At 61.6% G+C, this 56,852-nt stretch carries 54 protein-coding genes and 1 pseudogene (1 of these 55 running past the window's edge); 17 read left to right on the plus strand and 38 right to left on the minus strand.

Features of this window, described 5'->3' with window-relative positions; all coding sequences use genetic code 11:
- Positions 1-291: pseudogene (locus tag WKW80_RS26815) on the minus strand (CHAT domain-containing protein); the annotation flags it as partial.
- A gap of 295 nt (positions 292-586) precedes the next feature.
- Positions 587-2,773 carry a catalase gene (locus tag WKW80_RS26820; RefSeq protein WP_422822969.1) on the minus strand — a complete coding sequence of 729 codons (2,187 nt, stop codon included), beginning with the start codon at positions 2,771-2,773 and terminating at the stop codon, positions 587-589.
- A 315-nt stretch (positions 2,774-3,088) separates the two neighbouring features.
- Between WKW80_RS26820 and WKW80_RS26825 the strand changes: the two genes are divergently transcribed.
- Entirely contained in the window at positions 3,089-3,910 is an 822-nt protein-coding gene (locus WKW80_RS26825) for a transglutaminase-like domain-containing protein (RefSeq protein ID WP_340366630.1), read from the plus strand.
- A 307-nt stretch (positions 3,911-4,217) separates the two neighbouring features.
- Here the strand turns inward: WKW80_RS26825 and WKW80_RS26830 are convergent, their stop codons facing one another.
- Complete coding sequence (locus WKW80_RS26830; RefSeq protein WP_340366631.1) at positions 4,218-5,261, minus strand: M14 family metallopeptidase; 1,044 nt, start codon at positions 5,259-5,261, stop codon at positions 4,218-4,220.
- An 88-nt stretch (positions 5,262-5,349) separates the two neighbouring features.
- Between WKW80_RS26830 and WKW80_RS26835 the strand changes: the two genes are divergently transcribed.
- Positions 5,350-5,586, plus strand: a complete 237-nt coding sequence (locus WKW80_RS26835) for a hypothetical protein (protein ID WP_340366632.1) — start codon at positions 5,350-5,352, stop codon at positions 5,584-5,586.
- Between the two features lie 22 nt (positions 5,587-5,608).
- Here the strand turns inward: WKW80_RS26835 and rpe are convergent, their stop codons facing one another.
- A complete protein-coding gene (rpe, locus tag WKW80_RS26840; RefSeq protein WP_340366633.1) occupies positions 5,609-6,292 on the minus strand; it encodes a ribulose-phosphate 3-epimerase in 684 nt (227 codons plus the stop codon).
- Positions 6,293-6,345: 53 nt separating this feature from the next.
- On the opposite strand from rpe, the gene apaG reads away from it, so the two are divergent.
- The 8 genes from apaG (at position 6,346) to WKW80_RS26880 (ending at position 12,732) form a co-directional block, all read left to right on the plus strand.
- Positions 6,346-6,741, plus strand: a complete 396-nt coding sequence (apaG, locus tag WKW80_RS26845) for a Co2+/Mg2+ efflux protein ApaG (RefSeq protein ID WP_340366634.1) — start codon at positions 6,346-6,348, stop codon at positions 6,739-6,741.
- Between the two features lie 79 nt (positions 6,742-6,820).
- A complete protein-coding gene (locus WKW80_RS26850) occupies positions 6,821-8,086 on the plus strand; it encodes a cation:proton antiporter (RefSeq protein WP_422822970.1) in 1,266 nt (421 codons plus the stop codon).
- Between the two features lie 588 nt (positions 8,087-8,674).
- Positions 8,675-9,796, plus strand: a complete 1,122-nt coding sequence (locus tag WKW80_RS26855; protein WP_340366723.1) for a YbdK family carboxylate-amine ligase — start codon at positions 8,675-8,677, stop codon at positions 9,794-9,796.
- Between the two features lie 10 nt (positions 9,797-9,806).
- The gene (thiL, locus tag WKW80_RS26860) at positions 9,807-10,781 is read left to right on the plus strand and encodes a thiamine-phosphate kinase (protein ID WP_340366635.1); all 975 of its coding nucleotides are present in this window, start codon (positions 9,807-9,809) and stop codon (positions 10,779-10,781) included.
- A gap of 40 nt (positions 10,782-10,821) precedes the next feature.
- Positions 10,822-11,385 (plus strand): phosphatidylglycerophosphatase A family protein, encoded by a 564-nt coding sequence (locus WKW80_RS26865; protein ID WP_340366636.1) that lies wholly within the window; start codon positions 10,822-10,824, stop codon positions 11,383-11,385.
- Positions 11,379-11,873, plus strand: a complete 495-nt coding sequence (locus tag WKW80_RS26870; protein WP_340366637.1) for a CinA family protein — start codon at positions 11,379-11,381, stop codon at positions 11,871-11,873. Before WKW80_RS26865 ends, WKW80_RS26870 begins: the two co-directional genes overlap by 7 nt.
- A gap of 17 nt (positions 11,874-11,890) precedes the next feature.
- On the plus strand, positions 11,891-12,382 hold the full coding sequence (locus WKW80_RS26875; protein WP_422822971.1) for a nuclear transport factor 2 family protein: 492 nt from the start codon (positions 11,891-11,893) through the stop codon (positions 12,380-12,382).
- A 41-nt stretch (positions 12,383-12,423) separates the two neighbouring features.
- Entirely contained in the window at positions 12,424-12,732 is a 309-nt protein-coding gene (locus WKW80_RS26880; protein ID WP_340366638.1) for a GNAT family N-acetyltransferase, read from the plus strand.
- Between the two features lie 9 nt (positions 12,733-12,741).
- On the opposite strand, the gene WKW80_RS26885 is transcribed toward WKW80_RS26880, so the two are convergent.
- Both WKW80_RS26885 and WKW80_RS26890 read right to left on the minus strand, forming a co-directional pair.
- Positions 12,742-13,164, minus strand: coding sequence for a gamma-glutamylcyclotransferase family protein (locus WKW80_RS26885; protein ID WP_340366639.1), 423 nt, complete (start codon positions 13,162-13,164; stop codon positions 12,742-12,744).
- Between the two features lie 4 nt (positions 13,165-13,168).
- Positions 13,169-13,951: a UPF0149 family protein gene (locus tag WKW80_RS26890; protein ID WP_340366640.1), complete on the minus strand. Its 783-nt coding sequence runs from the start codon at positions 13,949-13,951 to the stop codon at positions 13,169-13,171.
- A 69-nt stretch (positions 13,952-14,020) separates the two neighbouring features.
- Here WKW80_RS26890 and WKW80_RS26895 point away from each other — a divergent pair, with 69 nt between their 5' ends.
- Together WKW80_RS26895 and WKW80_RS26900 are read left to right on the plus strand one after the other, a co-directional pair.
- On the plus strand, positions 14,021-15,697 hold the full coding sequence (locus WKW80_RS26895) for an FMN-binding glutamate synthase family protein (protein WP_340366641.1): 1,677 nt from the start codon (positions 14,021-14,023) through the stop codon (positions 15,695-15,697).
- 14 nt (positions 15,698-15,711) lie between these two features.
- Positions 15,712-16,647: a BUD32 family EKC/KEOPS complex subunit gene (locus WKW80_RS26900; protein ID WP_340366642.1), complete on the plus strand. Its 936-nt coding sequence runs from the start codon at positions 15,712-15,714 to the stop codon at positions 16,645-16,647.
- Positions 16,648-16,650: 3 nt separating this feature from the next.
- On the opposite strand, the gene WKW80_RS26905 is transcribed toward WKW80_RS26900, so the two are convergent.
- The 7 genes from WKW80_RS26905 to WKW80_RS26935 form a co-directional block, all read right to left on the minus strand.
- Positions 16,651-17,043, minus strand: a complete 393-nt coding sequence (locus WKW80_RS26905; protein ID WP_340366643.1) for a putative toxin-antitoxin system toxin component, PIN family — start codon at positions 17,041-17,043, stop codon at positions 16,651-16,653.
- 250 nt (positions 17,044-17,293) lie between these two features.
- The gene (locus WKW80_RS26910) at positions 17,294-18,001 is read right to left on the minus strand and encodes a hypothetical protein (RefSeq protein WP_340366644.1); all 708 of its coding nucleotides are present in this window, start codon (positions 17,999-18,001) and stop codon (positions 17,294-17,296) included.
- A 67-nt stretch (positions 18,002-18,068) separates the two neighbouring features.
- Positions 18,069-18,320, minus strand: a complete 252-nt coding sequence (locus WKW80_RS26915; protein WP_340366645.1) for a hypothetical protein — start codon at positions 18,318-18,320, stop codon at positions 18,069-18,071.
- A 154-nt stretch (positions 18,321-18,474) separates the two neighbouring features.
- On the minus strand, positions 18,475-18,723 hold the full coding sequence (locus WKW80_RS26920) for a hypothetical protein (protein ID WP_340366646.1): 249 nt from the start codon (positions 18,721-18,723) through the stop codon (positions 18,475-18,477).
- Positions 18,720-19,181 (minus strand): hypothetical protein, encoded by a 462-nt coding sequence (locus WKW80_RS26925; RefSeq protein ID WP_340366647.1) that lies wholly within the window; start codon positions 19,179-19,181, stop codon positions 18,720-18,722. Before WKW80_RS26925 ends, WKW80_RS26920 begins: the two co-directional genes overlap by 4 nt.
- Positions 19,178-21,028, minus strand: a complete 1,851-nt coding sequence (locus WKW80_RS26930) for a hypothetical protein (protein WP_340366648.1) — start codon at positions 21,026-21,028, stop codon at positions 19,178-19,180. The genes WKW80_RS26925 and WKW80_RS26930 overlap by 4 nt, the downstream gene beginning before the upstream one ends.
- Positions 21,028-22,419, minus strand: a complete 1,392-nt coding sequence (locus tag WKW80_RS26935) for a hypothetical protein (RefSeq protein WP_340366649.1) — start codon at positions 22,417-22,419, stop codon at positions 21,028-21,030. The genes WKW80_RS26930 and WKW80_RS26935 overlap by 1 nt, the downstream gene beginning before the upstream one ends.
- A gap of 852 nt (positions 22,420-23,271) precedes the next feature.
- Between WKW80_RS26935 and WKW80_RS26940 the strand changes: the two genes are divergently transcribed.
- The 4 genes from WKW80_RS26940 (at position 23,272) to WKW80_RS26955 (ending at position 25,379) form a co-directional block, all read left to right on the plus strand.
- Complete coding sequence (locus WKW80_RS26940) at positions 23,272-23,487, plus strand: hypothetical protein (protein ID WP_340366650.1); 216 nt, start codon at positions 23,272-23,274, stop codon at positions 23,485-23,487.
- A gap of 576 nt (positions 23,488-24,063) precedes the next feature.
- Positions 24,064-24,318, plus strand: a complete 255-nt coding sequence (locus WKW80_RS26945) for a hypothetical protein (RefSeq protein ID WP_340366651.1) — start codon at positions 24,064-24,066, stop codon at positions 24,316-24,318.
- Between the two features lie 149 nt (positions 24,319-24,467).
- Complete coding sequence (locus WKW80_RS26950) at positions 24,468-25,019, plus strand: hypothetical protein (RefSeq protein WP_340366652.1); 552 nt, start codon at positions 24,468-24,470, stop codon at positions 25,017-25,019.
- Positions 25,020-25,073: 54 nt separating this feature from the next.
- A complete protein-coding gene (locus WKW80_RS26955; protein WP_340366653.1) occupies positions 25,074-25,379 on the plus strand; it encodes a hypothetical protein in 306 nt (101 codons plus the stop codon).
- 285 nt (positions 25,380-25,664) lie between these two features.
- Here the strand turns inward: WKW80_RS26955 and WKW80_RS26960 are convergent, their stop codons facing one another.
- From WKW80_RS26960 to WKW80_RS27000, 9 genes are all read right to left on the minus strand, one after another.
- Positions 25,665-26,075: a hypothetical protein gene (locus tag WKW80_RS26960; RefSeq protein ID WP_340366654.1), complete on the minus strand. Its 411-nt coding sequence runs from the start codon at positions 26,073-26,075 to the stop codon at positions 25,665-25,667.
- A 222-nt stretch (positions 26,076-26,297) separates the two neighbouring features.
- Complete coding sequence (locus tag WKW80_RS26965) at positions 26,298-27,905, minus strand: DUF3987 domain-containing protein (protein ID WP_340366655.1); 1,608 nt, start codon at positions 27,903-27,905, stop codon at positions 26,298-26,300.
- Positions 27,902-28,780: a DNA-primase RepB domain-containing protein gene (locus WKW80_RS26970; protein WP_340366656.1), complete on the minus strand. Its 879-nt coding sequence runs from the start codon at positions 28,778-28,780 to the stop codon at positions 27,902-27,904. The genes WKW80_RS26965 and WKW80_RS26970 overlap by 4 nt, the downstream gene beginning before the upstream one ends.
- A 224-nt stretch (positions 28,781-29,004) precedes the next feature.
- Positions 29,005-29,253 carry a hypothetical protein gene (locus WKW80_RS26975; RefSeq protein WP_340366657.1) on the minus strand — a complete coding sequence of 83 codons (249 nt, stop codon included), beginning with the start codon at positions 29,251-29,253 and terminating at the stop codon, positions 29,005-29,007.
- 63 nt (positions 29,254-29,316) lie between these two features.
- Positions 29,317-29,715: a hypothetical protein gene (locus tag WKW80_RS26980; protein WP_340366658.1), complete on the minus strand. Its 399-nt coding sequence runs from the start codon at positions 29,713-29,715 to the stop codon at positions 29,317-29,319.
- Complete coding sequence (locus tag WKW80_RS26985) at positions 29,706-30,212, minus strand: hypothetical protein (RefSeq protein WP_340366659.1); 507 nt, start codon at positions 30,210-30,212, stop codon at positions 29,706-29,708. The genes WKW80_RS26980 and WKW80_RS26985 overlap by 10 nt, the downstream gene beginning before the upstream one ends.
- 4 nt (positions 30,213-30,216) lie before the next feature.
- Positions 30,217-30,609 (minus strand): hypothetical protein, encoded by a 393-nt coding sequence (locus WKW80_RS26990; protein WP_340366660.1) that lies wholly within the window; start codon positions 30,607-30,609, stop codon positions 30,217-30,219.
- 426 nt (positions 30,610-31,035) lie between these two features.
- The gene (locus WKW80_RS26995; protein ID WP_340366661.1) at positions 31,036-32,166 is read right to left on the minus strand and encodes a tyrosine-type recombinase/integrase; all 1,131 of its coding nucleotides are present in this window, start codon (positions 32,164-32,166) and stop codon (positions 31,036-31,038) included.
- Positions 32,167-32,295: 129 nt separating this feature from the next.
- Entirely contained in the window at positions 32,296-33,507 is a 1,212-nt protein-coding gene (locus WKW80_RS27000) for a THUMP domain-containing class I SAM-dependent RNA methyltransferase (protein ID WP_340366725.1), read from the minus strand.
- Positions 33,508-33,556: 49 nt separating this feature from the next.
- Between WKW80_RS27000 and WKW80_RS27005 the strand changes: the two genes are divergently transcribed.
- Entirely contained in the window at positions 33,557-35,368 is a 1,812-nt protein-coding gene (locus WKW80_RS27005) for an ATP-binding response regulator (protein WP_340366662.1), read from the plus strand.
- A gap of 326 nt (positions 35,369-35,694) precedes the next feature.
- On the opposite strand, the gene WKW80_RS27015 is transcribed toward WKW80_RS27005, so the two are convergent.
- From WKW80_RS27015 to WKW80_RS27090, 16 genes are all read right to left on the minus strand, one after another.
- Positions 35,695-37,986 (minus strand): VanZ family protein, encoded by a 2,292-nt coding sequence (locus WKW80_RS27015; RefSeq protein ID WP_340366663.1) that lies wholly within the window; start codon positions 37,984-37,986, stop codon positions 35,695-35,697.
- Between the two features lie 239 nt (positions 37,987-38,225).
- Complete coding sequence (locus WKW80_RS27020; RefSeq protein WP_340366664.1) at positions 38,226-38,786, minus strand: sugar transferase; 561 nt, start codon at positions 38,784-38,786, stop codon at positions 38,226-38,228.
- A complete protein-coding gene (locus tag WKW80_RS27025) occupies positions 38,770-39,720 on the minus strand; it encodes a UDP-glucose 4-epimerase family protein (RefSeq protein ID WP_340366665.1) in 951 nt (316 codons plus the stop codon). Before WKW80_RS27025 ends, WKW80_RS27020 begins: the two co-directional genes overlap by 17 nt.
- A gap of 51 nt (positions 39,721-39,771) precedes the next feature.
- Positions 39,772-40,890 carry a glycosyltransferase family 4 protein gene (locus tag WKW80_RS27030; protein ID WP_340366666.1) on the minus strand — a complete coding sequence of 373 codons (1,119 nt, stop codon included), beginning with the start codon at positions 40,888-40,890 and terminating at the stop codon, positions 39,772-39,774.
- Entirely contained in the window at positions 40,887-42,872 is a 1,986-nt protein-coding gene (gene asnB / locus WKW80_RS27035) for an asparagine synthase (glutamine-hydrolyzing) (protein ID WP_340366667.1), read from the minus strand. The genes WKW80_RS27030 and asnB overlap by 4 nt, the downstream gene beginning before the upstream one ends.
- A complete protein-coding gene (locus WKW80_RS27040; protein WP_340366668.1) occupies positions 42,860-43,936 on the minus strand; it encodes a glycosyltransferase family 4 protein in 1,077 nt (358 codons plus the stop codon). Before WKW80_RS27040 ends, asnB begins: the two co-directional genes overlap by 13 nt.
- Positions 43,933-44,868: a glycosyltransferase family 2 protein gene (locus WKW80_RS27045; RefSeq protein WP_340366669.1), complete on the minus strand. Its 936-nt coding sequence runs from the start codon at positions 44,866-44,868 to the stop codon at positions 43,933-43,935. Before WKW80_RS27045 ends, WKW80_RS27040 begins: the two co-directional genes overlap by 4 nt.
- Positions 44,861-46,027, minus strand: coding sequence for an O-antigen polymerase (locus WKW80_RS27050; protein ID WP_340366726.1), 1,167 nt, complete (start codon positions 46,025-46,027; stop codon positions 44,861-44,863). The genes WKW80_RS27045 and WKW80_RS27050 overlap by 8 nt, the downstream gene beginning before the upstream one ends.
- Before the next feature lie 52 nt (positions 46,028-46,079).
- Entirely contained in the window at positions 46,080-47,351 is a 1,272-nt protein-coding gene (locus WKW80_RS27055; protein WP_340366670.1) for a flippase, read from the minus strand.
- A gap of 9 nt (positions 47,352-47,360) precedes the next feature.
- Entirely contained in the window at positions 47,361-48,407 is a 1,047-nt protein-coding gene (locus WKW80_RS27060; RefSeq protein WP_340366671.1) for an NAD-dependent epimerase/dehydratase family protein, read from the minus strand.
- Entirely contained in the window at positions 48,404-49,678 is a 1,275-nt protein-coding gene (locus WKW80_RS27065; protein ID WP_340366672.1) for a nucleotide sugar dehydrogenase, read from the minus strand. The genes WKW80_RS27060 and WKW80_RS27065 overlap by 4 nt, the downstream gene beginning before the upstream one ends.
- A gap of 90 nt (positions 49,679-49,768) precedes the next feature.
- Positions 49,769-51,994, minus strand: coding sequence for a polysaccharide biosynthesis tyrosine autokinase (locus WKW80_RS27070; protein ID WP_340366673.1), 2,226 nt, complete (start codon positions 51,992-51,994; stop codon positions 49,769-49,771).
- 43 nt (positions 51,995-52,037) lie between these two features.
- Complete coding sequence (locus WKW80_RS27075) at positions 52,038-52,475, minus strand: low molecular weight protein-tyrosine-phosphatase (RefSeq protein ID WP_340366727.1); 438 nt, start codon at positions 52,473-52,475, stop codon at positions 52,038-52,040.
- Positions 52,472-53,641 carry a polysaccharide biosynthesis/export family protein gene (locus WKW80_RS27080; RefSeq protein ID WP_340366674.1) on the minus strand — a complete coding sequence of 390 codons (1,170 nt, stop codon included), beginning with the start codon at positions 53,639-53,641 and terminating at the stop codon, positions 52,472-52,474. The genes WKW80_RS27075 and WKW80_RS27080 overlap by 4 nt, the downstream gene beginning before the upstream one ends.
- Before the next feature lie 118 nt (positions 53,642-53,759).
- Positions 53,760-56,006 carry a YjbH domain-containing protein gene (locus WKW80_RS27085; RefSeq protein ID WP_340366675.1) on the minus strand — a complete coding sequence of 749 codons (2,247 nt, stop codon included), beginning with the start codon at positions 56,004-56,006 and terminating at the stop codon, positions 53,760-53,762.
- A gap of 100 nt (positions 56,007-56,106) precedes the next feature.
- A protein-coding gene (locus WKW80_RS27090; RefSeq protein WP_340366676.1) for a hypothetical protein crosses the window boundary here: on the minus strand, positions 56,107-56,852 show its 3' portion. Its footprint extends 79 nt past the window's final position; only the last 746 of its 825 coding nucleotides appear in the window; its start codon lies beyond the right edge, outside the window — the gene reads right to left on this strand; its stop codon occupies positions 56,107-56,109.

The following is a 56,852-nucleotide window of genomic DNA, read 5'->3' on the forward strand; positions in this document are numbered from 1 at the left end:
GGCCAGGTCGCGGTTGGCCATGGCCTGGAGGTCGGGGTTGTTGGTGGCCTGCGCCACGTGCAGCGCCTTGCTGGCCGCGCGCACGCTCTGGCGGAACTCGCCCTTGTCGGCGAGTGCCACCGCCTGGCTGCAGTATTGGTAGCCCGACAGCTTGACGTTGTCGTTGGCGTACAGCACGGCGCCGTCGTTGCTGAGCGCGAGGATGGTGTCGGTATCGGCAAGCCGCGCTTTTTCCTGCTTGGCCGCGATGGCTTCGGCATCGCGCGTTGTGGCGCGCGTTGTTTGTGCCATAGCCCACGGCGCATTGAGCAACGCGGTCGCCAGCATCGGTACGGCCCACCACGCACGCCTTTGTCCACGCGGCGCGCGACGCCGCAAAAGTCTCGAGAACCACGTCATTGGACCCCCAGGCGCGATCTGCAACCGCGCGCTTTGCACGCGCTTCCGACGCCGCAGAAGTGCGCGCCTCTCAGACCTCGTCCGGAAAGTCTAGGAGGGGGTCGATGCGCCAGCCATTCACAAGAAGCTATACCGCAAATGGTCTACTGATAAGTGAGTAGTTCACGAATAGCGGCGCTGGCAAGGCCTACGCCGGCACGGCATCGATGTTGGCGCGGTCCCAATGACGGTGCTTGCCCATGGCGGCGATGAAGGCCTGCGCAACTTCCTGCGCAGCCGAGTTGTTGCCGAGGTCGTTGACCGGTGTCGCGGCCACCACCACGCCCGCGGGCGCCGCCGCCGCATCGGCGCCGATGCCCAACGTGGAGAGCAACGCGACGCCTTCGCCCACCGTGCAGATTGCTTTGCAATGCTTGTAGGCCTCCAGCACGAAGTGCACCGCATCGCCATTGCGCGCCAGTGCTTCGGCCGCCTCCTTGCCCGCGGGCACGAGCACCGCATCGAACATCACCGACGGCGAGTTGACGAAGGTCGCGTCGATGTCGATCTGCCGCTTCGACGCACTCAGCACACTGCCCAGGCGCGGCCCCACCACCTTGCATTGCGCGCCGGCATGCTCGATGGCTTCGCGGATCGGCTTCAACGAAGCCGAGTCCATGCCATCGGCCACCAGGATCGCCACCTTGCGCGTGCGCACCGAGCCGTCGCCGGCGACGGCCATGCTGAGTGCGGGCGACTCCTCGACGGACATGCTGATCCTGAAGTCCCGATAGCCGGCACGGCCCGCGGCAGCCTTCGCATCGGGCGCACCGGTGCCCAGCGGTTCGGCCACGCGGCGCGCGAGTTTCTCGTCGACGTGCGCCAGGTTGTCGACCATGCGTTGCCGGATCGCCGGCACTTCGAGCTTCGACAACTCGAAGCGGAAGGCCGCGATGATGTGCTCCTTCTCGGCCGCGCTCTGGCTGTTGAAGAACAACCGCGCCTGCGTGAAGTGGTCGTCGAACGACGGACTGCGGCGTCGCACCTTCGGCGATTCGATTTCATCCGGGAAGGACTGGAAGCCCTTGCTGCCGCCATCGACGCGGAACTCCTGCCCGTTGCCCAGCGAGTTGGGCTCATAGGCCACCTGCCCGCGCGCAATGGACTGGCGATGCATGCCGTCGCGCTGGAAGTTGTGGAACGGACATACGCCCTTGTTGATGGGCAACTCGTGGAAGTTCGCGCCGCCCAGCCGCGATATCTGCGTGTCCGTGTACGAGAACAGGCGGCCCTGGAGCAGCGGGTCGTTGGTGAAGTCGATGCCCGGCACCACATGGCCCGGATGAAAGGCGACCTGCTCGGTCTCGGCGAAGAAGTTGTCGGGGTTGCGGTTCAGCACCAGCTTGCCGATCTTCTGGACCGGCACCATCTCCTCGGGGATGAGCTTGGTCGGGTCGAGCAGGTCGAAGCCGAGCGAATGCTCCTTGTCCTGCGGAATCATCTGCACGCCGAGTTCCCATTCGGGGAAGTCGCCGTTCTCGATCGCTTCCCACAAGTCGCGGCGATGAAAGTCCGCATCCTTGCCGGCGATCTTCTGCGCCTCGTCCCACGCCAGGCCGTGGATCCCCAGCTTCGGCTTCCAGTGGAACTTCACGAAGTGCGATTCGCCATTCGAATTGACGAAGCGGAAGGTGTGCACGCCAAAGCCTTCCATCATGCGCAGGCTGCGCGGAATGGCGCGGTCGCTCATGGCCCACATCAGCATGTGCGTGGTCTCCGGCATCAGCGAGGCAAAGTCCCAGAAGGTGTCGTGCGCGCTCGCGGCCTGCGGCATCGCATGGTGCGGCTCGGGCTTCACCGAGTGGATCAGGTCGGGGAACTTCATCGCGTCCTGGATGAAAAACACCGGGATGTTGTTGCCCACCAGGTCATACGTGCCTTCGCGCGTGTAGAACTTGACGGCAAAGCCGCGCACGTCGCGCACGGTGTCGGCCGACCCAGCCCCGCCGGCCACGGTCGAGAAGCGCACGAATACGGGCGTCTTTTGCTGAGGGTCCTGCAGGAAGTCGGCGCAGGTGAACTGCGACATCGACCTGTAGACCTGGAAGAAGCCATGCGCCCCCGAGCCGCGCGCATGCACCACGCGCTCGGGAATGCGCTCATGGTCGAAGTGCGTGATCTTCTCGCGCAGGATGAAGTCTTCCAGCAGGGTCGGACCACGGACGCCCGCTTTCAGCGAGTTGTGGTTGTCGGGTATCTGCAGGCCCTGGTTGGTGGTGAGTTGCGGGGTTGGCTCGGCGGTGTAGCCCGCCAGCTGCTCCTGCTTGGCGCTACCTGCATCTGTGGAGGAGGCTTTGGGGCGGCGACCGGCCGCTGCCTTGCTTTGTGGCGTCATGAAAGCCCTTTGGTTGAAAACAGACGTGGCCTTTGCGCTGGACTGTGCCCTGGCCTGTGCCTTGGAAAGGCGAGCATCGATCTTCACCGCCTCCCGGCCCGCGACCCGTAATGCACTGGCGCCGCCAGCCGTCAGCACCCCGAGGCGATGCGGGTAGGAGTCGGCCGACGCGCAGGCGCCGTCGCCTACGCAAGTTCGGGCAGACCTGCCCCGTTGCCAGGTCCCCTCTCGGGACTACGATGGCTCGAACCCCCAGGGCGGGCATCAAACGTGCATGCGCCCTCCACACACTTCATCAGGACAGGGAAGCGCGTCATGCACATCCAGATCGGCTACGACATCGAGATCGGCGTGAGTGCGCCCACTGCATTGATATACATGCTGCAGGTCCATCCTTCGCGCGAGAGCGACATCGTCGGCGCGGAGAACATCACCATCAGCCCACCGCTGCGCACCGACTACTACCTCGACAGTTTCGACAACCACTGCGCGCGGGTGGCCGTACCGGCGGGCGTGAGCAGCGTGCGGCTGCGCAACCAGGCCGTGGTCTACGACACCGGCTGGGCCGACCCGGTCGACTTTGGTGCGCAGCAATGCGCCGAAGCCGACCTTCCGGTGCCAACGCTCCTGTACGTGCTGCCGAGCCGCTATTGCGAGGTCGACAGCGAGTTGCTGCCCTTCGCCTGGAGCCAGTTCGGCAACACCACGCCCGGCTGGCACCGCGTGCAGGCCATCTGCGACTGGGTGCACAACCACCTGCGCTTCGACTACCAGACTGCACGCGCCACCCGTACCGCGCTGGACGGCTACCGCGAGGGCTGCGGCGTGTGCCGCGACTTCACGCACCTGGCGATCACCCTGTGCCGATGCATGAACATCCCGGCGCGCTACGTGACCGGCTACCTCGGTGACATCGGCATTCCGCCGGTGCCCTATCCGATGGATTTCAGCGCCTGGTTCGAGGTGTGGCTGGGCAACCGCTGGTATACCTTCGACGCCCGCCACAACACCCCGCGCATCGGCCGCGTCGTCATCGCGCGCGGACGCGACGCTGCCGACGTGCCGATCACGATGGTGTTCGGCGCGAACACGCTGCAGCGCTTCGAAGTGACGACCGAGGAGGTGTTCCTCGACTGACTGAACACCCCCGAAGCGCCTGCGGCGCCTCCCCCTCGAGGGGGCGCACCCAGCGGCCCGGCAAAGCCGGTTCCGCGGGTGCCCACGAACAGACCAGGATGACTCCCCCCGAAGCGCCTGCGGCGCCTCCCAGGGGGCGCACCCGGCGGCCCGGCAAAGCCGGTTCCGCGGGTGCCCACGAACAGACTTCGCAGGGCTCGTCCTGGTGGCGAAGCCGGCTCCGCGGTATCCCTGAGATTTGACGGTGCCGGTTTCGTGCGTTGCGGGTCACGCGATAGCGTGATGGATAGATGAGCGTATCCGGGATCTACAGCGCGCGGTCGCTCTTCACCGCGAAGTAGAACCATTCGGTGCCCGCCTGCGCCTCGGAGTTCGGAAACACGATGAACCCGTCGCGGTCCGACTTGAGCACGGTACCGTCGGCACGCATGCCGATGGTTTCACCCGCGGCCACCGGGTCGAAGGTGGCCCATTCGCGTGCGAACTGGTCTTCGTCGTCATCCCGGTCGGTGACGCTTACCAACCGCAGCAATTCGGGCGGCGCACGTTCCGGTGCCGGCTCCGACACCATGCCCAGCAGGCGCAGCGCCGCATGGATGGCCTGGTACGCCACCTCGGGCGCGGCCGGATCCTCGTGCTGGCCGCATTCGAGCGTCACGCCGTAGCCGCCACGGCTGCGCATGTACTCATTGGTGCCCCAGCCGAACGCCAGCGCCGCCTCGTCGATCGTCTCGCCGGGGTTGCGCTGCGCGAGCCCGGCCGCATAGATGTCGAGCCAGCCCTCCACCACGCGGCTGGTGCCGAGATGCAGCGCGAGTTGCCCCTCCTCTACCGCGCGCGAGAACGGTTCGAGCGTGCCGTCGTTATTGCGCGGGCCGATCATGGCGAAGGCGTCGCCGGCACTCTGGAACGAGTGCAGATCGAGCAGCACGTCATGCTGGTCGAGCAGCGGGCACAGCACGTCGGTCAGGCGTGCTTCGTAGTCGGCCGGTGTTTCGCCTTCGGGGGTTGGCTGGAACAGGCGGTTGAGATTGCGCTCACCCTCGCGCCGCAACAGACGCCGCGCCAGCGGATTCGCCACCGGCACCATGGTCAAAGTGCCGCACCTCAGTTGCACGCTGCCCTCGTCCAATTCGGCGCGCATGCGCTCGATGCCGACCGTGCCGCATGTCTCGTCGCCATGCACCCCGCCCATCACGATCAGCCTCGGCCCAGGCTCGACGGCGGCAAAACCGTGAATGCGCAAGGTGTCGGAGACGAGGGGGTCGGTGTCGGAGACGAGGGAGTCGGTGTCGGAGACGAGGGAGTCGGTGTCGGAGACGAGGGGGTCGGTGTCGGGGCTGGTGGGCATCGCGAAGCATCCTACAACCGCGTGCCCGCGGCTCCTACCCCGGGGTTTCGCGCGGCATGGCATAACGGCAACTTCGAAGGAGCAAGCCATGGCCACGACAAGGAAGACCCCACGCGAACGCGGCAACACGAAGATCGAGCAGGACGGCGAGCCCGCTCCCAAGCTGCCGCACGAGCACGACCAGTCATCGGACAGCCAGCAGAATCTCGACGGCACCGCGCCAGAGATCGGCCGCCAGGCGCTGGAAGACATCGAGCGCGGCGTGGTCGACACCGACCGCGGGCCGGTGGCCGATCGGGTCTACAACGAGAAGGTCAAGCGCTGAGGCCGGGGACGGTCAAGTTCCATTACAGGGCCAGCTGCGCGCGCATCGCTGAAATCACCCCCGCATAGTCCTTCGCCCCGAAAATCGCACTCCCCGCGACGAACGTATCCGCACCCGCACTGGCTGCGCGCGCGATGTTGTCGACCTTGATGCCGCCGTCCACTTCCAGCCGGATGTCGCGGCCGCTCTGCTCGATCAGCTTGCGGGCCTGTTCGATCTTGCGCAGCGCCGAGTCGATGAAGCTCTGGCCGCCGAAGCCGGGGTTCACGCTCATGATCAGGATCAGGTCGATGTCGTCGATGGCCCATTCGAGCGCTTCGAGGCCCAGGCCCGGGTTGAACACCAGCCCGGCTTTGCAGCCGGCCGCCTTGATGGCCTGGATGCTGCGGTGCATGTGCGGCGACGCATCCGGGTGAAAACTGATGAAGTCAGCGCCCGCTTGCGCGAAAGCGGCGGCCAGTGCGTCGACCGGTTGGATCATCAGGTGCACGTCGATGGGCACGGGCGTGCCGTTGGGCGTTTTCGCGTGGGGCTTCAGTGCCTGGCAGACCATCGGGCCGAAAGTCAGGTTCGGCACGTAATGGTTGTCCATCACGTCGAAGTGGATCCAGTCGGCGCCGGCGGCCACGACGTTGCGGACTTCCTCGCCGAGGCGCGCAAAATCGGCGGAGAGGATCGAGGGCGCGATGCGGAAGGTTTGGCTCATGCCCACGATTGTCGCAAAGCCTTTCACGCGTGTCCGTCCGGGTACCATGCGGCATGCCCAGCCACCCGATCATCGTCGAGATCGAACCCCGCTACCTTCCCGAGCAGTCTTCGCCCGAAGAAGACATCTACACGTTTTCCTATGCGGTGACCGTCACCAACAACAGCAAGATCGCTACGCAACTGATCGCGCGCCACTGGTACTTCAGCGATTCCTCCGGCAATGTGCAAGAGGTCAAGGGCCTCGGCGTGATCGGCCAGCAACCGTTGCTGGCGCCCGGCGCGTCATTCCAGTACTCCAGCGGTTGCCGCCTGAAGACGCCGAGTGGCAGCATGCATGGCAGTTTTTTCATGGTGACGGAACATGGCGACCGCTTCGATGCGCCGATCGCGATGGTCATGCTCGAAGCCGACCTCGGCGGGGCGCCCGCGCCCCGCGTGCTGCATTGACCGCATCGACTGAATTGCCGGCGGCACCTTCCGCATTCCCCTTTCGCACGACGTCCTGGTTCCTGTTGCTGATTCCTGCATGTCTTCCTTCATCAATGAATTGACGAGCTTCTGGGCCGACTGGGTTCGCCCTTCGGCCGGCTTGCCCACGGTGCTGTGGGCACTGCTGATCGCGGTGGCCGCGGCGGCCGGCCACCTGGTGCAGCGCTACATCGGCATGCCGAAGGTCGTGGGCTATTCGATCGTCGGCACGCTGGTCGGCCTGGCCGGATTCGAGGGCGCCGTGTGGCCGTTGCAGGGCGTGGGGCTCTTCATGGTCGAGCTGGGCGTGGCCATCGTGTTGTTCGAAGCCGGCGGCCGGCTGCCGTTGCGCTGGTTCCGCCACAACCCGATGGTGCTGGTGCAAAGCGTGGTCGAGTCCGCGCTGACCTACTTCGCCGTGTTCTGGGTGCTGAGCTGGCTCGACGTGCCGGGGCCGGTGGCGAATGCGCTGGCGCTGATGGCGATCGTGGCGTCGCCCGCCGTGCTTTCGCGCGTGGTGATGGACACGCAGGCGTCCGGCCCGGTGACCGACCGCGCGCTGACGCTGGCCACGCTCAACACCTTCTATGCCCTGACGCTCGGCTATGCGCAGGCGGGACTGATCGAGCGCGCACCGAGCGCCATCACCGAACGCGTCTACCCGGTGCTGGTGGTGCTGGGCCTGTCCTTCGTGGTCGGCGCGGCGCTGGCGCTGGCAATGCGGTCGGCCTTGCGCGTGATGAGCCCGACCAGCGAGAACACGTCGATCCTGCTGCTGGCGCTGATTGCGGCCGGCGCGGCGGTGTCTGCGCACATGGGCGGCTCGGCGCCGCTGGCCGCGCTCATCGGCGGCATCATGCTGAAGCAACTCAACCCGCGGCCGTGGTCGTGGCCGCGCCAACTGGGCACCGCCGCATCGCTGCTGACGATGCTGATGTTCGTGCTGGTCTCCATCGTGGCCGCGCAAGCCGACTGGAGCCTGCCGGTGGCCAGCCTGGTGCTGGCGCTGATCGCGGCAAGGGCCGTGGCCAAGGTGGTTGGCGTGTCGGTGGCCAATCCGGGCAGCGGCGCCAGCTGGAAGCAAGCGCTTTGGGTTGGCGGCGCGATGGCGCCGCTGTCATCCATTGCGCTGCTGATCGCGTCCAGCTTCGTCACCGCATCGCCGTTGCTCGGCGCGCTGATCACGCAGACCGCGCTGCCCGCCATCCTGCTGATGGAAGTTCTCGGCGCGGTGATCGCCACTGTCGCCATCCATCTGGCCGGCGAAAGCTCCGTGCCCTGGACACCCGAGGCGTTCAGCACGACCGAAGAGAGCCAGTCATGAGCAAGCAAGGGGCCAGGATGAATCCTTGCCGTTCGACTGGAGGCTGTCGGCGTCGAGGGCGCGACTCGGGGCGCGACTCGGGGCGCGGCTCGGGGCGCGGCTCGAAGAGCGGTTCGGGGAGCGGTTCGGGGAGCGATCACGCCGACGGCGTACTCTGCTGCGCGAATGTCCCCCGCCGCCAGCCTGCGGCTGCCGGCTCCTCCTTTATTTCGCTGCGCAGAGCACACCATCGACGTGATCCCGACGCGCAGTCGTTGATCGGCCGGCACAACCAACCGTTCCACGTGCCGAGGGTGCTGGGTGTCCCCCGCAGCGAAATAAAGGAGGAGGCCGCAGGCCGGGGGACATTCGCGGAGGGGGATACCCAGTGCCCTCGGCACGCACCCCGAAGCGCCTGCGGCGCCTCCCCCTCAAGCCCCTCGAGGGGGCGCACCCCGCGGCCCGGCAAAGCCGGTTCCGCGGGTGCCCACGAACAGGCTCCGCTTTGCTGGCCCCGATTTCATGCGTCGCGCAAGACGCTCTGCGTCATGGAGCACTGACATGAGCATCAAGCAGAACATGGCAACCGTGATGCCGATGTCCCGCGTCGTGCCGCTGGAGCGGTTCAACAAGTCGGAGGCGCTGTCGCTCGGCGTCGAGCTCGAGCTGCAACTGGTCAATACCCACGACTACGACCTCGCACCCTATGCCGAGGACATGCTGCGCCTGATGGCGCACACGCCGCTGCCAGGCAGCGTGGTGCCCGAGATGACCTCGAGCATGATCGAGATCTCCACCGGCATCTGCCACTCGGCCAAGGACGTGATCGCGCAGCTCACGCCGATCCGCGATGCGCTGGTGAAAAACGCCGACAAGCTCAACATCGCAGTCGTCGGCGGCGGCACGCATGCCTTCCAGCAATGGCACGAGCGCCGCATCTACGACAAGCCGCGCTTCCGCGAACTGTCGGAGCTGTACGGCTATCTGTCGAAGCAGTTCACCATCTTCGGCCAGCACGTGCACATCGGCTGTCCCGATGCCGATGCGGCGCTCCTGATGCTGCACCGCATGTCGCGCTACATCCCGCACTTCATCGCGCTGTCGGCCTCGTCGCCTTTCGTGCAGGGACAGGACACGCAGTTCGATTCGGCGCGGCTCAACTCGGTGTTCGCGTTTCCGCTCTCGGGCCGCGCGCCCTTCGCACTGACGTGGAAGGAATTCGAGGCCTACTTCGAGCGCATGACGCGGACCGGCGTGGTGCGCAGCATGAAGGACTTCTACTGGGACATCCGCCCCAAGCCCGAGTTCGGCACCATCGAGATCCGCGTGTTCGATACGCCGCTCACCGTCGAACGCGCCGCCGAACTGGCAGGCTACGTGCAATCGCTGGCCGCATGGTTCCTGCAGGAGCAGCCCTTCACGCCGAGCGAGGATGACTACCTCGTCTATAGCTACAACCGTTTCCAGGCCTGCCGCTTCGGGCTCGACGCGGTGTACGTGGACCCGGCCAGCGGCGAGCACATGCCGCTGCGCGAGCACATCCTCATGACGATGACGCAGCTCGAATGGCACAGCGAGGCCTTGAACGCGACCGAGGCGCTGGACCGCCTTCGCGCCGACGTCGATGCGAGCCAGAACGATGCACGCTGGCTGCGCGAGCGGCAGGGCAAGGAGCGGTTGCTGGCCGAGGTGGTGCGGCAGAGCGCGCGGCGTTTCCGCGGCGCGGTGTAGCAGGCGGCATATGGGCGAATTCGACCTCATCGCAAAGTACTTCACCCGGCCGGTGAAGCGCGCGGCGCTCGGCGTCGGCGACGACTGCGCGCTGCTGGCGCCGGCTCCCGGCATGCAGCTTGCCGTGTCGTCCGACATGCTGATCGAGGGCCGCCACTTCCTGTCGACCGTGGACCCGGCACGCCTCGGTCACAAGGCGCTCGCGGTGAACCTCAGCGATCTGGCCGCGTGCGGCGCGAAGCCGCTGGCCTTCACGCTCGCGCTGTCGATGCCATCGGTGGACGAAGCATGGCTGGCCGGCTTCTCGCGCGGTTTGCTTGGGCTGGCGGACGAACACGGATGCGAACTCGTCGGCGGCGACACCACGCGCGGGCCACTCAACATCTGCATCACCGTATTCGGCGAGGTGCCTGCCGGTGCGGCACTGCTGCGCTCGGGCGCCAGGACCGGCGACGACATCTGGGTCAGCGGCACGCTGGGCGATGCGCGGCTGGCGCTGGAGGCGTTTCGCGGCACGCTGTCGCTGCCTGCGACCATGTTCAAGTTTGCGCGGCTGCGCATGGAACAGCCGACGCCGCGCGTTGCGCTGGGCCTTGCGCTGCGCGGCATTGCCACGGCCGCGATCGATGTCAGCGACGGGCTGATCGGCGATCTCACGCACATCCTGCTGGCCAGCCGCGTCGGCGCACGCCTCGATGCCGACGCTGCCATGGATATGATCGCGGCGCGGCGCATGCCGGCGAACGCCGAATCCGGACTTGCGCTGGAAACGCTCCGCGCATGCGCGCTCGCGGGCGGCGACGACTACGAACTGGCGTTCACCGCTCGGGCAACTGCGCGCGATGCCGTCGAACAGGCGGCCCACGCGAGCCACACGGCCGTCACGCGCATCGGCACGATCGAGTCCGCGCTGGGCGTGCGTGTCGTGGACGCCCATGGCACGGTGCTGCCCCAGCGCTTCACCGGCTTCGATCACTTCGGCTGACCCATCAGGCAAACTGCGCGCCATTGCGCCCATTCACTCCATGATCGATCCAGCGGCTCCGATCGCTTCAAGCCCTTCCGTCAAACCCCCGCTGCGCCGCCCGACGTTGCGCTTCATGCTGTCGCATCCGGCTCACTGGATCGCCCTTGGCTTCGGCTCCGGCCTGCCGCGCATCGCGCCCGGCACCGTGGGCACCCTGTGGGCCTGGGCCGCGTACCTCTTGATGCAGCGCTGGCTGAATGGCGCCACGATCGGCTGGGTGATCCTGGCATCGTTGCCCATCGGCTGGTGGGCCTGCACCGTGACGGCGCGGCACATGAACATCGCCGACCCCGGCAGCATCGTGTGGGACGAGGTAGTCGCGTTCTGGATCGTGCTGTGGGTGGTGATGCCCACGGGCTTCATCTGGCAACTCGTCGCTTTCGCAATTTTCCGCGCTTTCGATGCGGCCAAGCCGGGCCCCGTGGCCTGGGCCGACGGGCTCTTCAAGCAACGCGGCGCGACCGAGCCCAACTGGTGGCGTGCCGGCTTCGGCATCATCCTGGACGATCTGGTGGCCGCCTTCTGCACCCTGCTGGTGATTGCGGCGGTGCGCGCATGGTGACCTACCGCACCGACGAATTGCTGCCGCGCCTCGCGGACCTGATGCTCTCCAGGCGCCTGATGCTGGCCACCGCGGAGAGCTGCACCGGCGGCCTGATCGCCGGCGCCTGCACCGACCTCTCGGGATCCAGCGCGTGGTTCGAACGCGGCTTCGTCACCTACTCGAACGACGCCAAGATCGAAATGCTTGGCGTCGATCCGGCGCTCATCGTCGCGCATGGCGCGGTCAGCGAGCCGGTGGCCCGCGCAATGGCCGCGGGCGCGGTCGCGCGCTCGCGTGCGCAGGTGTCGGTCGCGGTCACCGGCGTCGCGGGGCCGACCGGCGGCAGCCCCGACAAGCCGGTGGGTACCGTGTGGTTCGGCTGGTCGGTGGACGGTATCGTGCGCACCGAGCGACGCCTGTTCGGCGGCGACCGCGTCGCGATTCGCGCGGCCACGGTGCAACGCGCCATCGAGAATCTGATTACCCTGCTGCAACCCCAACGTTGACCCCTGGAGCAATGCCGATGACGACGCGCAACGAGGAAACCATCCGACGGTTCTACGACGCATTCGCCAAACTCGACGCCGACGCCATGGTCGCCTGCTACGCGCCAGACGCGGTGTTCAACGACGAGGTGTTCTCGCTGAACGGCGCGCGCGAGGTGGGCGGCATGTGGAAGATGCTGTGCACCGCCACCCGGGCCAAGGGCGCGCACGTGTGGCGCCTGACGTATCGCGACGTGGCCGTCGACGGCAACACCGGCCGCGCGCATTGGGACGCGCACTACCTGTTCAGCGCAACGGGCCGCACCGTGGACAACAGCATCGACGCCCGCATGACCTTCACGCCCGACGGCCTCATCGCCACGCACAACGACAGCTTTCCGTTCTGGACCTGGGCGCGCCAGGCGCTGGGCGCGCCCGGCCTGTTGATGGGCTGGTCGCCGATGCTGCGCAACAAGGTGCGCGCCACCGCCGCCGCGAATCTCGCGCTGTTCCTGGCGCGCGGCGGCTGAACCAACGATTCGAAACGAAGACAGGCAACAGACTGACCCACATGACCGACATCGCGATCTCGAACAACACCGCGCAACACCGCTATGAGGCCACGATCGGGGGCCAGCTGGCGGGCTACTCCGAATACAACCTCCTGCGCGAAGCCATCATGTTCACGCACACCGAGGTGCTGCAGGCTTTCGAGGGCAAGGGCGTCGGCTCGGCCATTGCACGTCACGTGCTCGATGACGCGCGCGCGCAAGGGCTGCACGTCATCCCGGTGTGCCAGTTCATTGCCGGCTACATCCGCAAGCACCCGGATTACGCGGACCTGGTGCGCGGCGACATGCGCCGCGCCTTCAAGATCTGACCCCAGCGGTCAAGCCGCGCGGCTCCGGTAGAGGCGCGCGTGCGCCGGCAGGTAGTCGTCCAGCGGGCCGAGACGGATGTCTTGCGGCCTTGGTGAAATCGGCTGAAGGTAGACGAACGCCTCGATGGCATTGCCATCGCCGTCGATGCGCTTCACGACCCGGATGCGCTGCCGCCGATAGCCATCCGGCTCGGTGATGCGCTCGAGCGCATCCATGCGCGCCAGCGCAGCCTCATCCACTTCGAACAGTTGCCCCGCCACCCGATGGCCCTGCCCCGGCAGGTCGATCAGCCACGGCGAATGCCGCTCGCCCACGAGGTACAGCGGATAGCGCTCCAGCGTGACAAACTCGCCGTCGATGCGCCGGCCGACGTTGGTCGCGAAATTCGGGAAGCCCTGCTTGAGGGTGCCGAAGACAAAGGCCGGAAGCATTCGCTCAGCCGGCCCCGTGGCACTTCTTGTACTTTTTCCCACTCCCACAAGGACACGGATCGTTGCGCCCCGGCGTCGCCTCCTTGCGAACGGTTTCCACGCGCGGGCCCATGCTCTTCCATAGCTGGCGCAGGTCGTACACCGCCCAGATCGCGGCGCCGAAATCGTCGAGGCGACCCTGGCTCAGGCTGGGCGGGGCGTCCTCGCTGAACATCGAAATCGTGGGCGTGCGCTTGTCGTCCTCGGTGAGCTCGACGATGGCATCGAGCGCGTCGTCGAGCATGCCGGCTGCTTCCTTGTCGCGGGGCGCGGCCCAGTCGTCGGGCCAGTTCTCCACCGCATACATGAAGCCGAGCGCCCACACCTGTCCGAAGGACGGTACCGCCTCGCCCGCAGATTCGGCACGGTCTTCCTCGGGCAGCGATGCAAGGGCGCCGCGCACGTCCAGCACTTCGGGCTGGTAGGTGCGCTCGTCGTCGAGCGATTCCACCGGCGCGTCGAGGCCTTGCTCGATTTCCTGCCAGCGGCGCTTCCAGTGCCAGACGAATTCCATGTACTTGGCGGGCTTGAATTCGTCGCCGAGCAGCACAGGCCAGTATTCCTCGGGCGGGATGGGCCGCCGCGAGCAGATCAGGGCGGCCATGAAACCCTCGCAGAACTCCCACTGCGGAATCTCGTCGTCGGCCTCGCGCATGAGGTCGAGTTCGCGGTCCAGCACGTCGAAATCTTCAGGGGTGAGCGGTGCGGCTATGGCGCCGGTGGAGGTTGTTTCAGGGCGTGAAGTCATGGTGGCGCAAAAGAGAGGCCTCTATGATGCAGCACGCATCGCGCGGCCGACACACTCAACGCAATTCCCATGACGTCTCCGTTACCGACCCGATACAGCGTGTTCGCGCTGTGCGTCGTTGGCCTGTTCGCCAGCCTGGCGACTGCGCTGGTCTGGCCCGGGCTGTGGCGGGGATGGATCGGGCTGGCCGGCTTCGCGGCGCTGGTCGCCACCGGCGTGCACGACATGCGGCAGAAGCGCCACGCGATCCTGCGCAACTACCCGCTCATGGGCCATTTCCGCTTCCTTTTCGAATACATCCGGCCTGAACTGCGGCAGTACTTTTTCGAGAGCGACGCCGAGGCCGCCCCGTTTTCCCGGGCACAGCGCTCGCTGGTGTACCAGCGCGCGAAGGGCGACCCGGACAACCGGCCCTTCGGCACGCAACTCAACGTGACCATCGCCGGCTACGAGTGGATGAACCATTCGATGCGACCGACCAAACTGGCGCACCACGACTTCCGCATCACCATCGGCCCCGACTGCGCGCAGCCCTACAGCGCGAGCGTGTTCAACATCTCGGCGATGAGTTTCGGCGCGCTGTCGGCGAACGCCATCATGGCGCTGAACCAGGGCGCGAAGATGGGCGGCTTTGCGCACGACACGGGCGAAGGTTCCATCTCACGGCATCACCGCGTGCATGGCGGCGACCTGATCTGGGAGATCGGCTCGGGCTACTTCGGCTGCCGCAACGAAGACGGCAGCTTCAGCGAGGAGCGTTTCGCCAAGGCCGCGAGCGACCCGCAGGTTCGCATGATCGAGATCAAGCTGAGCCAGGGCGCGAAGCCGGGTCACGGCGGCGTGCTGCCGGGCCCCAAGGTGACGGCCGAGATCGCGGCGGCGCGCGGCGTGCCGATCGGCGTCGACTGCATCTCGCCGTCCTCGCACAGCGCGTTTTCCACGCCCGTGGAAATGATGCGTTTCATTGCCCGCCTGCGCGAGATGTCGGGCGGCAAGCCGACCGGCTTCAAGTTCTGCCTGGGCCATCCCTGGGAATGGTTCGGCATCGCCAAGGCCATGCAGCAGACAGGCATCACGCCCGACTTCATCGTGGTCGACGGCGCCGAGGGCGGCACGGGCGCTGCACCGGTGGAGTTCACCGACCACGTCGGCGCGCCGCTGCAGGAGGGCCTGCTGCTGGTGCACAACACGCTGGTCGGCGTGAACCTGCGCCACCGCATCAAGCTCGGCTGCGCGGGCAAGGTGGTTTCGGCCTTCGACCTGGCCCGCATGATGGCGCTCGGGGCCGACTGGTGCAACGCGGCGCGCGGCTTCATGATGACGCTGGGCTGCATCCAGTCGCAGACCTGCCATACCGGCCACTGCCCGACGGGCGTGACCACGCAAGACCCGCAGCGCCAGAAAGCGCTCGTGGTGGACACCAAGGCCGAGCGCGTGCGCAACTTCCACCGCTCCACGCTGCATGCGCTGCAGGAACTGGTGCAGGCCGCGGGGCTCGAGCATCCGCAGCAGATCACCGCGCACCACATCGCGCGGCGCATCTCCGACACCGAGGTGCGGCTGCTGTCGAACCTGGTCATGCAGGTCCAGCCCGGCGCGCTGCTGGGGCCGCTGGACCATCAGCACAACGTATTTCGCATGTACTGGCCCATGTCCAGCGCCGACAGCTTCCAGCCGCTGGCGACCCCCGCGGACCTGCCGCTGGTCGACAGCGCCCGGAAGAAACAGCCAGCCCTGGCGGCCTGAGTTTTTCACCCACGATGAATCCTCTGCGAAGCCGCGCCACCCGACTCCAGACCCGCAAGGGAAACGCCTCCGCGCCAGCGCCGCTCGACGCGCTGAACCCTGCACCGCAACCCGGCGACTACGCCGCCTTCCTGCAGTCCACGCTGCCGCAACAAAGCACCGGCGTGGCGCGCCACCGCTTCGGCACGCAGCGCGTGTGGCTCAAGAAGGCCGGCCCGCGCCACGCCATGTGGCGGTATCACTTGCTGGCCGCGGTCGCGAAGGCGTTCCGGCTGGACGTGCTGACGCCGGTGCCCAATCCGGGCGGAGAAGCGGCCATCGAGATCGAGGCGCGCCGCCTGCGGGCGCTCGGCGAGCTGGGCTTGCGCGTTCCGACCGTGCTGGCGCAGCAAGCCGGCGGCATGCTGATTTCCGACCTCGGCGAGGGCAACCGGGCACCGATCGTGCTGAACGAGCGGCTCGACCAGGCCGCCGCCGTGGGTCCCGCCGCGCTCCTCGCGGTGTGGCGCGAAGGGCTCGACGCGATCGCGCTGGTGCATTCGCGGGGCAGCTACCTGAGCCAGGCCTTTGCGCGCAACCTGATGTACTGCCCCGACGGCACCATCGGCTACATCGACTTCGAAGACGACCCCGGCGAATCGCTGGCGCTGGCCGAATGCCAGGTGCGCGACTGGCTCAGCTACCTGCACTCCACCGCGGCGCTGGTGCATGCGGCCTCGCCGCGCAGCGCCGGCGGCCAGTGGCATGCCGTGCTGGCCGACGCCAGCGATGAAGTGCGCGAGCGGCTGGCCATCGCTGCGCGACGCGTGCGCTGGCTGCGGCACCTTCCGGCCAACCGGCGCTGGGGCCGCGACACGCAGCGCGTACGCGCCGTCGCGCGCTTGCTGACGCGGTGGTATTCGCCCACCTTCGACCCGACCACGCGGTCGGCGCCGCTCTCCAGGAAGTAGCGCCTACGACACCTCGACGCCCAGTGCCGCCAGACGCTTGCGCAGCGCGAGCACCAGGCGGTCCTTGCTGCGCAGCGGTGCGCGGTGCGCCACGGCCAGGTCGATGAAGATCTGGTCGTCCGGATCCTTGCAGACCACGCTGGCGCGCGGGGCGGGATCCACGCGCTGCGACAGGCGATCGAAGTCGGCCAGCACCGCGTCGGGCGTGCGCTGGTAGAAGGCCAGGCGCGGCACGATCTGGGGATACGCGAGCACGCGCGCCAGTTCGTCGCGCATCGCGGTGGTCGCCAGCCAGCGAAGCTCGCCGGCATCGAGCGCGGCTTGCAGCGGCGCACAGGCTGGGTCGTTGAACACCAGGAGGTCGAGTGCGATGTTGGTGTCGATCACGAGATTCATGTTCGCGGGCGGAGAAAGGCTTGCAAATCTTCCCACGGGGCGCGCTGTTCGAAGCCGTCGGCGGATCACGGCGCGGACTTTGCTCCCGCTTGGCCCGCTTGGCCAGCCTCCCCCGCCTTGCGCCGCGCCGAGCCCGCGATCATGTCGAACTTAAACGTTTGGTCGAGGTTTCTCCACTGGAGAGAGTGAGTAGGAATGGTCATCTGCGCTAGTGGATGGACTAGAGGAGACGGAGTGAAAGGGTGGCTACTCAACCGCCCGCCCGCACCCTCTCCCACTCTTGCTGACCCAACTGGAAGTCTGCCTTACGTTGCACGTTGTACTCACCCCAATTGATCTTGCCTGTGTAAAGCTCAAGAGAGTTCTTATCGTTGCGGGCAAGGGTTTGATCCATTAAAGCCGCGAACTGCGCACCTTTCGGGCCGCCGTACTGTCGATAGACTTGCTGAATCTTCGCCGTGCGCTCGCGATTCAGCTGCTTGTATTTTTCGAACGGCGCACGCTCCGTCGCATCCATCTTTGATGTCTCAGCGAGTTGCGCAAACGTCAGGTCCTTGGCATTGCACGCGGACTTGACTAGCAAGGGCTGAAATTCAGGAGACTTGCAGACGGCTTCGGCGTCGGCTGTGGCAGCCTTCTGCGCGTCAATGATTGGGTTTGACGCCGGTGTCGAACCGGGTTGACCACCGGAGTTCGCTTGCTGCGACCGCTGCAGGTAGAAGCCCTTGGCGTTCAAACACGAGGCATATAGACCGTCGTTCGTTTGCATGTTGCTAGACGAAGTACCACCAAACTGATTCACGGCAGCGCCAGAGACACGCTGCTGCGATTGCTGCAGGCAGTCATACCGCGCACGGCTGAACTCGTCTTGAGTGGAACCCGGCTTTTGCCACTGCATCGGTGCGCAACCGGCAAGCACTGCTACGAGTGCGAGAGAGGAAAATGTAAGGAGTCTCATTTGTCGAAATGGGTTCTATGAATAATCATATTGTCCAGTCGACAGCAAGAATCTCGATGTGCGCTAGTTAACGGATGTTGACAAAGTTCTCCCAAGTCGTCCATTGAGCAGGGGCTTCGTCGCCATCGAACCGCCCCAGAGAGGACGTGGCCCGTGCGTAGAACAGGTTCAGGTCGATCTCGTTTCGCAGGTACTTGATCTTGATCCGAAAGGCCACGTCCGGGTCGAGGCCGAGATAGCAACAATGGTGGATGAACGTGGGGGAGCAAACATAGTTGTAATCGTCGTCCGCGATGGCTCGGGCCACGATTGCAAGCATTAGCTCCTGTAGGTTTACCAGCGGGGTCGAGGGGAGGCCGGGGGCCATTGGCTGTACCTCTGGGCCTTGGCTGATAAGTTGATCGTCCATACGCGGTTCTGGGGAGTCCACGTGTATCTCCGTCCACGCCGGGTCGAGTTATCGCCCAGATCGTTTATGAATCCTCATCCTCGTAACCGGGATGCAAGTACTGTTTGCCTTTGTCGGCCTTGGCCATCCGGTCGATCAGCTTCGAAGCCATGAGCCGGGTCTGGGCGTTCTCCTGATCCTCTTTCGATGGCTCCACGACTTCAACGGCCTTTTCAGGGCGACGTTTCCCCAAACGGGCCGCTATCAGCCTCTCGGCCTCATCGACCATCCACTTATGAAGAAAATCGGAGCGTTCAAAATAACCTGTGGTCATGGCTGAACTCCAAACTTGTCGTTGAGTGCATCCACTTCCCCCTGCGTCAATGGACGGTTCAAGCCCGCAGGAACAGAGACAGTGTCGAATGGGCCATCCTGAGCGCGAAGGGTGCCGAGCACGTTCTCCCTCTCGCAGATCCATACAGAGGGGAAGCCAATGGGGTTTTCACTCGTCACCGATGAAGCCGCTGGCGTCCGGTTGGCAAGTGGATCGTTGTAGTCATAGGCATCGCTACCAGTTGGGGGAGCAGGACCACGGAGGCCGAGGCCATCCTTTGACCGAGCAACGCAGGCCGCGCTGTACGCCATCATCTCGTCATAGGCGCGTGCCTCGGCGTCGATGTCCGCTTGGCTGCGCGGGGGCTTCTGAGCACGCGACGCTTTGTAGGCAGGTAGGGAGCCAGGTGCAGGCGTCGGATCAGGCACGATGGTTTCACCCTCCCAATGTCCAGTCATGGATTTTCTCCTTGGGTAGCCAAAGCTCTTCCGACCTGAGCGGCGATCTTCTTCATACCGTCCGGGTGCTCAGCCATCATCCGAAGCACGAACTCCTGTTGACGCTGCGGTGTCTGGGCAAAGACCCACTTAGCCGTGGATGGGATGAGATTCATGGCTCCGAGCATCAGGCGGATACCGGGCTCAGAGTACAAAGCATGGGCTACGCCGGTCCCCCCGAGAACTACAGCGGCGTTGGCGGCAGCGATAGCTTCGGCAGGGATACCCAACTGGTGAGCACCGAACGACAGTCCACCCGCAACCCCCGGCACGCCAAGATTGCGAGACAAAGACGACGATAGACCAGTAGCAGGCCCGTTCAGCGTTTCCCTAGCTGCGTCATTCAGATTCAAACGCGGGTCATAGCTGGGCACCTTCGATTGAGTCGCAGCGGAGCGGAATTGGTTGGGGGTGAACCCTCCCTTCGTGGCTGTCGCTCTCTCAGTGGCAAGGTTGATGGGGAGCATCCGCTGATAGGCACCGTTGAGAACCTGAAGCTGTTGGAGCACGGCGGGGTCGTTGCTCTTGAGTGCGCTACGCAGCGAGGACTGGAGCGTGTAGAAGGCCTGTCCCAGTGGATGGTCAGCGGGGTTGGAGCTATTGGCGTGGCTACGGGCAAGGTTCCCCAGTTCCACGTTGATCTTTTGGGCTGTCTCTCCATCGATCGCAGTTCCCGCTCGCTGAGCTTTCTGTAGCTCCGGAACGATCTTCTGCTGGTAATAGCTCACGACGCTTCCCTGTTGGGCATCGGTCAGAAGTGGAATGTCCTTGATAGCCTGCGCCGCCCTTACCACGGCCTGATTAGCGTCCTGGGGCGCGAGGAACGTGTTTGCCTTCACGTCCTCATACCCAGCGTGGATCGTGTCATTGATCTGCTTAACGGCTTTGTAGCCTGAGCCCTCGTGAGGGATGCCGGTGTTCTTCAGGGCTTGGTCAATCTCAGCCTCGGAGTACTGACGGATGGCTCTACCCTTGGCCCGATCCACGGCAGCGCCAGCGAGGGGAAACTTTGACAGTGCCCGCTCAGCGGCGGCAACGATGCCATCGTTACCGAAGGCTTGCCCATAGGTAGGGGTGATACCCGCCTTCATGAGTTGAGCAGCGTCGGCGGTAATGCCACCGAGAGCACGCCCTGTAACGTTGCCTACAGCACGACCGGCGGCAGCGCCTCCAGCGCCCATGGCCGCGTCTTTCATGATGTCGGTAATGCCGTTGCCCTCGGCGGCTGATTTGGCGGCGCTGTAGCCTGCATTGGCGGTCACATCGGACACGAGGGGCGCAGCCCGCTTACCAATGAGCCGAGTGGAGAGGGGGAGCATGCTTTTGCCTGCACTCGCAATGGGACCACCGGTAAGAAGCAGTTCCGGACCCATTTCGCCAAGTGCCCCGGGCAAACCCAACGATGGACGCTGCTGACGGTAGGCATCGGCCTCACGCTTCACGCTTTCGGTGTTCTCAGCGACCATGGGCGAGTCCGTGGGGAGGACACGGTTCCCTATGTCGGTCAGCTTCTCACCCAACAGGTTTGCCCCGCCAGCGAAGCCTTGACCGATCCGACCCGCAGCGTCCACGAGGGTGTCCCTCAGGGACTTCTCGGAATGGGGGCCAAGGTTCTGAGCAGATACAGCGCCCACCGCGGAGTCAATGTCACCGCCAAAGCTTGGCTTGTCCTCGTCAGCGCTGGTACCACGGACCTCGATGCGGTACGGGTTGGCGTTGGTCGAGCCACCGCGCTCCTCAGCAAAGTCCTCCCACGGGGCCGCGTCAGAGGTCTTGAAATCCTCCCACGGGGCGGACTTGTCGGCCATTACTTGCTCCAGCTTGACGGAGAGGACGGATCGCCGCCGAGGTAGGTATGGCCCTTGTAGACCATGCCTTGCATTTGCTGCTCAATGAGAGGGCGGCGCTCAGGCGTTTCGGATTTCCACTGTTGGATCAGGGGCGTCCTATCCACGCTGCTCTCCGATGGAGGCTTGTAGTTGCCAGTCTCACGGGTAGCAGCCTCCACCCCCCGCGTGACGTTGGCGCGGACGGAGTTGTCTTCTGGGGCGCTGGGCGCCACACCACCCGCTGCCCTCGTGAAAATCTCTCGCAGCTTTGCCTCCGCAGCCCGGCGCGCTGTCAATGACATGGGCTGGTCAAAGCTACCCACCGACTCCTTGATGGCCTTCACGTCAGCATCGGTGAACTGAGGGCCGAACATCTTCCGATCCGCGAACTTGGCGAGGTTGGCGGCTTCGATCTTGAGTTGCTTCAACGCATCGGCATCGGGGGTCGTGTCGCCAGTGAAGAAGGACTTAAAAGCTTGGCCTCCAGCTTTTGCCCCGCTGGTCGTGGCCTTGTCGAACAGAGGGGCCATGCGATCCAGAGTTGCAAGACCCTCTTTGGCGTTGGAGACGGCGGTGGCAGCGTCGGCCTGAGTCTTACGCACGTCCGCGCCGGTAGTGCCAGTGACACCCTCCACCTTCTCAGCGGGCGCACCTGGCTTCTTGCCGACGCGGTACACCGTCCCAGTGCCGGGGTCCGTCACGATCTGGTAATCGCTGGCTTTATCTCCCCCTTGGGCTGAATGAACCAGTTGGGCGATAGTGGCCCGTAGGTCGTTTCCCTGTTGCGCGATCAGTTCACGCGATTTGCGATCACGCTCAGCTTGGTCCGCGCGGGATTGACGGGTTGCCTCGGCTTCGCTGGACCGCCATGCACGGTTCTCGGCACGCTCAGGAGCCTTCGTGAGTTGGTCTTGGACGTATGCCTCCATAGCCGGCTTGAGGCTCGGGATCGTGGCCCCCTGCTGCGCCCACTGGAGCTTCACTTGGTCGGGCGCGTTGTCGGGCGGCTTCCGCTGGAGATGGGCCTGCGCTGCGGCCGCATCGATACGGTTGAACCCAGACACATCTTCATCGAGCTTGCTCTGGGAGAAGGCGTCCAACGCACGGGCACCGAGGGGAGCCAAGATGCCAGAGACAGGGGTTTTGTTCACTGTTCCCGGCATACGCGTGCCAGTTACAGAGGAAGTCCACCCGCCCACTTCTCCCGGCTGGTCCGGCGGGGCATAGATACCTTGCTGGCGGGCAGCTTGGAGGGCATTGGCCTGTAGCTGGGATTTCTGTCGTGCGATGCGTTCAGCCTCGGCCAGTAGGGAAGGATTCAGATAGCCAGCGGTGTCGTTGTCGTTGGGGAGGTCATAGGCGGTAGGCATCAGCTTTCTCCTTCGCCGCGAATTGCGTATGCAGCTTCGAGGTGGTCCCTCAGCGTCGGCGGGTCCGGTGGCCGTTGGGCGTCCGTTCCCAGTCGTTGCTGTAGCCACTCAGTGGCCCCCTCTGTCTCGACGCGGTCCACGATCTGTTTCATGGCGTGGTGCATGGGGGAATTGGGGAGGCGGTCTGGACGGTGGGACTCAGAGGGGGTGAAGGGCGTTGGGAAGCCATGCTTGTTGGCTGTAGTGGCGAGCTCAGGCTTATCTGGGTGGTACAGATCTGGCCGGATGCGGTTGCCCTCTTCTGCCCGCTCGAATTGGACCAATTCCCGAAGCATGTCTTGCCCCGTCTCCTTGGAAATCAGCCCCAATCTCCCAGCTTGCCTTATGCGTTGAACCGCACCGGGGGAGGACAACAGTTCCAGAACAGCGGGGTCAGTGAAGGGGAAGTGTTGGCGTGGAGAAGTCATAGAGCCCTCACGGGGTCGTTCTCGTCGGCCTCAATTCGCTCAATGGTCTGACGAATAGAGGAGGCTGGCTTGTCGTCGTAACTCGGGCCATGTCGGAGATGTTTGGAGGACAGCGGGTCAGCCGGAAGCTCGGCGGGGGCGTCGGGAGCCGGGCCGGGAATTGAATTGAGGCCATTTAATTAACTCCTTGGGAATGGAATTGTAAATACGGCTCACGTCCTCGACTATACGCCTCCCCTCCTAATGTCGAAAGGGGCCAAGAAGAATTAAATTAACAGCAAATAAATTGACTGAGACCCTGTACGCGCGGGCGCGTAGGCGCGAGGGAATCCAGTCAGAAGCAGTAGCAATTACTCTGTTTTGAATTGGGCGCCAGAATATCTTGATGACAACCAAATCTAAACAGGTCAAATTGGGTCCTGCCCCGGGCAGCTTGAAATATGCGGAGGCTATGGGTCGCCAGCTACAAGAGATGCGCGAACTAATGGCGGACGAGGGCCAGGACGCGTTCGAAGGATGGGTCAAGGAGTACTGCCCGTTCCCGCTGGATACGGCGCTGAGATTCATCGCTCTTGTTGCGTCAGAGCAACATTACCGATAGTTACTCAAGTTACACCACACGGCGTAAATGGCCCTTTTCGGGCCGCTATCGAGGTGTTTAGGCGCATTTCGGCCTTGGTACCGAAACACTTTCGAGATGTGGCGTTTGAGATTCATGACAAACACTACATCTAGTGCCTCGCATGGCGTATGCACCCTAGATATAGTGCGCCTGCCGAGGCAAAAAAGAAGCCGGGTGTACTAGACCCGGCTTCTGCCCATCATTCGCTGTCAGGGGTTTCCTAACAAGAACGGTTTGAACTAAACGATCTTGCCATGGTTGCGCGTCGGTGGACAGCAAAACCGCTCATACCTAGGAGGTAATCATGAGCAAGCAAGCCAGAAGCGCCGTCACCGGCCAGTACGTCCCCCTCCGCGAAGCAGTCCGCCACCCGCGGACCACGGTGGTGGAGACACGTCCCACCCCCATGCCGGTGCGCAAGCCGTCGCCACCGCCGATCCGTCGCAAGTAAGGACGGGATGAAATGAAGGGCTGGTAGAGCAATCTGCCAGCCCTTTTCTTTGGTGGGCGCGATACTGGCCCCCTTCACTAGAACCGAGGGATTGGAGGCTGGGAATGGAAACTGTTAAGGCAGTTTTTGCCGGAGCCGCCTTTGTCGCTGGGCTGCTCATCCTTTTCTACACCCTTTTCTCCTATGAGGATGAAGAGAAGAAGGTCAAGAGTTGGTTCGACGCCGCCTGGATCGCATTGAAAGACAAGGATCAGGGGATAGCGACAAGGCTGGGGGAGTTTTTGCGAAAGCTACTCAATGGACTCAACCGCTATTTACAAGACTGTATGGCGCAAAGTTGGTGTCTCTCCGGTCTGTAGCTGCTGCAATTTGCCTTGTCTCCGGCATAGTTTGCTTTGTAGGCTCATTCTTTTTTCCAGAAAATGGCGTTTTACGTCCCCATATCTCCATCTACACCCTTCCGCTATTGACCGTTTTTTGTGTGTGCCTCGGCGCAACATTCTTTCAAGTGAGCTGGCCTTCTTACATTGCAAGCGGCCTCGTGTTGGCGTACATAATTTCTGAGACGGTTGTAGTCAACACCTTATTTGAAACGATAGTTATGGCCGGCTTAGCATCGGCGCTGTTCGTTGAAGCATTATTGATAGCCACGATAAGGAAACTGTTTTTGCTAGCGGCAGATTCCCCCACACTACTAGGCACGGGGGGATTTATCCTGGGGAGCACATTGATAATTCCAATGTATCTTCTGATCGCCGAGAAACTGTCCTCATTACCCGAGCAATATGGAATTTCGATTGGTCATGCCGGAGTAGGCTTCGCGCTTCTTAATCTTATACCCACACTAACTTCCCTATCTTTATTTGTCGTTTTGCTTGTTGCCGTCGTGTTACGTATTGTCTATGCACTACTTCCCCGGTTCATCTACGTCCCCATCAAGCTCAAGCTACTAGACAACCGCAAGGCAGCTACGGCGCTGGGGATTGCTCTTATGAGCGTTTCGGGCTACGTGGGTGCAGACTTTATGAAAGAGAGCGCAAAGGCAATGGGATTGGGGTGAATGCCACTCAGAGGAGAATTTATGAAGTCAAGAATCATTACGATAGGAATAAGCATGGCTCTGCTTAACTTCCACGCAAGTGCGGAGGTCACTGTGATGGGGTTTAGTTCATGCGGCCAATGGGTTAAGCAGCGCGCTGTGGAACAAGGGACCAGAGAGCGATTCGTAACCTTGACCATGGAAATGTGGCTCATCGGTTACCTTTCGGGCCTAAGCGTGGGAACCGACATCGAAGTACTGCGGGGTCGAGAGTCTCAGTCGCTATTACTTTGGGTTGATAACTATTGCAAAGCCAACCCTCTTGACGATACATCAATCGCTGGGCACGCGTTATTCAATGCGCTCAAAAAATTAAAGTGACATCAATTTCTGTGCCATATTTACACGGGGGTCCACACGCATTCAGCATGCCCCCCATCATCGCCTCGGCAGCACAACATGTAGCCATTCACCACATGGCAGCATGATTCACACATGGATTTGGTGTCGTGACGTTGTAGTCATGGTGCTTGATGCGTGATGACCAACCAACATCAGGACAACAGACAAGCCCCCGGCGCATAGCAGGCGACAAAGCCTCGGCGCATCCATCAGGACAGCAGGCTATTCGTGGTGTCTGGTGAACAAGGCGTTCCGGGAGAGAACTCACTCTTCCTTTGGTGGCAATGACTTAGCAGCGCCTGAGCTAGTGGATGAGTCGACATCACGTTTATCTTTGATGTCCTGAGCTATGGTGACTGTCTCTTTGTAGGCAAGGCGTCGGGCAGACACCCAATGCAATTCAGGGAATTCTTGGGCCAAAGATTGTCGTGTTGACAGTGGAGCAGCAGTAGCAGCTTTGGTCAGCAGCTTGTCCAGGAGCGGTTTGTTAGTCTTCAAGTACTCCTTGCCGCCAAGCTCTACGTACGCTGCGTGGGCATCCCTTTCCAGCCGTCCAGTCAACGGTTCTTTGGGGTCCAACACCTCAGGGAGTAGCCTGGTGTCTGGTGGTTTTGGTGCGCCTATATCGGACGCGGCACATCGCCCATTTAGGTAATCCTCATAATTCCACATCATCGAGTACTCCTTTGAAAGCGACGGGCAGGTGAATTAAGCATGGTCACGTCACCCCTCTCCTCCTTTGAATGTATTCGGCGAATTCCTCTTACGCGCGAGAAGTTTACTCTCATGCTCTTTAAAAAGAAAGAACGATCCCCCCTAAAACGGGAGGAATTCGCCGAGACTTTTCATTAACGCCAAGCACACACAACTTTTGTTGGAGGAATTCGCCGAATTCGATCAGAACTCTAGCGGCCTTGCGCTCGGCATACGCGCCAATAGCGCCTCATATTCCCCCTTTGCCTCCGGAATTGCATCTCTAAATTTCACGAGAAATCCTTTTGGAATATCAAAACGAGTGTACTCTGTTCGACTCGCTATTCCACTATTTCTCGCATTTGGCGACATCTTAATAAACCCCATATTAAACAAAAAATTGATGAAGCGGTTCCGCAACGCTTCTTTATCTTTGGTATGTCCGCGAAACATCCGGTGGCCGCTGGATCCCACTAGGTCGTCCCTTTTTACTTCTGTCAGGCCACGCGCCAGAATCTTCCAAAATAAATGCAACGTTGGTTCGTGGAAATCATTCTGGAGAATCGACACCTCATGGAAATATTCTTGTTGCTTCAGAAGCACTTGTTCGTGAAACGCCACGGCCTCTAGCATCGTTTCCAACCTTATCAAAACTCTACGCTTGCGTCGTCCGTCAACCTTGTCCACGATTTCCAGATCGCGGTGATCGAGTTTTCCGCCTTCGATGTACTTGTAAAGTTGAAACACTGCCGCGAGACGCATTAGCCTTTTCTCATACTTTGAGTTCCACGCAAGCAAACCGAATTTGCGATCACGCTCTAATTCAAGATTCTGTTCCAGTTTTTTATTCACGAACGCAATCCAGCGGGTGCGAACGCTGTCGTCTAGCACGAGCACGTAGTCGCGTAGGCCGAGCATTTCTTTGAGGACGGCATGAAACGCTGGCTCGGCTCCGGGCACGCTCATACGTGGGTTCGCGGGCCAGGTGTTCGCTCGGGTGCCTACGCTGATAGTCAGTCGGCCGAGGAAGCCATCCACGAGCGCCATTTCGAAGTGCTCCCAGAGTTTCAAGCGGTCGATAGTGGTCGCGCAGAGCATCGACGTATGGAGACTGGCGGCATAGACCTCTGGATTGCCTTTGTCTTTCAGTTTCTTCTTGTAGCTGCCACCGTCGAACAGCGTGTTCAGGAATTCGGATAAATCCGTGTAGCCGTTCTTCGCGTGGTGAGTAACTGCACCGTTCAGGAAGTTGTAGAACTCGTCGGTTGCCACGTTCAGAGGGAAGCCTCGATTTTCAGACTGTTGTTGCACGAGCATTTCGATGGATGCCGTGGATATCCAGTAGGTTTTCTTGTAGACGCGCTTTGTATCTTTTTGAAGCTCCAGTTCTTCGCTGATCTGCAGCACTTTGTCCTCGCCTTTTATAAATACCATGAGGTCTTTATGCGGGCCAGATTTGTTCACGCCAGTGCCGCCTACTAGTAGCGCGAAGTCCGCAATGTTCACATCCGAATTTGGCACGTGGGGGTTCGTCTGAACACGAACGCTCGAATGTAGACACCCGGCATGGACGGCAAGGAAAGGCGCGGTGTACAGCGCAGGATCGCAGCCCCAAAGGTGACACCGGTCGCGAATGAAATCCTCATAGACCTTCGGCATAAGACCGGGCAGCTGGTCTGGTCCGGTGCCATAGGAAGGCGCAAGCAAGTTGTCGTCACGTGGATCGACAATCGCATCCATTTCCTCGCGCTCAGCTTCATTCAGCGACTGCTCGATTTCTTGAGTCGAGACGAGAGTAATCTTGGAGGTCATGACACTCTCCGATCCTGCTCGCGCAGCCACGATTCGAAGATTTCAATGCCGCGCCCTACGCAATGGGCATGTAGACATTTGAAGCCGCCGCGCCCAGCGTTGTCGTCGGATGGGGCGTAATACACGGTGGACGATCCAGCGGTGTTTTCCGAATGCTCATCGGACCACGGACAGGGGACGTTCGCCTTGCCACTTTTCAACGGGCCCCAGTTCGCTTCGACCAAAGCCAGTGTGCTTCGGGCATCGCGAGTCAGAACCCCGTCCCACGGTGGAGCGTCGAACTTGCCCCTGAACTCGTGAACTGGCGGGAACGCGGCCACTAGCTCGGCGTAGCTGTATCGGCGACCGTTGGCATCGAGCAGACGTACCGGCTTGGGGTTTGCCGGGTCCTTCACGTGAGCGAAGCCGGGGACACGCAGGACGTGGTTCAGTCCACGTATCGACCGATCAGCGTTCGAGCCCAGCCGCTGCATGATCCCCCGTTGGAGAGGGTCGAATTGGTCCAGCGGGACGCCATCGGCCAGCCAGTACGCGTGGAACTTGCTCGGTGAAGACTCCACGAGGATCGAGGGAACCAAGGGAAATTCAGGGAGGGGCTCGGCCGGATCATCGAAGTCCGCGAATACCGCACGTACCCGCATCACGTTCGCTATCGGTCTGGAGTTGTCTAATACAGGGGTGATTGCATTAACGCAGACAAATACATTTCGCCCTAGCTTGTTCCATTCGGCTAAATTGTCGAATTGATCCCCAAGCGTGCCGTATATATGCTTGGCATATGGCAATAGCATGAAGCAGAATTCGTGATTAGCCCAATCGGGTTCAATCAACGATAAGAATTCGGCCGTCTGTTCAAAATCAATTAACGCTGACATTCTCGGCTTTCACTAAAGAAATTTAGGAAATGCCGCCCGAACCAGGCTATAATCGGGGCTCTACTGCTCCTCCGTTTTGCTCCTCATTCGGACGAACGCTTTGAAACCCGACAGTTGCTAGCTGATCGGGTTTCGTTTTGTCTTGAATGAGAATGCGAATGCGAATGTTAATTGGCCGAATTATGGGTCAGCTCAGCCCGTGTCTATTCTACGCCGCTCAGGCGTTATGCGGGGTCGGAATCGTTTCTGGTCCCCAGAGCTTTCTTCAAAAATTCAGTCACTTCCGCCATTTCTAATGCGCCGACAAATTTGATGAAGACGCTGCCATCGTCATTTGCTCCGACTTCGGCAGGCTGATCACAAGAGAATGTGAATTTGGTAAATTCGGAATTGCCACCACTATCGCCGCCACGCTCGACGGTTGCCCACCTCATGTAATCGCCGGTGGTACGGTTCAAAGTCTTTTCGCTCACATTCTGTCCTTGGTTAAATCGGGAACGTCCCGGCTCTATCTTAGCTCAAACTGGACATGCGCCTCATGGCAATTCCCTTTTCACCGTCAATTCTGGCTCCAATACCGGATACAACCACTCGCCTTTACTCATTACATCCACCAGCTTCCGGCCACCTTTGCCCTTCATTTTCATATAGGGCCGGTTATGTACTTGACTCCATTCCACCTTTTCCAGCTTCACCGCGGCAGCTATCTCAAATAACTCCATCTTGGGGTTCTCGAATTGTTGGCTGTAAAAGTTGGTCATAGCATCCGACCATTCCCCGAGGCTTACGGTGGGAGCGCCAGTTGTCTTCTTGGTGAGGTGGCGAATGAATGTGCGACACGCGTTCACGTGCGAGGGGTCAAGGTAATGCGTTGGATCAGCGGCCACCACCCGCGCCAATTCCTCCTCGGTAGAAATGATGGGTGTCATTTCCATGGCTGGGGATCACCTATTCCTGGGGTTCGCTTTCCGGTTCCGCTGGCAAGGCCGGACAGGCCGCGTCTAGGCTCGGCGTAATCGCGTAGGAACGTCGAACGGCCCTCCCCGCCACACGTGTAAGGGTCGGGTCCGGGAACGTCCCCTAGCTCTACGCGGGAGCCTGCACGGGTCATGGTCTCTCTATTCGCCCCCTCCCTTTCCGCCGCTCGCCGCGCTACGTCGCAGAAAGCCGCATAGTTCAGGTACACGGTCCCATCGAGCGACATGTGGCTCTTGTCGACGGTGTTCAGAACAGCGTAGGCGTGGCCTTCCTCGGGCTGCAGAATCCCCCGGATCGTAATGGGCACCACGGGGCCACCATCGAGTGACCAGCCAATGATGTCGAAGGAAACGGCGTTGACGTGTTGAGTCTTGCCTTCCCCCTTCAACTGGGCGTCTACCAGCTTGAGATGGGTGTAGAGATTGGCAAAGACAGACGGGTTCGTGTCCCACATCTCGTCACCCCTGCGATCTCAACCACTCTTGGCGGTCGGCTTGATACTTGGCTTGGGCGGCGTGGTCGGCATTCAGGACTTCTTGCTGGAGCGCGATCCTTGCCATGTCCGCGTCGGTGATCGCCTTCTGTCGCCGGGCCTCAGCTTCCTCCTTGGCCTTGCGTCGGATCGGCTCAGCGGCTTTCCACGCATCCACCGCCGTGAACCAAGCGAGGACGTCACCGGGGTCATACAGAAACGTGCCGTACAGCCTCATGACGGGCTCCAGCTGAGGGAAGCCATCCTTCCTGTAATTGATCATGGTTTGAAGGGAGCCACCTTCTTTGTACGGGCAAAGCTCATGGCTCTCGATATGCTTCCGGGTCCATTTGCCGTAGGGCATCGGGTCGTCAATCATGAATTGGCTCCACTAGGAAAAATGCCCCCAGATCGTTAAATCCGGGGGCAAAGGCATAAGCTAAATCAGTCAACCGGAGAAATGTTCCCGGTCCCTCGATTATAACTAAAATCTATCGATGAATTACGCTCCATATAGAAATTCTCTTTTCAGGATTCGACTGATTTCACGCAGGCCAATACTTCATCCAGTCTGAATCTATTCCAGCGTCCGAATTTGTAGCGTGGAGGCAAATAGGCTTTGCCGCGATGGAGGCCAATTCTCAGGGCATTAGGGGTAATGCCCAGAATTTGGGCTGTTTGTCGGGAACTGATGTATTTAGGCGGGGTCATGGGAACCACTATCCACCCTCGATCAATGCCTGTTCAATAGGCCAAGTTACAAGTGGCGACCCCACGGGTTACGTCTGTCGCCATTCATAACAAGTCACTTCCCGACGCTAGCCCATGCCTCCCGGACAGACTCCACGTTGACGTGGGCGTAGTGGCGGGCAGTCGTCGCCGGGTTCGAGTGGCCGAGTGCCTTGGCGATGATTGGCATGGAGACCTTGGCGTTCACGAGGATCGAGCCATAAGTACGCCGCAGGTCGTGGATCGTTATGTCGTCGGGCACGTCCGCGAGCTTGAGAACTTGCTTCCACGTCTCGTGCGGCTGCTCTAGGTGGCCACTGTCGCTGCGGGTCGAGGGGAACACCCATTCGCTCTCGTCCACCGACTCCTTCTGTTCTTGGAGAATCTCCACCGCCTCGGGAAGCAGGACCACCTCAAGCTCACGGCCATTCTTCGACTCACCGGCAGGGATGACCCAAATACCAGAAGACAAATCCATATCCGCCCACCGGGCCGCAGACAGATTCGAGCGACGCACGCCGGTGAGAAGTAGCAGGCGGAAGAACGGCTGGACCCAATCCATCCATTGGGGGGACTGTAGAGACCAGAGGATTTTGGAAGTTTCAGAGGGGGTCAGGACGCGGGTGCGGGGGCGGGAGTCCACTACGTCAATCGCCTTCGCAATGTTCGCCCCCATATAGAGGTCCATCTTGTTTGCGTAGGCAATGATGGCCCGGAGCACCTTCACCGCTCTCGCTGCCGCATGGGCTCCCCTGCTCTCGGTGATCTTGTCGTGGCGGATCGACAGCTTGGCCTTCGTTATGTCTTGGACGGGGTGCGGGAGCCAATCATGGAAAGACCGCTCAATGATCTTCTCGGGTTCGGCCCAGGTCTTCATCTTTTTAGCTTTGAGATGTTTGCCGTAGGCCTGAGCTAGCTCACCCAGAGTCATCGCTTTTGGCTTTGGGGCTAGCGTCCCTCCGTTGCCTATTTCAGATGAAAGCGCCTTGGCTTTCTTGCGGGCGGCATCGACGGTCACATCGGGCCATTTCCCCAGTGATTTCCGGACGGGGCGACCCGTGGCGGGGCACCATTTGTAGAGACCCCAGAGGACGTTTTGGGCGGTGATGTAGAGCCGCAGGGAGGGCTCTGTTTCGTCCTGTATTTCGCTAGTGACGCCTAGCTGTTTTTGAGTTTTGACGTAGGACTCAGTGATCCGGGCTTTCATTGGCTATGGTTCCAGCTAGTTCAGAATTGAAATTTCCGGCGTCGTCATGACGTTCCGGTTCAGACAATTCTGGGGCTGAATTACCAATGAAAGGGCATAACAGTAGTGGCTAGTCGTGAATGACGGAAATCAACGGAAACTTCCCGATTTCAAATCGAACTTGAACAGCCGGCACTCGATCGGACCGTTCCACATCGGCACGCGGCGCGACTCCTTCAGGCGCATGCGCTGCGGCAGTTTGAGGTCGGGCGTGAGAACCCAGGCGGTCCAGCCGGCGTAGTTTTTCTTCCAGTGGGTCGCGAGTTGCGAGAAAAACTCGCCGCCGTCTTCCGTCGCGGCTTGCTCGCGTGCGCCGATGCGCGCCACGCCGCCGACTTCGATGCGCTCGCCATACGGCGGGTTGAGCACGATCACGCCGCCATCGGCCGGCGGCATGCGCTGCAAGGCGTCGCCGCCGCGGAACTCGACGGCATCCGCGACGCCCGCGCGCTCAGCGTTGCGCTCTGCGAAGTCGACCATGCGGTGCGACACGTCGCTGCCGAACACGGCAACGGCATCAGACGCTACCGGCGCCTCCACCTCGTTCTTGACGGCATTCCACACATGCGCCTGGAACGGCAACAGTTTCTCGAAGCCGAATCGCCGCAACGACCCGGCCGGAATGCCGCGCGCGATCTGCGCAGCTTCGATGGCGATGGTGCCGCTGCCGCAGCACGGGTCGTACAGCGGCGCGCCAGACACGGTCCCCGTTTCCGGGTTCCACCAGCCGCTGGCGGCCAGCATCGCGGCGGCCAGCGTTTCCTTCAGCGGCGCGTCACCCTTGTCCTGGCGCCAGCCGCGCTTGAACAGCGGCTCCCCGCTGGTGTCGATGTAGAGCGTGCAGGTGTCGGTGGTGAGGTGGGCGAACACGCGCACGTCGGGCCATTGCGTCTCGATGCTCGGGCGCACGCCGTTCGCCTTGGCGCGGAAGCGGTCGGCAATCGCGTCCTTGATGCGCAACGTCGCGAAGTTCAGGCTCTGCAGCGGGCTGTGCTGGGCCGTGGTCTCGATCTTGAAGGTCTGCTTCGGAGTGAACCAGATTTCCCACGCCACGCCGCTCGCGATGCCATAGAGGTCGTTCTCGTTGCGATACGGCGCGTGGGCCAGCTCGACCAGCACGCGCTGCGCCAGGCGGCTATGCAGGTTGAGCAGCATCGCGTCGCGCCAGGCTGCACGCACGCGCACGCCGCCGCGCAGGGTGAGCAGATCCTGGCCGACGCGGCCGGTCAGCGCATGGACTTCCTGCGCCAGGAAGTCCTCCACGCCAGCGGCGCAGGGCAGAAAGAGGGAAAGGTCGTTCACCCGGCCATTGTCGCCGCCCGGCGCAAGCCAGACAGAAGGTATAGGGCGCATGGCGGTGCCGGCCACCTCGCATAGCTCCTCTATAGTGGTTCTTTGCATGAGTCCCACGTCCGCGCCCGACTACGCCGCGCCGCCCGCTTCACGCTTTGCCGTGCAGTGCGAGGTGTTGCGCTTGAGCGCTCAGCCCAGCGGTCCGGCGCTGATCGTGCAGTTCCTGCTGGACTGCGGCGTGGCCGCGCTGTTCGCCTGGCAATACGCGGTAGCCCCAGCGCTGATGTGGATTGCGCTGATCGCGTTCACGACGGCGGTGCGCGGCTTCTTCCCGCAGCACCCGCCCGATCCGCTGACGCCTGAGAACCTGCCGCGCGCTCTGCGGGTGCACACCTGGCGCATCACGATGCACGAGGCCGCGCACGGTGCCGCCGGCGTGCTGCTGTTCAACCCGGACGAGCCGGTGGTGCAACTGTTGCTTGCCACCGTCATCATGGCGATGACGCTGTCGTCGGCCTTCTCCGTGTCGTTCTACACGCCGGCGATGCGGCTGGCCATCACACTGCTGCTGGCGCCCATCATCGTGATGGGGCTGATCTTCGGCTCATCGGTGATGCGGACAACGGCGCTGCTCGGCGTTGGCCTGATGGTGATGGTGTGGAAGCTGGTGACCGAACGTTCGCGCCATCTCGAGGAAAACATCGGCCGGCGCCACGAAGAGAGGGTGCTGCGCGAGCAGGCCCAGACAGGTCTGCGCGAATCGGAGCATGCCCATGCCGAACGGCTGCGCTTCTTTTCAGCGGCCAACCACGACCTGCGCCAGCCGGTGATGGCAATCGGGCTGCAGGCCGAAGTACTGCGCCAGCAAATCGACGCCGATGCTCCCAAGCCGGTCGTGCAGCAGACCGTGGCTGCGCTCTCGCAGGCCCAGCAGGCGCTTGAAGCGTTGACCAACCAGCTTCTCGAAATCGGGCGCATCGAGGCCGCGGCCGACCCGCTGAGGCCCGGGCCGGTCGCCTTGGCACCGTTGCTGCGCGAACTGGCCCGCAACTCCGGCCGGGTTCGGGTGCGCTGCCCTGCCGACGCGCTGGCCTGGACCGATGCCGTGGCGCTGCGCCGCGTGCTCGGCAACCTGACTGACAACGCGCTCAAGTTCGCGCCGCAAGGCCGTGTGCTGCTGGCGGTGCGGCGCGGCCGCTCCTCCGCGGTGTGGCGCGTCGAGGTGCGCGACAACGGCATCGGCATTGCGCCCGACATGCAGCAGCGCGTGTTCGGCGACTTCGAGCAGATCGGCAACGTGGAGCGCAACCTGCAGCGCGGACATGGGTTGGGCTTGGCCATCGTGCGGCGGTTGGCAGATCGGCTGGGCTTCGTGGTCACGCTGCGCTCGGCGCCGGGGCGTGGATCGGTGTTCGGCTTCGAACTGGAGGCGGCGCCGGCCGACCTGGTGCTGCCCGAAAGCACCAGCGCTGCCGAAGCAAAGGCTGCCGCCCACATGCTGCCGCTGCGACCCGGCATGGCCGTGCTGGTGGTGGAAGACAATGCCGTGGTGGCCGACAGCATCGCCGCGCTGCTGCGCCACTGGCAGGCCGAGCCGCGCGTCTACGCCAATGCGGCCGAGGCGCTGGCGCTGGCCGATCTGCACGCGATCGATGTCGCGCTGTGCGACATCCGGTTGCCTGGTGGCCTGGACGGGGTGGCGCTGGCGGACCTGCTGCAGAACCAGCGGCCGGATCTGACGATTGCGCTGGTGTCGGCGGATATCGAGCCGGTAACGCAGCGGATGGCGCGGCAACGCGGGTGGCATGCCTTGCGCAAGCCAGTGCAGGCGGCGGATTTGCGGGCGGTGCTGGCGGCGGCGCAGGCGTGATGGGCGGCTTGGGCGATCGCCCAGGCCAACGTCGTCGCCTGGATCGACGCGCAACCCATTGAAGCGCTTTACCCGGCCGCGATCACTGTCGCCGAATTGTGATTCGGCGTGGCAACGATGCCTGCAGGAAAGCGGCAGGATGCCTTGCACGATCGCCTGGAAACGCGCGTCCTGCCCCTCTTCGCTGGCCGCGTGCTCCCGTTCGACCTGATCGCGTCGCAGGCCTGAGTCGGACTGATGGCACGGGCGCGTGTTACGGGCCTGTCAAGCGCGACACCAGCCGGTTCGAGGCGGCAGGATTGACGGTCAATCCCTGGAACGTGCAGTCAGGCCACCAAGGCAGCCGCCTTCTGCTCCATGTGCACCCAGTCGACCACCTCCCCATCCGGCCGGTAGCCGTTCACCATCTGCTTGAGCAATTGACGGATCATCGGCACGTCATTCACGTCAAGTGCGGCTGACAGCGCCTCCAACCGCTCGCCCAGAACGCCCCACTTCAGAAAGTCCTCGTGCGCTTTCATGATGCGCGGGTGATGCGTCGGCAAGGGGTTGTCGCCGATCAGCAGCTCTTCGTAGAGCTTCTCGCCGGGCCGCAGGCCGGTGATGCGGATGGCGATGTCACCTTCGGGATTGTTCGCGTCGTTCACTGTCAGGCCCGACAGCTCGATCATCCGGCGCGCCAGGTCGACGATCTTCACCGGCTCGCTCATGTCGAGCACGAACACATCGCCGCCCTGGGCCATCGCTGCGGCCTGGATCACCAATTGGGCCGCTTCGGGAATGGTCATGAAATAGCGCGTGATGCCGGGGTGGGTCAGCGTGATCGGCCCGCCCTCCTTGATCTGCTGGCGGAACAGCGGCACCACCGAGCCCGACGAGCCCAGCACATTGCCAAAGCGCACCATGCAGAAACGCGTGGCGCCCGGCCCGGGGGACGTGCGCTCCGCCAGCGCCTGCAAGACCATTTCGGCCACCCGCTTGCTGGTGCCCATGACATTGGTCGGCCGCACCGCCTTGTCGGTGCTCACCAGCACGAAATCGCTCACGCCGTATTCGACGGCCATGCGCGCGGTGACCAGCGTGCCGAACACGTTGTTCTTCACCCCATCGGCCGCGTTGTGCTCCACCAGCGGCACATGCTTGTAGGCAGCGGCGTGATACACGATGTGCGGGCGCCAGGTGCGCATGATCTCGCGCATGCGCATCTCTTCGCGCACCGATGCCAGCAGTGGCACCACGCGAATCGCCGGGCCTTCCTTGCCGGGCAGTAGCCGCTGCAGTTCGCCATGGATGGTGTATAGCGCAAACTCGCTGCGCTCCACCAGCAGCAGCACGTCAGGCGAAGCCTTGACGATCTGCCGGCACAACTCACTGCCGATCGAACCGCCTGCGCCCGTCACCAGCACGACCTTGCCGCGAATGTTCTTGACCAGCAGGAATTGGTTCGGCGGCACCGGGTCGCGCCCCAGCAAGTCGTCGATCTCCAGCTCGCGCAGGTCGCTCGTGTGCACGCGGCCTTGCGCCAAGTCCGTCAGACCCGGCAGCGTTCGCACAGCCACATGGGCATCGAGGATCGCGGCGAGGATCTCGTTGCGACGCTTGCGCGGCGCCGATGGAACGGCCAGCAAGACCGTCGTCACGTTCAGCGCGCGGACCCGCTCGCTCAACGAGCTGGGGTTGTAAACCGTCAAGCCACGAACCGTGCCGCCGTGCAGGCGGTGGTCGTCATCGAGGAAGCCGATGACGTGCATATCGGGACTCTGCGCCATTGCGCAAGCCAGTTGCTGGCCTGCGGATCCGGCGCCATAGATGAGCGCACCCGGAAGCGTGTTCCGCGCAATCCGGCTCTGATAAGAGTTGCCAAGCCAGTAGCGCGCCATGGTTCGCGATGCGCCGATAGCCACCAGCAGCAACGGCGGCTGGATCAGCCCGATGGTGCGCGGAATGCCCTCGACACCCATCACTGTGAATACCACGCCATAAAGCAAGCCGTAGATGAGCGAGGCGCGCCACATGGCCGCCATCGCCGCACTACCGCCGTAGCGGAAGATCGCCCGGTACAGCCCGAAGGTCACGAACAACGGCAAGGCCAGCACCAGCGAGCCTGCGACGGCCCACCAATGCGCGCCCGACAGCGTCACCCAGCTATCGAGCCGAAGCGACATCGCCATCCACACGGTGAGCACACACAGCGATGCGTCCGCAGCCAGTGCGACAAGACGCTTTGCAACTCGAGGCAACGCCAGCACATGCCGACTGGACCTGTGCAGCGGCCGCCAGTCCAGCACGGGCCCGGCGAGGCAGGCCGCGCCAATCCCAAGGCTGTCGGCGAACAGGTCGCCCCACTCGGCCATACGCGTCGGCGTGAAAGACTGCAGCACCTCGATCAGAGCGCCACAGAAGAACAGACCGATGGCAACAGCGCTCAGGCGATGGCCATACGCGCTACGGCCGAGCAGGCCCAGCACCGCGAAAGCGAGCATGTGATTGGACTTGTCCCACCCTGTCGTGGGAATCTCGCTCGGCACCGTCGGCATCAACGCCAGCGCCAGCACGGTCAGGCAGGCTACCCAGAACGCCCACCGCTTGAATTTTTCTCTAACGGCCCCTGCGGTCATCAAGGAGCTCCAAAATCAGCAGGGGAATGCAGTTCTTTATTTCCGGGTCGTGACCCGTGGGCACGGTCTCCAATTGGCTGGGCCTATGTTCATTGGTCAGTCGTTGACTACAGGCAAAACTTGAATCCACCCGAAGCGAGACATGAATTAGCTGTCGCATATGATTTGGTTTCTCCCCTGTTTTATTGAGATTTGTAAATAGCATGCAGCGCTTGTCCGCACGGCAAGAAATCACGACATCAGTGTGATACGCCATCGCGATTGATCACTTTGACGAACGTAAGCCAGAGAATTTGAAAATCGAACAACATCGACTTGCGACCGAGGTACTCCACGTCCAATTTCACTTTTTCACGAATTGAAAGTTCGTCACGACCATTTACCTGGGCCCATCCGGTGAGTCCGGGCACGAGCTTGTGCACCCTTCGCTGCGTCCGCAGTTCTATGAGATCGTTTTGATTGAACAATGCAGGCCGTGGGCCTACGAAACTCATTTCTCCGGTAAGGATGCACCAGAGTTGAGGCAGCTCATCCAAGCTGCTTTTACGTAAAAAGCTACCAATTGGCGTCAGATACGATTCCGCGTCGACCAACAGGTCCGTCGCTATTGCCGGAGTCTCAACGCGCATACTTCGGAACTTGGGCATCCTGAAGATCTTGTTCGCTCGTCCAACTCGGTCGGACCAATACAAAATTGCGCCACGCGAGGTCAAACGCACCGCAGCTGCTATCAGTGCCGCAGGAATCAACAAGATCAGCGCCGCAAGCAATGCGAGAGAACAATCAAACAGTCGCTTCACGCAAGTATCCTTTCGCCGCTCTTTTCAGACCTTCATCCACTGATATGGGTGGACTCCAGTTCAATAATTCGCGCGACTTCGATATGTCCACTTGCAAAGAACCGCAAAGCCGCTGCGCAATCTCGGGCCTGCCAACAAGCCTTGCACCCAAAGCCAGGAAAACCGGGGGGACGGGAATAAGGTGCGGAGATTTCCCCAGCGCCTTGGCCATCCTCCTGAGCAGGTCAGTGGTTGACAGGTCTTCCCCGTCGGAAACAAGAAACGTCTGGTTTGCCGCGGCCGGATGCTTCACACAGGTGATGAGGAAATCCGCCAGGTTGTCCAGCGCTACATAACTGCGTCGATTCCTCACTGCCCCCAAGGGCAATGGCACGCCGCGCAACAACAGGCGCACAAGCGATCTGAAGTTTCCCGGCGCACATGGGCCGTAGACCAGAGGCGGACGAACAATGACGACCTCGAGGTCCGTAGTTTTCGTGATCACTCCGAGTCCAAGTTCCGCGTCGAGCTTCGAGACTGCATAGGGCGAATGTGGTGCTGGTGCATCGGCCGCTGAATAGGGACCTTCGACGGTCTCTGCGCCGTTGACACCAATGGAACTGACATAGACAAGGCGTCTGACCCCCGCCGCAGCAGCTTGCCGCGCGAGGCTCAGTGTTCCGTAGCAGTTGACCGTTCGAAACTCTTCCAACGGGTCGGCCGCACCATCCTTCATGACGTGCACACGGGCAGCGCAATGCACCACGGCTGAAACCCCACGAAGCGCTTCGGACCAATCGGTCGCCGCGTCTTGCTCCCCCACGAAATGTTTCACCACCCCTGCCGGCAACCGCTCGCCATCGTTGCGGATGGCCACCGAAACGCGGTTGGTCTCGCTATCCGCCCGGAGTCGATTGACCACCGACGCGCCCACGAAGCCCGTGGCTCCCGTCACCAAGATCACTGTTAACCCCCTGCTTTTCTTGTTAGTCAGAAAAGGACCGCTTCATGCAATCCCCATCTCGCGCAGCATCACTGCATTGACCTTGTGCACGTCGTACTTCTCTTCTGCGATCTGGCGTGCTCGCCGGCCCATGCGCGCAAGCAGCGCCTGGTCCTTGATGAACCTGAGCATGGCCTGCTCCAAGGCATCCACGGATCTGACGGGAACCAGGAACCCGTTGTCGCCATCGACCACCGTTTCTCTACAGCCTGGGGCATCGGTCGTGATGACCGGACGGCCCATCGCCATGGCCTCCAACACGCTACGCGGGGTTCCCTCTCGGTACGAGGGCAATACATAGACGCTGCTCGCGGCGATGGCCGGACGCACGTCTGAAAGGCGTCCGAAATAGGTCATCGTTCCATCGGCAACCCAGGCGTCCAATTCACGCTTGGCGATGGCATCCGGATTGGAGTCGATCCACCCGACCAGGCCGCAGTGCACGTCTGGATGCGCGGCGCGAACACGGCGCGCAGCCTCCGCGTATTCACGCACCCCCTTGTCGCCCAAAAGGCGCGCAATCAGCAAGAAGCGCATCGGCCCCGTTGGCAAAGGAGCCACCGTGAAACTGGCGACATCCACTCCCGATCCGTTGACCACACATGAAGGGACGGTCGTCTTCAAAATGGCAAGCCGACGAAACATTGCCTCGTCATCAGGGTTCTGGAAGAAGACCCTGTGCACCCGACCAAGCGCCAAGGCATAGAGCCGGCGCACCAATTCCTGCAGCCACTTTCGTTTCCCGCCCCCCTGAAATGCGTAGCCGAGGCCGGAAATCAATGCAAACCGCCGGGGTACGCCTGCCATGAACGCCGCAAGCGATCCATAGATGACTGGTTTGACGGCGTAGCTCAATACGCAATGAGGCCGGACACGACGCATCAATCGGAGCAGAGCCAACAATCCACCGATGTCCAGAAGCGGATTGGTCCCGGTGCGGCGCAACGGAATGCTGTGAACCTTCAGTCCCAGCGCCTCCAACTCCAGGCGCACCGGGTCGCCAACAGGAAGAAGCGGCGCGGCCACATGCACCTTGAACCCTTTGATTTGCAGCGCGGCTATCAATGGCCCGCGAAAACCCAGGAGCGATTCGGCAAAGCCGGCGATGATCAAGAATCTCATCTGCGCTCTCCGGCTGAACTCGTCTGTTCTTCGAGCCACGCTTGAAACATGAGCACGCACCACAACGGGTGCTGCCAATTTCGTTTGCCGCTCAAATGCTCGGCCCACTTCTGCCGGATCGGTGCGGCATTGAACCAGCCCTCGCCTTGGAGTCGCGATTCGCGCAACAAGTCTTCCGCCCACGGGCGGAGGGGGCCACGCAACCAGTCGCCGAGAGGAATGCCGAAGCCCATCTTGGGCCGTTCGATCAACCCCCTCGGGACATGGCGATCAAGCACCTGGCGCAGCGCCCATTTGGTGGTGTAACCCTTGCCCTCGCGCCGCAGCTTGTACTGCAGCGGCAGTTGCCAGGCGAACTCCACGACGCGGTGGTCCAGAAGCGGCACCCGCGTTTCCAGACCCAAGGCCATTGCCGCCCGGTCCACCTTGACCAGAATGTCGTCGGGTAGATAGGTGAGCAGGTCGAGAGCCATCATGCGCTCCACATCGGACAAACCTTCCAATCGGGGCTGTCCGCCCAGGAGCGGCAGGGCCGACTCCGATGCTCCCAGTACCACTTGTGCAGGATCGGTCCACTGCGACACCATGCCCAAGTACAACTCGGCCACCGAACGCGCCGCCATGACTCCAGCGCCCTTGTGCAGTTTGTCGCCCACACTGGCCCAGCGCGCGGCACCGGGCACGCGCAATGCCAAGGCGTCGAGACTCTTGGTCGAGAAGCGGGTGACGCCCCAAGCCAAGGCCTGGCGCAACGGCGACGGCAATGCAGACAGCTTCTGCCATAGGGTTGCCGTCAACTGGTAGCGGTTGTAGCCCCCGAAGAGTTCGTCGCCGGCATCTCCGGAAAGCGACACCGTGACATGCTGGCGCGCAAGTTGACTGACCAGAAAGGTGGGAATCTGAGATGAATCGGCGAAGGGCTCGTCATAGAGTCTTGGGACGCTCTCGATGACGGCCATCGCCTCATGAGGCATGACGTACAGCTCAGTGTGTTCGGTGCCCAAGTGCCGGGCAACCGCCTTGGCATGCACGGCTTCGTTGTACGCGGCCTCATGAAAGCCAATGGAAAACGTCTTGACCGGTCTGGTGGATTGCGCCTGCATCAGCGACACCACTACAGAAGAATCCACGCCGCCAGACAAGAACGCCCCCAACGGGACATCGGCCATCATTTGCCGACCAACGGCATCCTTGAGCAGGCTCTCAAGCGCATCGACAGCTTCGACAGCGGATCCCGCGAACGGTTCCGCCTTCCCTCGTTCGGCCGCTTCCCCCGCTGACCAGTATGTGCATACCAGTGGCTCCGGCGTGTCTCGCGATACCGTGAGGAAAGATCCTGGCGGCAGCTTGTGAATACCTCGATAGATGGAATGGGCGCCACCCACGTTGCCGTGGCGCATGTAAAAGCACAGCGCGTCGCGATCGATCGGCGCGGCAAATGCAGGGTGCGCACGCAGGGCCTTCAGTTCGGAACCGAACAGGAAGACCGCCGATCGGCCACTGCCTTGCCAGCCGTAGTACAGCGGTTTCTCTCCAACCCGGTCGCGCGCCAGCGTGAGCGTCCGCGTCTCTCTATCCCATAGCGCAATGGCAAACATGCCGAGGGTGCGTTCCAGAGTGCCCTGCACACCCCACACCTCAAGACCGGCGCACAGCGTTTCAGTGTCGGAAGTACCGCGCCACGCAGGTGCTTGCCCCCTCTTTCGCAAGTCGGCGCGCAAATCGAGATGGTTGTAGATCTCGCCATTGAAAGCGATGACATAGCGTCCAGTCGCCGAACTCATGGGCTGATGGCCAGCTGGAGATAGATCAACGACCGCCAAGCGACGGTGGCCTAGCGCAAGCTGCGCGTCTGGATCTGTCCACACACCACCGTCGTCCGGACCTCGATGGCGAATCCGGCGGGCCATCAGATCCACGATGGTCGCTTGTGCAGATGCGTTCTGAGCGAGGCCGCCCAGGAAGCCGGTCAATCCGCACATACGGTTTCCCCTACTGCACTCAGGAGCATGCTTGCTAACCGAGGCCCGACCTGCTGGACAGAATATTCCGCCTCCACGCGATGGCGGCCGGCCTTGCCCATGGTTTTCCGCAAGACTGGGTTGCCCAGCAGTTGCTCCAGCCTGGCCACCCAAACGTCTGGCGCTTCCGCAAGAAACCCGTCAATGCCGTCACGAACAATCTGTTTGTTCACCCCTACAGGCGAAGCCACGACCGGCAAGCCGCACGCCATATATTGAATGAGCTTGTAGCCGCACTTGCCGCGCTCCCAAGGCGAGTCGGCAAGGGGCATGATGCCGACGTCGCACAGGGCAATTGCCTGAGCCTCGGTCTCCTCGGTCCATGGCACGCACTCCACGTCGACACCGGCCATATCAAGGGTTGCGCCTATCACGCGCAGCTTGAATTCGAAGCGGCCAGCCAGTACGGCCAACGGCATTTCCAGTGCGCCCAAATACTTGACCGTGGATGGCGACCCGATCCATACGAGGTGCGGCACGCCTGTTTGTTCGTGTTGGGCCTGGAACCCATAGCGATCGAGATCAACCACCGTGGGCACCACCTCGACCCGAGGCGCACCGGCATCTCGCGCGCGTTGAGCCAAGTAGTCATTACCTCCCACGACCAGGCGCGCACCCGCCATCAAGCGATCAATGCGTCGCCCCAGCGCCCGCCTCACCCATTTGGAAGCATGCAAGTCGTAGTTGTGAAAAATCGCGTCGTCGTAATCAAGCACGTACGGCACGCCCCTGAGCAAAACGCTTTCCAATGCCGCAGGCATCCAAGGCAACGCCTCCTTTTCAATCCAGACCAAATCGAATTGGCGTCGGGAAAGCATTTGCCATATGCGCGCCGCATACGCCTTCAACATCCTGCCCGAACGATAATTTCTGGATTCGTATTTTTCTCGCAGCATCTCATCGCCGATCAAAGGCTGCACCCTGATCGCCACCCCCATCGCCTCCAGCACGGATTCGAATTGCAGGGAGCGCAAGCGAGATGAAGCCCCCAAACGGCCGTAGCGGGTTAACGCAAGAATCCTCATTTGCGATCCTTCGCCAAGACAACTGGAAGCGCACGCCAAAGCATTACGTAGCCTCGCAGCGTGTTTCGCAAATCTTCCAAACCACCACGTGCCAAGGAAAATACGGCGCGAGATATGGATTCAATGAGCAGGGTCGCTCCCACGAGCGTCCAGTATGAAATAAACGAAAAATGCTTGGATGCGTATAACAAGCGACTGCGCAATGAATAAAAAAGCCGATGGGCTTTGACTTTTTCCGATGCGCCGCCGCCGGCATGAAACGCCTGCGCGTCGGCCAAGTAGACACTGCGCCACCCGGCTTGCCGAGCGCGGTAGGAGATATCCACTTCTTCGAAATAGACGAAAAATCGCTCGTCGAATCCCCCAAGCGACTGAAAGAGAGATCGTCTAATCAGAAAAAAAGCGCCGATCACTTGATCCACTTCGCGATCGTGGGCGTGATCCCATTCCCCCATGTGCTGGCTCCAAGCGCGCAGCCACGGCAACTTGTTCAAACCAAGGGCTTGCGCAAGCAGTAGGGGTGTCGAGGGGAAACGCGCACAAGAGCGTGACACCGCCCCGGTCGAATCAATCAACTGAATTCCGGCGATGCCAATGCCTGAATTCTCGTTTCTCTCCATGAATTCCAACGGAATCGACAATGAGCCAGGGAACAAGCGAGTGTCTGGATTCAGGAAAAGGATATATTCGCTTCGACCATCGGCAGCACCTTGGTTGCACGCCGCACCAAACCCTCTGTTGCATTCATTGAGAACAAGATCCAACGGAATTTCTTGATTTCCGAAATTTGCATCCTGCAAGGAATCGTCAGAGGATTTGTTATCCACAACAACGACGCTACCGACCAGCCCACCATGATTGGCGGCAATACTAGCCATCGCATCACGGAGTTGAGACCCGGAATTCCAATTCACCAAGACAATATCAATCATTCGTCGAATTTTTTTCGGGGTTGAATTTTGTGCTCAGAAACAACCAATACCAGAATCCGAGCTGAATCCACATGGAAAGCAAGGAAAAGTACTGATCCTGAAAGAATTGCATGACCAAGGGATATACGGAGGCCGAATAATAAAATATCCATCTGCCCCCGACACCCCTGGCCTTCCGGTATAGCCACCAGTGCCCAATCAAAAACATTGGCGGAATGAAAATTCCGAGAAATAGAAAATCTCGAAAATAAACCTCGTAAACGGTATAAACGTTCGTTGCATCCGGAACATAGGCATACTCCCGTATCAGCGCCTTGGGAGAGACATCTGCCACTCCCAACGCATTCAGCACAGAGAAAGCCAGTCGAAAAGAGTTGAGCCCTAATTCCGCTACCAGGGGATCGGTTACGAGTCGAGAAAGTGCGACAAAGGGAGCAACGGTGTACTGCCGGAGGTTTTCAAAAAGAGAATCTGCGTTGCCCGCAACGTCAGCCTCGATTGAAACCCCCTTGGCAGTCATCACTGCCACAAAAACAAATGCACACCCCATCAAAACGAGCGCCACCAAAAGGCCCTTTAGACGGACGATGCCCGTTAGCACCATGGGAAATATCAGCAGCAAGAAAAATATCAGAATGAACGTTCTTGCAGTTGAGACGTATGCGTAGAACAAACTGACAAGGATCGAGGTCGCCAAGCGATAAGCACCGGCGCGCCGTTCAAAATACGAGGCGATAGTTATGGAGGACGTAACCAGAGACAAGATGGAGAGATAAGAAAAGATCCCAAAACTCTCTCCATCATCTGTCATTGCAGATCTAAACCCTATATAGCCCGCGATGCTGAAAATATCGTCGCCCCCTGCCAGTGAGACAGCTCTCAGGTAGGCGAACGGGACTGCGGCAAAGACTACGATCTGCGCGATCAAAAGCAGGCGCTCCCTGATGGGAGGAAGTCGTTCAAAAGCCAGAGGCTCGGACACCGATGAAGTCATCGCACGCACCCCGATCAGAAGTACGAGCGCAACCGACTTCACTGTGAAAATCAAGAATAAAAACTCTGATGTCACTTCGACAAAACTATCGCGCTGCAGGTAAAAATTCAGAATCAACAAAGACCAGATCAAGAAATAGATCTGAAAAGGATTTGCGAACCCCATTCTTGGTCGTGACGCCAAGGCCAAGCCCGCAAGAACGAGGCACAAGAGACACTCAACCACGGGTTGCTTTCGAACACCAGGACAACACCAACGTGTCGAACACCATCCTGCCCACCCAGGCCCAGGCCGCACCTTCGATACCGTATTGAATTAGCAGGAAAAAAAGCGAGGCAAAATAGAGCGGGAGTTCGACGACGTGCAATTTCGCTGTTAGATCGGAGCGGCATCGCGCATGAAGCAATGCATAGAACATGGCTCCAATCGAATTCGCGAACACACCCAGGCAAAGAATCTGGCCCACCACGATCGACTTGGGCTGGAGATCGTCCCCAATCCAAAGCGGCAAGATTAAGGGAATGAGCAGTGCAAGCGCACCACACACCAGCAGCATCATTCCGCCTACGATGAAAAGCCAACGTCGAAAGTAGGCGTGCGATGCGTCAGACCCCTCGTGTACCATCTTGGTGAGAGATGGAAAAATTGCGGAAGAAATGGCGCCCACGAGAATGAGACTTTGAGCAACCAATTCATACGGCAAGACGTATGCGGCAACAGCGGCGACCGAAAGCGTGGCACTAATCAAGAACCTGTCTGCCTGCACCAACACAGGACTCACCACGCCACTGACCGCCACCCAGCCACCAAAAGAAAAAAGCGACTTTGCGACGGATGCCGAATAGGTGCCGGCGCTCTTTAACAGCGACCGGTTGCGGAGGCACGAATACGCCAGTTCGCGGAATACGAATAAAGCAAGCAGGCGGCTGGCCACCAAAGTTCCTACAAGCCAAGGCAATTCGCTCGTGTAATGGGTTACAAGGTATGGACCGGCAAAGTTGGCAATGCCAAGGGCTAACCGAACAAGACTGATCCCTTTGAAATTGAGGAAGGCCTCATTCAGACCTCGGTAGGTGGCGCTCATGGCTTGCGCGGGGAGCGCGATCGCCAGCAACAGCATGGCATTGCATATTTCAGTCGACGGGACAGTCGCGGCGTGGACCCACGCGGTCCCACCGCACAGGGCTGCGAGCGCGATCAAGACTCCGCCCGCAAAGCCGGCCGTCAATGTGATGCACCCCGCCGTTGCCAGGATCGTTGGTACCGAGGTCAAATCGCCGCTTCCCCGCAGGCGGGAGACCAATTGGGTAACTGCGCGACCGATTCCCAAGTCCAGTGCCCCGGCATATCCGATGAGCCCCCATGCAAGAGCAAGCAGGCCAAAGCGTTCCTGGCCAAGCTTGTTGATGAGCGGCGGCACGGTTGCCGCAGCCACCAGGAGTGGCAGAGACAAGCCGGCAAGATTCCAGCCAATATGAGACAAGCGCATTGGCGGTGATCAGGTTGTCATTTCGACATACCAGTCCAGCGCTTCCCTGACGCCCTGCACAACTCGATGCGTGGGCGCATATCCAAGCAGTCGCTGGGCCTTCTCGATATTGGCCTGACTGTGTTGAACGTCGCCTGATCGAAAACTGCGATACACAGGCTGAACTGCGGGCCCCACCCCATGGGCTGCCAAACCATCGCGAAGCAGGGCAAACAAAGTATTGAGCGTCGTCCGATCGCCGAGCGCGACGTTGTAGACCTCGTTCAAGGCCGCCGGATTGGCGGCGGTCGCGGCGAGCAGATTGGCTTGCACGGCATTGGCGACGTAGCAGAAATCCCGACTGGTTTCGCCATCGCCATTGACGTAGACGGTTTCGCCGCTCAAGAGCGAAGAAATCCATTTCGGGATCACGGCGGCATATGCACCGTTCGGGTTCTGGCGCTTTCCAAATACGTTGAAATAGCGCAGGCCGATGGTGTTGAAGCCAAAGCAGCGCGCGAACACGTCAGCGTACAGTTCGTTGACGTATTTGGTGACGGCGTACGGACTGAGCGGCTTGCCGATGGTGCCTTCCACCTTTGGCAGCGCACGATGGTCACCGTAGGTGCTGCTGCTGGCGGCGTAGGTGAAACTCGCAACCTGCGCGTCGCGCGCGGCGACCAGCATGTTCAAAAAGCCGCCGATGTTGACGCCGTTGGTGGTGATGGGGTCCGCGAAGCTCCGGGGAACGCTTCCCAGGGCCGCTTGGTGCAGGACGTATTCCACCCCCTGGCAAGCAGTCCGGCAGTCCGCAAGATTGCAGATATCCCCTTCGATGAAACGAAAGGTGGCCCACTGCCTCGGCGTGACAATGGCCTGGACTTCGTCCAGGTTGCACTGGCGCCCTGTAGCAAAGTTGTCCAACCCTACGACGCGCTGATCAAGCGCGAGCAACGTTTCCAGGAGATTGCTGCCGATGAAGCCCGCGACGCCGGTTACAAGCCAACTGTGGCTTTCGCTGCTCAAGCGCCGAAGGAGTTGCTCGTAGGCCGTCGGGCCAGGGTTGCACGCGCTCATAGCCGACTGTCCGCGACGCCCAGCGGCAGGCTGCTCTTCACATCGAACAGCACGGCGCCAACCTGCCCCAACGCCCTGATACCGGCTTCTCCCAGCGTTGCGAACTGGTGATGCCCCACTGCCAACACCACGGCGGCGTATTGCCCAGGCTTGGGCATTTCGCTCAGACACTGCAAGCCGTATTCGTGCTCCGCTTCGGCCACGTCGATCCACGGATCGAACACGTCTACCTGCACGTTGTAGCGCTGGAACGTACGCACCATATCCATGACCTTGGTGTTGCGCAGGTCGGGGCAGTTCTCCTTGAAGGTCAGGCCCAGCACAAGCACCTTGCTACCGAGAACAGGCAAGTTCTTTCGAAGCATGAGCTTGACGACCTCGTCGGCCACGTGACCCGCCATGCTGTCGTTGATGCGGCGCCCGGCCAGAATGACTTGAGGGTGATATCCCATCTGCTCGGCTTTGTGAGTCAAGTAATACGGGTCGACGCCGATACAGTGGCCACCGACCAGACCAGGACGAAATGGCAAGAAGTTCCATTTGGTACCAGCGGCCTGAAGCACTTCGAGCGTGTCGATATTCAACCTGTTGAAAATCAGGCTGAGTTCGTTCATCAAGGCAATGTTCAGGTCTCGCTGGGTGTTCTCGATGACCTTGGCGGCTTCGGCGACCTTGATGCTGCTGGCCTTATGAGTGCCGGCGGCAATGATCTCGCCATACAGGGTGTTCACGGCTTCGGCTGCCTCTGGCGTACTGCCGCTGGTCACCTTCTTGATGTTGGGCAACCGGTGCTCTTTGTCGCCTGGGTTGATGCGCTCGGGGCTGTAGCCGCAGAAGAAATCCACGTTGAATTTCTTGCCTGAAAACTTTTCCAGCACCGGCGCGCAAATTTCTTCCGTGGCGCCGGGATAGACAGTGGATTCGAAGATGACCATCGCACCCTGCGGCATCACGCGCCCGACCGTTTCGCTGGCCCTGACAAGCAACGTCAAATCGGGTCGGTTGGCCCCGTCGATGGGCGTTGGGACGGTCACGATGAAAACTCGACAACCTTCGAGATCTTTTGGATCGCTGCTGAATCGAAGGTCGGTAGCAGTCTTGAGTTCCTCCGCGCTGACTTCCAGAGTGCTGTCTCGACCGGATTGCAGATCGGCGATGCGCGCCGCATTGATGTCGAAGCCCAGCACGGCCCTGCGCTTGCCAAACTCGACGGCCAGTGGCAAGCCAACGTATCCGAGGCCGATGACTGCGATAATTCCGTTTAATTTCATTGTTCGTATTGATTTCAGAGTCGGCTTGGCGCGGTCGGCGTCAAAAGATGCCGCGGTGGCGAACTGGTGGACGGCGGCCCTGGAGCCAGTTCAGTATTTGTAATTGATATAGCGGTAACCGCCATACTTGAAGCCAATGCCGTAGCCGTAGCGGCGCTTGTTCATATTCAAGGCATTGAATACGACGCCATTGACCCTGGCTCCCGCTCCAAGAAGTCGTTTATTGGATTCCTGTAATTCCCCGATCGATGTGACCTCGGCTCGGGCGACGAGAAGCACGACCCCTGCGAGTGGGCCAAGGACCGCGGTGTCCGATGCAGCCAGCACAGGCGGGGTGTCAACAATGATCAGGTCGTAATTCTTTTCGGCGCGCTTCACTAGATCTACCGCGGCGGCAGACAAGAGAAGCTCCGCGGGATTCGGCGGCAGGATTCCGGTACTCAAGAAATCGACATTCGGCATCACACCACGATGAATTGCATCGTTGATCGCCACCGTGCCTGCGATGATTTCGCTGACCCCTATCTCCCGCTGCAATCCAAAGTACTGATTCAGGTGGCCCTTGCGTAGATCTGCGTCAATCAGCAATACTTTTTTCCCGGCGGCGCCCAGCACCGCTGCAAAATTCACGCTGACAAACGACTTGCCAATTCCGGGCGTCGGACCGGTTATCAGAATGACATTGTTGGTTGCCTCCAACATTTCGAACTGCATTGCGGTTCTCAGACTTCGCATGCTCTCCACCGCATGATCTTTCGGCGCCGTTACTGCCAATACGCGGGTTCCAGGAATTTTTTTCGACAAGTCATTCGCGTGCCGTACTTCCAGTTCCGAATGCGGAATGCTGGCGAACACGTGCAGCCCGGTGTGCTGCTCTATTTCTGCGGGGTCTTTCAGCCCGGGGCGCAGATTGTTTCTCAAGAATGAAATTGCGAGACCGATGACCAAGCCCAACACCGTCGCCAGCGCCACGATCAGCGGGCGCTGGGGTTTCACGGGTTTTTTCGTTACCGAGGCGGTGTCGACGATGCGTACATTGCCCACCTTGCCTTCTTTCAGCAGTCGCAATTGCTGCGAGCTGTTCAGCAAGTTCACATACAACTCGCTGTTCACCTTGACGTCGCGTGTCAGCCCGAGCAGTTCTTGCTGGACGTCAGGCAGCTTCTTCACGCGAGAGTTGAGGTTGCTCAGTTGGCCGTTGAGGGCGCCGATCTGCGCGTCGACGGCGCGAATGCTGAAGTGCTCCGGCGTGTAGAGGCTCCGGAGTTCCTTGCGCTTTTGTTGCAGCGTCAGCAGGTCGGTCTGCAGCTTGACGGATTGCTCGAGAACCGCCTTGCCTTCAGAGTCGAGATCAAAGGTGCTGTTGCGGTTTCGAAAGCGGTTGAACTTTGTCTCGGACTCTTCCAACTGGTGGCGCAACTGCGGCAAGAACGTGCCCAGAAACTCCAGTGACTTCTCTGCTTCAGCCGCCTTGCGTTGGATGTTCTGTCGCACATAGAGAGCGCCGATTTCGTTGAGCAGTCGCGCTACTGCGCGCGGGTCTTCGCCTTCGAGCGTCGCGCGCATCACTCCGGATTGCTTTCCCTCTTCCGTGATCTTGAGATCTTTTTGCAGATCTTCAGTCACCGACAGGCGAAAGAGTCGGGTCACGTAGAACTGTGCGCCCGTATTGCCGACTGCCTGGTTGACCAGCAATCGGCCTGATCCGCCATCCACCAAGAAAGCCAGTGGCTGACCGAATTCGCCATGGGCCAGCAGGCCACCGTCTGGCGAGATCAGTTCGTAGCCTTCCGGGGTCAGGCGCACGACAAAGCGCCTGCCTTCCATTGCGTCGGGCACGTCGAAAGAACTTACGCTCAACGCCTCATTGCCGCTCACAAACCCACCGAAACCAAGCAGGCCCGGCCTGGAAGGTGTGGTCGAACTTGCGGCGAGCCACCGGCCCACCAGTGGGATGTACCGGGGCGTGACTTCAATGTCGAGCCCCAGATTGGCCACGGCCTGATCGACCACAAGGCGCGAACGCAGAATCTGCATTTCCGCCGAGGCCGGGGAATGAATGTCGAACAACCCAGCTGCCTGGCCCAACATGCTGCTCACGGGGTCGCTCTTGCTGTCTTCCACCTGAATCACGGTGTTGGCCTGATAGACGGGAGGGCTCAACAATGCATATGCGGCGCCGGCCAGAAGTGCCAGCGCCGTCACCGTGGCAATGAGCCAACGGTTGTCGAGCAGCACATCGAGCAGTTCCAGCAGATTGATGCCGTCGCCGGTCGGTCGTGTCGCAACGGGCATGGTGGACTTGGGGGGATTCATTCGCGGCTAACTGGTTGAGGCTTGGATTGGCTTGCCCTACGGCTCAGCTCAATTGGCGAAGGCGCGGCGCCCAGGCAGCGACGCCGCCGGCGATGTCCGCGTAAGCTGCTTCGAAGGCAGCCTTGGGCTGGCGGTGCGGATCGGCGATGTCGAACTTGTCCAACTCACCGAGGCGAAAGACCTTGCCGCACACCGGCGGGTAGCGTTGCTCTATCTCGGCTTTATGGTCCTGTTCCATCACCAGGATGAGGTCGGCGGCCAGGCACATCCAGCTTGTGACCTGCTGGGCGCGATGTTTCGAAAGGTCGAGACCATGTGCTGCCGCGACTTCAACCGAGAACGGGTCGGCCGGGTCGCCTACGAGCGCCCCCAAGCCTGCGGACCAGACCTTCTTTTGAGGAAACTCACGGGCCAGCATGGCCTCGGCGATGGGACTTCGGCAGATGTTGCCGATGCACAGGACCAGGATGTTCCTCATCAGCGCACCATGGCGTTGCCGACGCCAACCACTTGCGCGCTCGGAAGGATCAAATTGATCACGCGGCTCCAACGCACGAGCGGCACCGGGTCCACGTAGACGACGTCGCGAGCCTTGAGTTCGAAGCCTTCGGCCAATGCGTACGACACAGGGGTGCTGGCGTCCAGGTGGTAAATCTCCGGTGAGCCTTCGGCCTTGGCGCGCACCACGTAGATTTGGCGCGGGTTGCCGCTGGCGGTGGCGACGCCCCCGGCTTCACCCAGAGCCTGGTTGAGCGACATGCGGCCGTTGCGCAATGGCTGCGCGATGGGGCGCGTCACCTCGCCCATCACGTACACCTTTGCATCGTCCTGGCTGAACACGCGCACGATGTCGCCGCTGCCCAGCATGATCTTGTTGGGATTGATGCCCAGCGTGATGAGCTGTTGCATGTTGACGAGGGTCGTCACCCCGGAGCGCGACACGGAGACCACCGAGCGGTCGGCATCCGGCGCAAAGCCGCCCGCGCGGTTGATGGCCTCGGGCAGCGTCATGGGGATGTCGTTGACGGCTTGCAGGCCAGGCGTGCGCACCGACCCATCGACGTATACGCGACCGCTTCTGAACGACTGAATACGAACTGTCACCTTGGGTTCGTTGAAGTACCTGGCCAAGCGCGTGGCCAGGCGATCTCGCACTTCGTATTCGGTCAGGCCACCCACGGTGAAGGTGCCCACATGGGGAAACTGGATCAGGCCGTCGAAGCTGACGTTGTAGCCATTGCTGACCGGCGATCCGCTGGTGGCGTCGGTGGTGATGGAACCGGCCGGCTGCAGCACGAGGTCCGGGTGGTCCCACACCACGATGTTCAGGATGTCTCCCGGACCGATACGGTATTGCGAAGGGGAGCCGAACAGCAGCTTGACATCCGTACCCACGTCGGTGGCTTGCGCCGCGCGCTGCTGGCGGACCAGGTCGGGCGTGATGCCGATCAAGGCGCCCGCGGGTGCCGCGTCTCCGGCCGCATCCATGGCATTGGCCGATGCACCCGCGTCATTGGCAGGCACCTCATCGAAAGCAACGCCCGGCGCCAGCGCGCAGCCGGCCAGCAATGAAAAGGCTGACGCCAATGCGGTCCACTTGGCGAAGGAGAACAGCGATGCGGCCCGCATCAAAGGAGAGTTCAACATGACGGTCGTGAGAAAGCGATGCGGTCCTGGCCGCGATATCGGTCGGCCGCGCCGCCTCTGGGGGCGGTTCGAGCAGTGGGTGGAATGTGTCGAGACGTTTCCATGATCTTTGGTGGTCCTATCGACCCGCCGCACTGCGCACGCGCGGCAGGTTCTCTTCGAGGTACGAGAGCCCTGCACGGTCGGAGTTGAAGGTGCGATCCAGCACGGCACCGCCGGGCACCACGCCCTGGCTGGTGTCGACACGGTTGGCGCTTTCGCGAATGACGGTCTCGACGCCATAGGACCAGCGCGGCGTGCCCGTGACCTGGATGTGATGGGTCGGGCTCATGTCCTTGCGCGGGGTGAGCGGAATCGAGATCTCGATGCCCGCATACGATCGCGCCCTTGGCTCCCACTCGAACTTGCTGCGGCGCACGTACAGGCTCACCGCAACGTCGTGGAACCACTGCTTGATGCCGAGCTTGATGCCGACGTCGCTGTACATGAACTGGCCCGCCGTGGCCTCGAAGTAGGTGCGCGTCGGCGTGTAGGCATAGCGGTAGCTGGCCAGCAGCGCGCGCGATTCGGCGGGCAGGTTGCGGTCGTAGGCCGTTGTGCGATCGAAGCGTCCGCCTTCGATACCGAAGCGGTTGCGGCCTTCACCCGGCTCCCAACGCAGTTCGCCGTAGACGCCGCGGTAGTTGCTGTCGAAGCGGCCGGCCGCAAGATGCGCGGTGAAGGCGTTGGCGCCCCAGCGCGTGGCGGCGCCCTGGTTGCGCTTGCCGAACAGCAGTTCGACCGGCACACGCGCGACTTGATGCACCAGTGCGCGATCGGTCGAGTCGACGAGGCGGCTGTTGCCGAACACGCCGCCGACGCGGAAGTCCTGGGATTCGCTGATTGGCGAAACATGGCTGACTTCCGCATACGCGCCTCTCCACAAGGGCTGCTGCAGCGTAGCGCGCAAGCCCGCGGAGTAGTCGAACACGCCGTACTCGGTGCCGAGCGTGCTGCGCAGCACGGGTTGGAGCACGAGACGCGTGGTCGCCCAGCTCGGCGCACCTCCCTGCACGACCCAGGCTGCACCGTCGAGCGATGCATCGACCGCCGCGGTGCCGGGCGCGGACAACCGCACGGCAGCACAGCCCGGCGTCTCGAGCTCGATCCATCGCGCAAGGCAATCGGTCTGGCCGCGCGCGCCGACGATGGCGACTTGCCGCTGCGTCAGCACCAGCCGATAAGGCGCGCGGGCGCCCGCGAGCTGCCGTGCGACCACGCCCAATGCGACGCCAAGGCCGTCGACGCTATTGACGTTGTAGGTGGCGTTGTTGACCCTGATGGCGACAGCGCCGTCAGGGAGGCGGCCGATCGCGATGTCCTCGAAGCCTTTGGCAGCGAGCGCCGCGGCGAGCTTTTTCATTTGGTCGTCGGTGATGCGGCCAGCCTCATCGGGATCGGCTGGCATGGCTTGCGCCAGCGACGGTGCGTAGACGCCGATAGGCGGCGACTCGGCCAATCCTGCCGCGGAGAACTCTTGCGCGGCGGAACGGGACGCAACCGGCGCTGCCAATGCGCCGGGCGCGATGGCCGGCCTTGGCGCTGGGCGCTCGTTCGAGACTTTGTAAAGCGGAACTGTCAGGCCGACGCTGATCCAGCTTCGCGCGGTGTGCGCGTTACCCGACATGCGCATGTTCACGCCCAGGTGGGCCGCCCATCCCGTCGGCAACCACTCGGCCGGCGCATGGATGCGCCCCCCCGCAAACGAGCTGCCGTCGACGTATTCCAGCTGGCCTTGCAGCCACGGTAGCGGCCGGTAGGCGGCGCTTGCAAATGGGCCATCGAGCGGCGTGGCTGCCCGGCTGGGCACGACCGCGCCGCTGCGGCGCGCATAGCCAACGCTCAAGTCGAGGTTCCGCGCGTCCGTGGCGGTGTATGTGAGCACACCGTAGTACGACCGAAAGAACGTCGCGGCGCCGCCCAGGTCCGTCGCACCGACGGCTGCATTCCAACGATGCGCTTTGTCGAGCGGCGTGCCGGCCTTGAAGTTGAACGAAAGGTCGCGAATGCCGCAGGGTTCGGCATAGCAGTTGGTGTTGAGCGTATTCGCGGCCATGCGGCCGGAGATCTCGAGGTTGGGCAGCACCCCGAAGCCAGCCACGAAGTTGTGGCCGCTCGTGCCGTAGCGACCTGCGGACGGCGCACCGGCGACCTGGCTCTCGTAGGCGAGACCCATCGTGCCGCGGCGCAGGAGTTGGGCCGTCGGCGTGACCGACAAGCCCGTGAAGCCTGCACCGCTCAGCGTCGTGTCATGTTGCGCGAGGGCCGACTGCGCGGCCAGGGCCAGCAGGGCCAGGCCCGCGCCCACTTGGTATTCCCGTCCCATTGATTTTCTTGAATCGGTAAGTCAAAACGCGCCCGCCAGACACGGCGGAGCAAAGGGCAGTCTTTCGACTGCTCTTTTGCGCCCGCTTGCGCCTCTTGGCTTAGCCGCCCGAAGTGCCTGTGCCGCCGGTAGCACCGCTCGCCGGCAGTGGCAGTGCGTCGCCTGCGGCCTTCACGGGCGTCAGGACCGAGGCCTTGACCGAACCGTCAGTGTTTTGCAATACCGCTGCGGAATTGCCGAGGACCTTGTCGAGGTCCGAACCGATGACGAAGCTCTGAGCGTCGAAGTTCCGCGTGCGCGCGGGCTGCAAGATGGCATCGGCTTCAGCTTCCGTCTTGCCGTTGGCCATGAGCTGAGCCTTCATGACGTCGAGCACCGTTGCGCGATAGCTGGGAGCGGCTGCCGCCACGTTGCTGGCAAACGTGCCATCCTTGCCAATCTTGGCCAAGAATTCGCCCATGGCCATCGAGGCAGCGCCGGTAGCCGAAGCCGCCAGCATGACTTCGACCATCATGTCGGTCATTGGCGTGAAGTTGGCAACCGTGCCGGCGAACAGAGCTCCGCGATACGACAGCGCTCCGAGCGTCGCCGTGCCAACGCACGGATAGGCAAGTACGGCCGCATTGGTGATATAGCCGCCAAGGCCGGTGGTCGCGCCGGTCAGCGTCGCGCCGTTGGCGCAGGTCATCGAAACGGCTGCGCCGACGAGCATCGGCGGACCGCCCGCAGTCCCCGTGACCGTCGTGCCACCGCTACCCGATGGAAGTGGCAGAAAGCCTCCGCCTGCGCCACCCCCGCCGCCGCAGGCAGCAAGGCTCGCCAGCGCAACAGCGCATGCAAGAAGTT

It is taken from the genome of Variovorax humicola, from assembly GCF_037889915.1.
GTDB classification, from domain to species: domain Bacteria; phylum Pseudomonadota; class Gammaproteobacteria; order Burkholderiales; family Burkholderiaceae_C; genus Variovorax; species Variovorax humicola.

What these genes read in the sequence shown, in the direction of transcription:
- WKW80_RS26850 (WP_422822970.1), top strand. Translation starts at nt 6,821, where the DNA reads ATGTCTTCCTTCATCAATGAATTGACGAGCTTCTGGGCCGACTGGGTT.
- WKW80_RS26900 (WP_340366642.1), top strand. Translation starts at nt 15,712, where the DNA reads ATGAATCCTCTGCGAAGCCGCGCCACCCGACTCCAGACCCGCAAGGGA.
- WKW80_RS26970 (WP_340366656.1), bottom strand. Translation starts at nt 28,780, where the DNA reads ATGTCAGCGTTAATTGATTTTGAACAGACGGCCGAATTCTTATCGTTG.
- WKW80_RS26865 (WP_340366636.1), top strand. Translation starts at nt 10,822, where the DNA reads ATGATCGATCCAGCGGCTCCGATCGCTTCAAGCCCTTCCGTCAAACCC.
- WKW80_RS27065 (WP_340366672.1), bottom strand. Translation starts at nt 49,678, where the DNA reads ATGAAATTAAACGGAATTATCGCAGTCATCGGCCTCGGATACGTTGGC.
- WKW80_RS26830 (WP_340366631.1), bottom strand. Translation starts at nt 5,261, where the DNA reads ATGCCCACCAGCCCCGACACCGACCCCCTCGTCTCCGACACCGACTCC.
- apaG (WP_340366634.1), top strand. Translation starts at nt 6,346, where the DNA reads ATGCCCAGCCACCCGATCATCGTCGAGATCGAACCCCGCTACCTTCCC.
- WKW80_RS26980 (WP_340366658.1), bottom strand. Translation starts at nt 29,715, where the DNA reads ATGGAAATGACACCCATCATTTCTACCGAGGAGGAATTGGCGCGGGTG.
- WKW80_RS26935 (WP_340366649.1), bottom strand. Translation starts at nt 22,419, where the DNA reads ATGCCTACCGCCTATGACCTCCCCAACGACAACGACACCGCTGGCTAT.
- WKW80_RS26995 (WP_340366661.1), bottom strand. Translation starts at nt 32,166, where the DNA reads ATGAAAGCCCGGATCACTGAGTCCTACGTCAAAACTCAAAAACAGCTA.
- WKW80_RS26870 (WP_340366637.1), top strand. Translation starts at nt 11,379, where the DNA reads ATGGTGACCTACCGCACCGACGAATTGCTGCCGCGCCTCGCGGACCTG.
- WKW80_RS26955 (WP_340366653.1), top strand. Translation starts at nt 25,074, where the DNA reads ATGGCTCTGCTTAACTTCCACGCAAGTGCGGAGGTCACTGTGATGGGG.
- WKW80_RS27080 (WP_340366674.1), bottom strand. Translation starts at nt 53,641, where the DNA reads ATGTTGAACTCTCCTTTGATGCGGGCCGCATCGCTGTTCTCCTTCGCC.
- WKW80_RS26890 (WP_340366640.1), bottom strand. Translation starts at nt 13,951, where the DNA reads ATGACTTCACGCCCTGAAACAACCTCCACCGGCGCCATAGCCGCACCG.
- WKW80_RS27050 (WP_340366726.1), bottom strand. Translation starts at nt 46,027, where the DNA reads ATGGGGTTCGCAAATCCTTTTCAGATCTATTTCTTGATCTGGTCTTTG.
- WKW80_RS26905 (WP_340366643.1), bottom strand. Translation starts at nt 17,043, where the DNA reads ATGAATCTCGTGATCGACACCAACATCGCACTCGACCTCCTGGTGTTC.
- WKW80_RS27060 (WP_340366671.1), bottom strand. Translation starts at nt 48,407, where the DNA reads ATGAGCGCGTGCAACCCTGGCCCGACGGCCTACGAGCAACTCCTTCGG.
- WKW80_RS27070 (WP_340366673.1), bottom strand. Translation starts at nt 51,994, where the DNA reads ATGAATCCCCCCAAGTCCACCATGCCCGTTGCGACACGACCGACCGGC.
- WKW80_RS26925 (WP_340366647.1), bottom strand. Translation starts at nt 19,181, where the DNA reads ATGACTGGACATTGGGAGGGTGAAACCATCGTGCCTGATCCGACGCCT.
- WKW80_RS27005 (WP_340366662.1), top strand. Translation starts at nt 33,557, where the DNA reads ATGGCGGTGCCGGCCACCTCGCATAGCTCCTCTATAGTGGTTCTTTGC.
- WKW80_RS26895 (WP_340366641.1), top strand. Translation starts at nt 14,021, where the DNA reads ATGACGTCTCCGTTACCGACCCGATACAGCGTGTTCGCGCTGTGCGTC.
- WKW80_RS27055 (WP_340366670.1), bottom strand. Translation starts at nt 47,351, where the DNA reads ATGCGCTTGTCTCATATTGGCTGGAATCTTGCCGGCTTGTCTCTGCCA.
- WKW80_RS26930 (WP_340366648.1), bottom strand. Translation starts at nt 21,028, where the DNA reads ATGGCCGACAAGTCCGCCCCGTGGGAGGATTTCAAGACCTCTGACGCG.
- WKW80_RS26945 (WP_340366651.1), top strand. Translation starts at nt 24,064, where the DNA reads ATGGAAACTGTTAAGGCAGTTTTTGCCGGAGCCGCCTTTGTCGCTGGG.
- WKW80_RS27040 (WP_340366668.1), bottom strand. Translation starts at nt 43,936, where the DNA reads ATGAGGATTCTTGCGTTAACCCGCTACGGCCGTTTGGGGGCTTCATCT.
- WKW80_RS27085 (WP_340366675.1), bottom strand. Translation starts at nt 56,006, where the DNA reads ATGGGACGGGAATACCAAGTGGGCGCGGGCCTGGCCCTGCTGGCCCTG.
- asnB (WP_340366667.1), bottom strand. Translation starts at nt 42,872, where the DNA reads ATGTGCGGATTGACCGGCTTCCTGGGCGGCCTCGCTCAGAACGCATCT.
- WKW80_RS26960 (WP_340366654.1), bottom strand. Translation starts at nt 26,075, where the DNA reads ATGATGTGGAATTATGAGGATTACCTAAATGGGCGATGTGCCGCGTCC.
- thiL (WP_340366635.1), top strand. Translation starts at nt 9,807, where the DNA reads ATGGGCGAATTCGACCTCATCGCAAAGTACTTCACCCGGCCGGTGAAG.
- WKW80_RS26910 (WP_340366644.1), bottom strand. Translation starts at nt 18,001, where the DNA reads ATGAGACTCCTTACATTTTCCTCTCTCGCACTCGTAGCAGTGCTTGCC.
- WKW80_RS26820 (WP_422822969.1), bottom strand. Translation starts at nt 2,773, where the DNA reads ATGACGCCACAAAGCAAGGCAGCGGCCGGTCGCCGCCCCAAAGCCTCC.
- WKW80_RS26915 (WP_340366645.1), bottom strand. Translation starts at nt 18,320, where the DNA reads ATGCTTGCAATCGTGGCCCGAGCCATCGCGGACGACGATTACAACTAT.
- WKW80_RS26880 (WP_340366638.1), top strand. Translation starts at nt 12,424, where the DNA reads ATGACCGACATCGCGATCTCGAACAACACCGCGCAACACCGCTATGAG.
- WKW80_RS26940 (WP_340366650.1), top strand. Translation starts at nt 23,272, where the DNA reads ATGACAACCAAATCTAAACAGGTCAAATTGGGTCCTGCCCCGGGCAGC.
- WKW80_RS26985 (WP_340366659.1), bottom strand. Translation starts at nt 30,212, where the DNA reads ATGTGGGACACGAACCCGTCTGTCTTTGCCAATCTCTACACCCATCTC.
- WKW80_RS26835 (WP_340366632.1), top strand. Translation starts at nt 5,350, where the DNA reads ATGGCCACGACAAGGAAGACCCCACGCGAACGCGGCAACACGAAGATC.
- rpe (WP_340366633.1), bottom strand. Translation starts at nt 6,292, where the DNA reads ATGAGCCAAACCTTCCGCATCGCGCCCTCGATCCTCTCCGCCGATTTT.
- WKW80_RS27015 (WP_340366663.1), bottom strand. Translation starts at nt 37,986, where the DNA reads ATGACCGCAGGGGCCGTTAGAGAAAAATTCAAGCGGTGGGCGTTCTGG.
- WKW80_RS26965 (WP_340366655.1), bottom strand. Translation starts at nt 27,905, where the DNA reads ATGACCTCCAAGATTACTCTCGTCTCGACTCAAGAAATCGAGCAGTCG.
- WKW80_RS26990 (WP_340366660.1), bottom strand. Translation starts at nt 30,609, where the DNA reads ATGATTGACGACCCGATGCCCTACGGCAAATGGACCCGGAAGCATATC.
- WKW80_RS26920 (WP_340366646.1), bottom strand. Translation starts at nt 18,723, where the DNA reads ATGACCACAGGTTATTTTGAACGCTCCGATTTTCTTCATAAGTGGATG.
- WKW80_RS27045 (WP_340366669.1), bottom strand. Translation starts at nt 44,868, where the DNA reads ATGATTGATATTGTCTTGGTGAATTGGAATTCCGGGTCTCAACTCCGT.
- WKW80_RS27030 (WP_340366666.1), bottom strand. Translation starts at nt 40,890, where the DNA reads ATGAGATTCTTGATCATCGCCGGCTTTGCCGAATCGCTCCTGGGTTTT.
- WKW80_RS26825 (WP_340366630.1), top strand. Translation starts at nt 3,089, where the DNA reads ATGCACATCCAGATCGGCTACGACATCGAGATCGGCGTGAGTGCGCCC.
- WKW80_RS26885 (WP_340366639.1), bottom strand. Translation starts at nt 13,164, where the DNA reads ATGCTTCCGGCCTTTGTCTTCGGCACCCTCAAGCAGGGCTTCCCGAAT.
- WKW80_RS26875 (WP_422822971.1), top strand. Translation starts at nt 11,891, where the DNA reads ATGACGACGCGCAACGAGGAAACCATCCGACGGTTCTACGACGCATTC.